This is a genomic window from Paraherbaspirillum soli (assembly GCF_042654985.1).
Classification (GTDB): domain Bacteria; phylum Pseudomonadota; class Gammaproteobacteria; order Burkholderiales; family Burkholderiaceae_D; genus Paraherbaspirillum; species Paraherbaspirillum soli.
Genome location: NZ_JBHSMT010000023.1, coordinates 57,672 through 115,342 on the forward strand (window position 1 = coordinate 57,672; position 57,671 = coordinate 115,342).

Genomic DNA, 57,671 nt, shown 5'->3' on the forward strand with positions numbered 1-57,671 from the left:
ATCTACTGGTTGCACTGTCTTGGGGCGTTCCCGGCCTGCTTATCTTGAATTACCATCAGGGCCGCCAATTAGATGCAGTTATTCAGATTCTTAAGTTGAACATGAAGGCGACCGGACGGAACGATGATTAGCGCTAACCGACAACCAGTTTCGCAGTATGTGCCATGCATTACACACTGACCCTTCGCGGCAATGTCGCACTCATGTTGCCAATATGTGCTGTCTTGGCTGCGTGCGTCCTCATTGGCTCTCCGCCTTCGTTTGCCATCGCCGGTTTCAGCTCCGCTCTCGGTGTCGTAGCGGGCTTGTTGCAAAGCACAGCTATTCGCAACAACATGGCAGGCTTCAAAGGTGCACAGACAGCGCTTCAAGTGCGTGCCGTTCTAGTCTCGTCGAACGCAGGAAAAATCTCTGTAGCAATCCTATGGTTGTTCGGTAGCGCGCTGTTGTCTCTGGTCGTATTTGGCGGTCATGTCGCCACAGTCCAAACAGTCCTCGCTTCATATGCCGGATTTTCGCTAGCTCGCGAGCTAGCGGCACTTCCAGCCGTAATCTCGTTAAACAAGTTCAGTTAGAAATCGCGGCTGCTGAATTCGCACCTAATTCCAGGTTGGACATCGCAGGGGCGCCGATGACTACCTGGATAGCCGATGTACAAGTGAGGAGAAGCGCGACCTTGCGCAGACTTCAACGTACACATAAAGATACAAATATCCCGTTAAATTTTATTGCAACATGGAAATTTTCGACTTATTCTAAATCCCAAGTACCCCGAGTTTAGTTTTAAGAACATCGTGTCAAGCAGTCGCTTTTATATGCCGCTCGCTTCAAAAAGAATGAATAAAAATGCAGAGGCCGCCGCTGTTAACTCTCAAGAGGACGCATTATGACTTGTGCTAAATTCACCGCCATATCCCTCATTGTTCCGCAACTGTCGTCCGACGATTTTTCGCACACTTTTTACACCACGTCTCCCCCCGCCTTCTGTCATTGGTAGCGACAACGCTACGGCCATCTAGCGGATTTTACGATCCGCGATGTTTCCTGCATCACGCTATGTGATGCAAGTTCCAGCATCTAGATCACCTGTAGAAATTTTTCCGATTCACCAGGCGCTGTCATGGTCGCTTCCTGGTGTTCGCGCCCTTGTCCGCCGGTGCGGCGGCTCTGGGCATCAAGGCATTTCTTCACAACGCCAGGTACGTCCCGACGTTGCGGGAAATTGCGACTTCCCTTGCGAGACTTCACATTGCAAGGGGATGCATTTACTGAGCAGATCCACTCGATTACCGTCGATGGGGTCACTTTATCCATACACAATTGGAGTAAAGCAATGACATTCAGAGTTAATTTAAAGATGCTATCGCTGGCAGCCTTGATGCTTGCGACATTTGCCTCATCAGCCAAAGCGGAAACATGGGTATCCACTGCAACCAAAGCGACTGCGGTCAAAGGCACGACGACCAAGGCGGTCACGCATATCGCTGCGATGCAAGCGGGTTCTCTGACACACGTCGTGGTCGCGCTGAAGCTGCGCAACAAATCTGACCTGGATGGGCTGACGGCTGACATCATGTCCGGACGCACCAACAAGGCGCTTACCAATGCGGAATTCATGTCCCGCTATGCCCCCACCAAGGAGCAGGTGCAAGCGGTCGTCAACCACCTGACCCGCAGCGGCTTTACCAAGATCACTGTGTCGAGCAATAACATGCTGGTGAACGCCACCGGCAGCGCCGCCTCGGTAAAATCGGCATTCAATGCCGACTTGCATACCTATAGCGTCAATGGCCGCACTGCATACGCCAACGTGAATGACGCAGCGGTTCCGCAATCCCTGTCCAATATCGTTTTGGCCGTACATGGATTGCAGACAGTGCACCTGCATCACACAATGTTGAAGAAGCCGGACGCAAAGATTCTCACGACGACCGGCCACAACCCCACCGACTTCCCGACAATCTATAACGCAACGAGCCTGCCTAGCGCAACCAACGCCACCATTGGCATCATTAGCCAAGGCGACGTGTCGCAAACCATTACTGACCTGAATTCATTCGCCAGCTCCGCCGGTTATCCTCAGCCCAATGTTTCCACCGTTGTCGTCGGGTCTGGAAGCAGCGACACCGCCGGTCTCGGCGAATGGAACATGGATACCCAGAGTTCGTTGGCCGCCGCGGGCGGGACCATCAAGCAAATGGTCTTGTACGTCGCCGATACCCTGAGCGATGCCGACCTGACCAATACCTACAATAAGGCCGTCAGCGACAACCAGGCGAAAGCCATCAATGTGTCCTTGGGCGAATGCGAAAACGACGCCCAATCGTCCGGGATCATGGCCAGCAACGACCAGATTTTCCAGACTGCGGTAGCACAAGGACAGACGTTCTCGGTGTCCTCGGGCGACTCCGGCTCATATGAATGCGGCACCAGCACCAATGCGCAGAGCTATCCGGCCGTCTCGCCGTACGTGATTGCGTTGGGCGGTACCCTGGTCGACACGGACTCGAACAACGGCTGGCTTGGCGAATCGGTGTGGAGCTGCACCGATTGGCAAAGTTGCCAACAAAGCGCCAACGGTGGCGCCGGCGGCGGTGCCAGCTTGACAGAGTCAGCACCTAGCTGGCAGGTCAGTTCCGGTGTTCTGGGCTCGTCCACCATGCGCGGCGTTCCTGACATCTCGTTGGATGCCGACCCATCCAGCGGCGCGATGGTCCTGATCAACGGCTCTACCCAACAAATCGGCGGCACCAGCCTGGCAGCGCCGCTGTTCACCGGCTTCTGGGCACGCGTCCAATCGCAAAACAACAATAGCCTGGCCTTCCCTGCTGCAGCGATTTATCAAAAAGCCGCCGCCAATCCCGGCATGTTCCATGACATCACCTCGGGCAGCGTTGGCGGTTACAACGCCTCGACTGGGTGGGACTATGCCAGCGGCTATGGCAGCCTGAATGTCGCCAATTTTGCAGCAGTCATTGGCTCCGGCACGACACCACCGCCGCCAACAGGCAATGTGTTGAAGAGCGGCGTTCCGGTAACCGGCCTTGGACTTCCGTCTGGATCGAGCAAGGTCTACTCCATCGTCGTACCAGCCGGCCGTACCAGCCTGACGTTCAAGACTTCCGGCGGCAGCGGCGACTGCGACATCTACGTCAAACTCGGCTCGGCGCCAACGACCTCTTCGTATCTGAAGAAATCGGATGGTTCAACCACCTCCGAGTCGATCACCATCAGTGCTCCGAAAGCCGGGACTTATTACCTGCTGCTCAATTCCTATGCGACGTTTAATGGCGTATCGCTGGTGGCCACTTATAAGTAAGACGACTCCATCTGTCCCAAGACAATCGGCGGGTAGCTTACGCTGTATTCTTTGGCAGATAGATTGAAGGGGCGCCGTGTAAACGGCGCCCCTTTTTTTCTGAACCCTACTTTGCACTTGATCGCAGACAGCGCCGCGCATCCTGGGAAACGCCCGTCATCGCCACCCTTAAAAAGTATTAAACGATTTAATACCTTTTAAGAACTTTAATAGACAAACCGAGATTTGTTTCCCATAATCAAAGGTATTAAATCACTTAATACCTTTTAATACCATGCCGAAGAAAGCCAACAACTGGCATTTTGCCCGCCCCAAGCTAGCCAAAACCTACCTCGACCTGTTTGAGGTCGGGCTGACTTCGGCCCGCGGCTTGTTCGCCCGGCGTCGCATGGGAAAAACCGAATTCCTGAAACAGGATTTCATTCCGGCCGCCGAAGCGCGCGGCTATGTGGCGGTATACGTCAATCTGTGGGATCTGGAGCTGGATCCCGCCACCGCGCTGGTGTCCGAATTCTATAAGGCAGTCGAACCCAAGGGATTCGACAGAGTCTGGGCGCATTTCAAGCGGCCGATCAAGAAGGTCAAGGCATCCGGCAAGGTGCCGGGGATAGGCGAAGGCACGGTGGAAGCCGAGCTGGCGGACGACAACAGGCTGTCCGGCACCTTGCTGATGGAGGCGGTACGCGCTTTCGACAAAACCAAGATCAAGATGATCCTGGTGATCGACGAAGCGCAGGTGCTTGCCTACGACGACAACGCGCACTTCGCGCACGCGCTGAGAGCGGCGCTGGATATCCGGAAAGACCGCATCAAGGTGATTTTTGCCGGCAGTTCCGAGCCGACCTTGCGCCGGATGTTCGGCGTCTCGTCCGAACCGTTCTATAACTGGGCGCCGTTGGAACCGTTCGAATTGCTGGGCCGCGACTTTGTCGAAGCGATGGTGGAACGGGTCAACACCATTTCAAAATATGAACTGTCGGTGGTGGATGCACTGCACGCTTTTTCGCAGCTGAAGAACACGCCGGAGTTTTTCCGCCGCTACGTCGAACACTATGTCAGCAACCCGCTGGACGGCTCGGCTGCCGCCCTGGCAGCCACCAAAACCCGGGTATTCAGCGATGAAGGTTTCAAACAGCAATGGGATGCCTTGCTGGCGGCCGACAAAGTGATCCTGGCGATGCTGGCCGGCGGCGTGACCGACTTGCACAGCAAAGCGGCATTGAGCCGCCTGGGCAGCGAGTTGGGAATAGGCGATGCGGTGAACAAAAACACAATACAAAACGCCCTGCGCCGCTTGAGCGACAAAAATATCGTGACAAAGATCGATTACGGCCTTTATCAATTCGAGGATGAAGCCTTGGCTGACTGGGTGCGCCACAGGGATGCGTAGCGGCCGGCCGCCTTCGGTGTTGCGCCAAATCGACATGGCAACACGCGCTGCATTTTCAGTTAATATCACCCACTTTCTTTTTTAAGGACACTCAGCGAACTTCGGTCTCGTCTGATCGGCCGAGCGTTTCCGATGACCTCGGAACGCCGATTTTTCGTTGAATTTGAGCATGCATATAGCTGTTTTCGATTGGTTCGGATGGTCGCTACTCTGGCTTACCCCACTGCTTTGGCGCGTGATCAAGGCGCGCCGGGCCGGCGTCACCACGCTGCGCGGACCGGGATCGATTCGATTGTGGCTAGGCACCTTGCTCATATTGTTGGCCAGCAGCGCACTGGAAGCCGCCATCCGCATGACGGATGCAACGCCATTGAGCGGCGACTTTGCAGGGCAAGCCGTGGCACGAGCCCTGATCGGCGGCTTCGGTCAGGTCGGCGGCGTGCTGACGATGATGGCGGTGGTCATGCTGGCGCTGTCATGGTTGTTCGGCACCGGCTGGTTGAAACCCATTGCGTGGCTGGCAACACCGTTGCGCGGCATTTTCCCCAAGCAGACGGACAATAGCGCCCCCCAACGCGAACAACGCACGACGCGGATCGTCGCGCCCATCCAATCCGGGACAGCTTCCGCCAGACCGCGGGAGATCATCGCGGCGCCGCCACGCAAACGAAAATCCTGGCGCCTGCCCTCGGCCGCCGACCAGGTGGCGTTCTCCGACAATCCGCAAAAACCCCGGCAGACACGGCCGGAAGCGAAACCATCCGGCAGGACCATGTCCGAATGGGCCGTGTTCGAACAAATCATCCCCACGCCCGCGATGCGCGCGCGCGCCAATGCCGCCCAGGCAGCGCGCAACTCAGCCGCAACTCGACCAGGCGGCATGCTGCCGTATCAAAGCAATCAGGCGCAGCCGCGCCACGCCCAGACCAGGACCATCAGCACCCGCCCGGCCGCATTGCCCGCCAACAGCGTTGCCTCCCCTGCCCTGCCGATCAAGCTCGCCGCTGTGACCGATCATCAAGCGAGCGATGCCACCATCGCCTTGGCCGCTCTCCCGCTACCGCCGGAAATACTGCCAATGGCACCAACCATTTCTCCGGCGCTGCTCACCCCTGTCGACACATTCGCCGACACCACGCACTTGCTCAATCAGGCACCAGCATCCTTGCCTGCCTGGACGATTGACGATGCGCCGGACACCGTCATCGACATCAGCGGTCTGATTTCCCTGCGACCGGTCGGCGGGCAAGCAGCGCCGGCTGCCAGCGAGCACCCCCGACATCCGGCGGCACAACAGATCAAGACAGAAGATCAATTCCAATTTCACGCCCCGCATCAACTCAGCATCGACTTGCCCGGGCTCGACCTGCTCGATCCGGCAGTCAATGAAATTATCGATATCCCGGCCGAGCGCCTGGCGGAAACCGGCGTGCTGATCGAACAACGCTTGAAAGAGTTCAAGGTGCCCGTGACCGTCCTCGGCGCCGATGCCGGGCCGGTGATTACCCGCTTTGAAGTGGAGCCGGCGCTAGGCGTACGCGGTAGCCAGATCGTCGGCCTGATGAAGGATTTGTCGCGCGCGCTGGGACTGACGTCGATTCGCGTGGTGGAAACCATCCCCGGCAAAACCTGCATGGGACTGGAGCTGCCGAACGAGAAACGGCAAATGATCCGGCTCTCCGAAATCCTGGAATCGGACGCCTATCAGCACTCGGCATCGCGCCTGACCCTGGCGCTGGGCAAGGACATCACCGGCAATCCTATCGTCGCCGACCTGGCGCGCGCGCCGCACATGCTGGTCGCCGGCACCACCGGCTCCGGCAAATCGGTCGCCATCAACGCCATGATTTTGTCATTGCTTTACAAGTCGACGCCGGAAGACGTGCGGCTGATCATGATCGATCCCAAAATGCTGGAATTGTCGGTGTACGAAGGCATCCCGCATCTGCTGGCGCCGGTCGTGACCGACATGAAACTGGCCTCCAACGCGCTGACCTGGTGTGTCGCCGAGATGGACAAACGCTACCGCCTGATGTCTGCGCTAGGCGTGCGCAACCTGGCCGGATTCAACCAAAAGATTCGCGACGGCCAGATGCGCGGCAAAAAGGTCACCAACCCGTTCTCGCTGACACCCGACGCCCCCGAACCGCTGTCCACGCTGCCTCTGATCGTGGTCATCATCGACGAGCTGGCCGATTTGATGATGGTGACCGGCAAAAAAATCGAAGAACTGATCGCCCGCCTGGCGCAAAAAGCCCGCGCCGCCGGCATCCACCTGATCCTGGCGACCCAGCGCCCTTCGGTCGACGTGATCACCGGCCTGATCAAAGCCAACATCCCGACCCGGGTCGCGTTCCAGGTCTCATCCAAGATCGACTCCCGCACCATCCTCGACCAAATGGGCGCCGAAGCCCTGCTCGGCCACGGCGACATGCTGTTCCTGCCGCCCGGCTCCGGCTACCCGCAACGGGTGCACGGCGCCTTCGTCTCCGACGAAGAAGTGCATCGGGTGGTCGAGCATCTGAAACAGTTCGGCGAACCCGAATACGAAGAAGCCATCCTGGCCGGCGCCCCCGCCGAGAATGCCGGCGCAGAACCGACCGCAGAAAGCCAGGATGCCGAGGCCGATCCGCTGTACGACGAAGCGGTCGCCTTCGTCCTGCGCACCCGGCGCGCCTCGATTTCATCGGTGCAGCGGCAACTGCGGGTCGGCTACAACCGCGCAGCGCGGCTGGTGGAACAAATGGAAGCGGCCGGCATCGTGTCGTCGGTGGCGACCAACGGCAGCCGTGAGGTGTTGGCGCCGGCGCAGGTGGAGTGAGCGTTACATCTCGGAAGAAGCGAATGAGTCTTCCGTGTCGGCGTTATTGAGAGTGAAGATTTGTTCGCAGGATTTGAATCGATTTTTTCAGAATTGGCTTGCTGACGACCAAGCCCATGGCTGATGCTCAACTTACCCCAAGAAAGAGTCTGGCATGAAAGATATATCCAAATCAGCTGTCGAGACGAACTCCGCCGAGGAAATCGTCCAGAAACAGCTCAATGCCTACAATGCGCGCGACATGGATGCCTTCCTTGCCACGTATGCGGACGAAGCCGAGATTTTTAGATTTCCGACCACGCCGTTGGCGAAGGGCAAGGAGGAAATGCGCAAGAACTATACGGTACGGTTCAGCGATACGATTTTGCATTGCATCATCGTCAAGCGCATTGTGATGGGAAATACCGTCGTCGACCATGAGCGCATTCGCGTCACGCTACCCGAAGGACCAGGCGTCATGGAGGCGATTGCCATTTATGAAGTCCACGATGGAAAAATCGCCAAGGTAACGCTGATTTCCGGGAAAAAAACACCGGGCGAAAAGTTGTAAGCGGATTCCCGACAACGACTTATCTTGCACCAGGTCCCCCGAACCGTTCATTGCATCGACGACAGTGCGTAGGGCGGATGAGCGCAGCGTTATCCGCCGCTGGATGCTCCGCCGGTGTTTGATGCGTCCGAATCGGCGGACGACGCTGCGCTTTTCCGCCCTACATTACTGGAAAGCCCAAGCTATCGACGCCGCACAGAGCTATGCACCTCCGGCACCTCGGCCGCATTCATCTTCTCGATCACCAACCCGATGAACGCCGATACCGCGAGCGGCAGGTGCCGGCGGCTCGGATACAGCACGCTCATGCCGTAGCCGATGCGCTGGTATTGAGGCAGCACCGGGACCAGCGCACCGGCCTGAACGTCGAGCTTGGCCATCGCGGGCGGCAGCAGAGCGATGCCGAGTCCGGCCACGGTGGCCTTGCGCAGTGCCTGCGCGGTATTGCCGCTGAAGCGCCCGGCGACTTGCACTTCTTCCTCGCCGTTCGGGCCGACCAAACGCCATGTGGCGCGGCCGCTGGGATGCGTCGGGATCACACAATCGTGGCTCACCAGTTCCTGCAGCGTGCGGGGTGCGCCGCGCACGGCGATGTAAGCGGGACTTGCCACCATGCCGTCGCTGCGGAGGTCGAGGATCTGACGGCCGACATAGCCTGAATCGCGCAAGGGCCCGCCGCGAAAGGCGATGTCGATCTGCTCTGCGATCAAGTCGGCGTTCGCATCGCTGAGCACGAAGTCGAGTCGCACGCGCGGGTGCGCGGCCAGAAACTCGCTCACCCACTCCATCGGGAAGATGTCGAAAAAGTCAGCCGGCGCCGCCACGCGCACCAGGCCGCTGGGTGCGCTGCTGCCCGTCATCAACTCCTGCCCCGCTTCGAGCAGGCCGTCGACCGCTCCCGCGCAACGCTCATGAAAACCTTGGCCAGCACTTGTGAGCGTGAGCTTGCGGGTGGAACGTTGCAGCAGCCGCGTGCCGAGCTGCGCTTCAAGCTGCTGGACGCGGCGGCTCACGGTATTGGGCGGCAAGCCCAGCCGCCGAGCCGCCTCTGCAAAGCTGCCGCTGCGCACTACCTGCACAAACATGGCGATGTCATTGAGGTCGAGCATGGCAGGTCATTCCTAACATGAGTGGACGAGTGCAATCCAATTGTACCGGCTAGTCAATCAATCGACCGAGCCCTATTGTTCAGGCATCGAGCCGCGAGGCTCCCAACTCCGCACAGCGGACTTTGCAAGGACATCGACTTATCATGACCCCACAGCAACAACCCCGGATCGGCATCGTCATCGGCTCGACACGCGAAGGCCGCTTCGGCGAAAAGCCCGCGTACTGGATCCACGAGATCGCCAAGCAACGCGCCGACCTCGCCTTCGAACTGATCGACTTGCGCGATCACCCCCTGCCCTTCTTCAACGAGCCAATGTCGCCGGCCTGGGGGGCGGCGAAGAACGAGGCCGCGCAGCGCTGGGCCGACAAGCTCGCTACGCTGGACGGCCTGATCGTGGTCGCGCCCGAGTACAACCATGGACCGAGCGCAGTGCTGAAAAACGCGTTCGACTACGCGTACAAGGAATTCATCCGCAAGCCGATCGGCTTCGTCGGATACGGCGGAGTCGGCGCGGCACGGGCTATCGAGCACTTACGGCTCATCGCTGTCGAGTTGCAGATGGCGCCGGTGCGCAATGCCGTTCACATCGGCATGGTGGAGTTCCTCGGCATCTGGCAACAGGACAAGACCTTCGAAGATTTTCCGCATCTGTCGCAGGCCGCCAACGGATTGCTCGACGACATCGGCTGGTGGGCCAAGGCGCTCAAGACCGCAAAGGAAGCCGCATGAGCACCGCTTCACCGCCGCATTGGAGAACTACCATGTCAAACACCAAAAAGCTCATCGCCGTCGTCGGCGCAACCGGTCATCAGGGCGGCGCCGTCGTGCGCGCGCTGCGGGCGAGCGGTCAATTCAAGGTACGCGCGTTGACGCGCAATCCGGCCAAGTATCCGCAGTTGGCTGATGCGCAGTTGGCTAATGAAGTCGTTCTGGCGGATCTGAATCGTCCGGAAACACTGAAAGCCGCGTTTGCCGGAGCACACGGGGTTTTTCTGGTCACCAATTTCCAGGAAGCGGGCACGGACGAGCGCAAGCAGGCACTCGCGGCCGTTCACGCGGCCAAAGATGCCGGCGTTCAGCACTTCATCTGGTCGACGCTTCCGAACGTGGAGACGATTAGCCGCGGCAAGCTCGATGTCCCGCATTTCACGGGCAAAGCAAAAATCGACCGCATCGTGACGGAGGCTGGATTCGCGCACCACACATTCGTGATCGCGCCGTTCTTCTACCAAAATCTGGTCGGCGTATTGGCTCCCCAGAAGCAAGCGGATGAGAGCATGGGCTGGGCGATCCCGCTCGATCCGGACAAGCGCGTCATTCACATGGGCGACATCACCGAACTCGGCCCCATCGTGGTCGGCGCATTCGCGCAGCCGGAACTGGCGGGGCACGGCGAACATTTGCCGCTGGTCGGCGACTTCCTGAGCTTCAACGAAGTCATCGGCACGCTGAATCAACAGGGGCACAAGTTCTCGTTCACGCAAGTCCCGCCAGAACTCTTTGCCGGCTGGTTCCCAGGCGCCAAGGAAATCACGGAGATGCTCGCCTACTTCGAGGCCCACACCTACCTCGGTGCGGATTCGCGCGACGCAATTGCGCTGGCCACCAGAGTCGCCGGCCGCCAACCGACCAAGTTCGCCACGTGGGCTAGGGAGAACTTCGCGATCCCGGCGCCAGCCTGAAAATAGTTGGCGGGTTTGAGATAATTTTTGCTCTCTAAGGATGCTTAAAAGGAGGCGCAACGTGAGCGTGCAGCTAAACCATACGATCGTCTGGTGCCGCGACAAGCAGAAATCGGCAACGTTCCTCACGGAAGTCCTGGGCCTGCAATCCGCCACCCGATTCGGAGCTATGCTGGTCGTTCAGCTCAACAACAACGTTTCGCTCGACTTCTACGAGCGCGATGGCAAGATATTCTCCCAGCATTATGCTTTCTTGATAAACGAAGACGACTTCGATCAAACCTTCGCCCGCATCCGCGAGCTAGGACTGCAGTATTGGGCAGACCCCGGCCAGCACCGGGCTGGAGAAATCAACCGGAACGACGGTGGCCGCGGGGTGTATTTTGAGGACCCCGATGGTCATCTTCTTGAGGTCATTACCCGACCTTATGGGAGTGGCGGGTAGATGGGGCGCAGGGTAAGGTGGAATGAGCGTTACATCTCGGAAGAAGTGAATGCGTCTTCCGTGCCGGCGGTTGTTGAGAGCGAAGATTTGTTCACAAGTATCTAAGAATGAAAAAAATCCTATTGTTGATTTTGCTCGCTGCGGCGTCCGTGGCGAACGCGTCCCCTCGCTATGCGCCGCCGGATGGCGAGGTATTGACCGAACTGTCCCGCCGCAGCAATTTGCCTGAAGCCGATCTACGGCAGAGCCTTGCCAAATGCGACGCCAATCAGACCAATACAAATCTGTGTGCATATCGCGACCAGGTTGCGGCTGATCTGGCGCTTAAACATGTCGTCGCCGAAAAGGTGAGTCGACTGCCTAAGCGCGCACAGGTCATCGACGACAAAGTTGCCAAATGGGAGAAGTCTCGCGACGCCTCATGCGCGAAATCTGCCGAGCGCGAATGGGGCAACGGGTCGATGAAGCCAGCCGCACAGGCGATGTGCGTGACTGCAGAGACGAAGAAAATGATTCGGTGGGCAGAGAACTTGAAATAGAATCGCGCCGTTTTCGCGCGGACACAGTAATTCGGCACGTACGGTGCCTCTTAAACTATGTCCCGATGTTCGGTTGTGGTTGAGCCGAAGGCGAAGCCCAACGTTTCTTTAATCGCCACCGAACGTTGGGCTTTGGAGCCCAACCTACCGACTGCGCTGCCTGATCGAACATATGGGTATCGAGCGCGAGCATGCCGCCTGCTTCTTCGCCGATCGAACTCCATGCTTTTTCGCCAGCGCGTCATGCAACGACTCGCTATCGGAATACTTGGCGCTGCCTTTGAGGTGGCGCAGCGCCCCGTCACTGCCGCCTTTAATTTTTTTGACTATGATGATGCACTCCTGGTCCTCGGCAAAAGGGAGTCTCCGCCAGGGTGCAAAGCTGAGTATGTCAAAACATCAAAACTCAAAATCAACTACAACCCCTCGGCGCTCCGTGGTTCGTTAATCGGGGACACAGTAATTCGGCACGCTGCGGTGCCTCTTAAACTATGTCCCCGATTAACTACTACGTGCGTAGGGCGGATGAGCGTAGCGTTATCCGCCGCTCGATGTACCGCATGCGATTGACGCATATAAAACGGCGGAAGGGTGAAGCAGGGATTTCGGATGGCATGCCATCCGCCTGCGTAACGGTATCCGCTTGCAAGCGGATACGCGCCCTGCAAGGGCTGCGCTTTTCCGCCCTACATTACTGGGAAGCCCAAGCTACCGACGCTCTTTTAAATACTTTTCATTGCGGCGCTCGATATCCCTGGCCGCCTTTTCTCCCAACTCGTCGGCGGCATCAATTGAAAACAGCATCAGCTCCTCGCGAACATCGGTGCTCAATAGCGGCGGGTGTGCCGGGTCGGCATAAACGCCGCTGGCCAGATCGGTGGCGTGGATCATCCGCAGGCAGTTTCTGATGCCAAAGCTGAAGTTCTTCGTAACAGATGAGAATTGTGCGTCCGGGTCGTGCTGCAGTTCCGGGACCAGCCACGAGAACGGCTTGTGCAGTGCTGCTTCGGGGGAACCGGGTTCAGGCGGGAAGATGTAGGTTTTGTTGGCATTTTTTGCGTAGGTCATGCGATCTCCTTTTGCGGCAGGTTTTCCGCCCTTCGTCGGCTGACGAAGGTGGCGGGCGCAAGGCAGGATGGACAGACCGGCGTGAGACACCATTGACCGGCAGGGCCGAAGCCCTCCCTACCAAGTGCCCGCCATAGAAGGCGCAACAGTTGATAGGGGCAGACGAAAAAAAACCGCTCGGGAGCGGATTGTCTGCCCGGTGTTACTCACTTCACTGGCTGTCCAGCCAGGCCGCTCTTTCTCACGACCTGAGCAAGATAACGCAGATTTTCTTGAAATTCAAACACTATTTTTTAACGGCATGCTTACGCAGCTGCTCCGGCACTTTCTCCGTCGCGCCGCGCACCTCGAAGCGAACCTGATCGACCACTTCCCTTTTAGCGTCCAGCAATTCCAGCACATGCCTGCCGGGCCAGGGCATCCAGTCGAATGCTAGCTGCTGGTTTGGCGGCGGTGTCTGGCGGCTGGCTTTCTTGCCGGCCTTTACCGGCAGCGCCAGCAGCTTGCCGTCCAGCCGCCACCAGCCGCTGGATAAACCATCTGCCGCAAAGCGCATCCGTTGCCGCTGCGGCGGGATGTCCGGGTCGATCGCCACCAGCATGCCTTGTGTCGGGTAGCGTATCGCGACCTTGATGTCGTCGGATTTGGCAGTCGTGATCAGGCTTTGCTCGGTTCCCGCCAGAAAATACTCGTGGCGCGGCGCTTCAATCTTGTCCTCATAGCGGATGTCTTGTTCAACCACGCCGGCCGGCATGGTCGGGATGTGTTGCCGCAATTGGTCGCGCTGGTGCAGGAATTGCATGACTTCTTGCCAGATCGGTGCGGCGCCGGTCACGCCGGACACGTCCCACATCGGCAGGCCCGATGCATTGCCGACCCAGACGCCGACGGTATACCGGTCCGAATAGCCGACCGCCCAGTTGTCGCGCATGTCTTTGGAAGTGCCGGTCTTGACCGCCGCCCAGACCCGGGTCGAGAGCGCGTTCTCCAGGCCGAAGGTACGGCTGCGGGCGCTGCGGTCGGCCAGGATGTCGCCGATGATGAAGGCGGCGCCGGGGTCCATCACCTTGCGCATGGTGACTGCCGGATCGCTCAATGTTGTGCGGACGCCGCTGTAGCTGCCTTGATTGGCCAGCGTGCGATAGGCGTTGGTCAGCGCCAGCAGGCTGACGTCGGCGCTGCCTAGCGCCAGGCTGTATCCGTAATAGTTGCCGGATTCACGCAACTGGAAACCCAGCCCTTGCAGGCGCTCGAAAAAAGCGCTCGGCGTGACAGTCACCAGGGTCCGCACCGCCGGAATGTTCAACGATGAAGCCAAGGCCGTGCGCACGCTGACCAAGCCTTTAAATTGCTTGTCGTAATTCTGCGGGATATACAAACCGCTGGAGGTCGGCAAGTTGATCGCCGCATCGTTCAGGATCGAGGCCGCGGTCATCCATTTCTTTTCTATTGCCAGCTCATAGAGAAACGGTTTCAAGGTCGAACCGGCTTGGCGCAAAGCCACCACGCCGTCGACCTCGGCCGCATTGGAAAACGTGGCGCTGGAACCGACCCATGCCAGCACGTCGCCGCTGGCGTTGTCGATCGCGACGACCGCGCCGTCCTGGATGTTGCGGTCGACCAGCGCCGCCAGTTGCCGATGCAGGGCGTCATTGGCAAACCGCTGCACGCCCGCATCCAGCGTCGAGCGCAGCGCCTGCCCCGGGGTATGCAGCAGCTTGCGCGCCAGATGCGGCGCCAGTTGCGGCGCCGTGGTGGTCACAATCACTTCGGAATTGGAGCCGGTGCGCGCCAATGCCAGCAAGGTGAAGCCTTCCAGCCCCTTGCATTGCGGCGCGGCGTTTTGATCCTGCAAGATGCGGCAGGCGCGCTCGGCGACGCGGGCCGGCGCGGCGTTCGGGCCGCGAATCAGCGCGACCGCAATCGCCGCTTCGCGCTGGTTCAGGCCGCTCGGATGTTTGTCGAACAGCACCCGCGACAAGGCGTGGATGCCGACCAGCTCGCCGCGAAAACTGACCAGGTTCAAATAGGCTTCCAGGATTTGATCTTTGCGCCAGTTGCGCTCCAACAGCTGGGCCACCACCGCCTGCGACAGCTTTTGCCGGATCGAGCGGGGCGAAGTGCGGCGCCGCAAATCGTCATCCAGCAAGCCCGCCAACTGCATCGTGATGGTCGACGCGCCGCGGGTTCTGCTGTTCCACAGATTGCCCCAGGCAGCGGCGGCCGCCGCGCTCCAATCGACCCCGCTGTGCTGGTAAAAGCGCCGGTCTTCCGACGCCACCAGCGCATTGCGCAATGCCGGCGACACATCTTCCAACGCCACCCACGACAAGCGGCGCTCATGCGGATTCAAGCGGATTTGTTGCAGCAACTGGCCCTTGCGGTCGTACAGGCTGGCTTCGGACGAACGGAACTCTTGCTGGACGTCGGCGAAACGTTGCAGCGCCTGCGCCTGGCCTGCGCTCAACGCCAGCAGTAGAACCGCGCTGAGCGACAGGCGTTTGACGTACTGCGCACATCCAGGGCCGCCGGAAATCGCTTTCCCCCTCACTTCACCGTCCATTTCGGATTAGGGCTTTCACCAAACATTTCCGGCGCGTACATCGCTTCGACCCGGGTCGGCGGCAAGCTGAACTCGCCCGGGTTATTGATACGGAAGGTATACGTCATGGTGAATTTTCCCTTCGGCACGTATTCGTAATAACTGCGGAACGCCTCGAAACTGCGTTCTTCATACGCCATCCAGGCACTGCCGCTAGGCCGTTCGCCGGTAGTCGCAATCGCCGAATCCCGGCCCAGGCCCGAGCCCAGCAAAGTGGCGCCGGCCGGGATCGGATCGGTCACCACCACCCAGGTCATATCGGTCTGGGCATCGACTTCCAGATCGACCCGGACGATGTCGCCGCGGGTGTATTTGCCCTTTTCTTTCTGTTCGACCGGGACGATGTTTTTATTGATCCGATAGCCGCTTGAGAACGGTTTCTTCAAGACCACCGCCGCCAGACTTTGCACCGTGACCCACGGTGCGCCGCTGCCGGCGTGGCTCAGCTTGAGTTCGCCCGCAGCCGCTGGAGCCGGCCACGGCAGTTGCAGCTTGCCGACCTCGGTTGCGGCGGTCGGCCAGTTGTAGCTTTGGCTGCTGGCCACGTTGGCGCCCTGCTCCAGCGAGGCTTTGGTGACGCCGGCCACTTTTTCCGATTCGAATTTGCGGGCGAATTTTTGCAGCGCCAATGAACCCCATAGATTCGCCGTCGTGGTGGCCCAATGACCGCGCGACTGACGTTGAATCGCGCCGTTGATCAATTTCGGCATGTCTTCTTTCCAGGCCGGATTGTCGAGCATGGTCAGCACCAGTCGGGTGGCGTTGACATCGCTGCTGGCCATCAGCCACCACCAGTAGTCGCTGCTCTCGGTCGAGAAGCCCATGCGCGTGCTCTGATAATTCAAGCGTGCGCGGATGATCTGGTCGGCTTCGGCAAGGCGTTTGGCGCGATCCGGGACACCGGATACGCGTTGCAAAATATTGATCCAGTCCAGCACCGCCGAGGTCGGCCACAGATTCGGCGACAGCTGGATCGAACCCAGCATCTCCGGCCGCACCCGGTCGTAGCGCGACAGCGCTTCCAGCGCCGCCAGCTTGCGTACGTCCAGGTCTTTTTGTGGCGACCAGAAATCGCGGGTGATTTTGCCTTCCACAAAAGCGGCCAAGCCATCCAGCATCTTGTCGCGGCTTTGCTGCGGAATCGCAAAACCGGACTCCTGGGTGACCGCCAGCAAATAGGCGGTCAGGGTATCGCTGCCGCGCCGGGCGTTGCTTTCGTTCGGCGGATAGTAATAAGCCAGGCCGTCGCTATCCAGATAGGTCGGCAAATCGTTCAATACCTTTTGCCACAGCGCGTCGTCGCGCAAACCGATCGCACGCGTCGTCTTTTGCTCCAGGCAAGAGAACGGGTAGTCGGTAAAGTAGCGCCGCAATCCCTCCTGGTTGGCCGCTAGCGTGGGCGACAGCGATACCGTCAAACCGCCGCGTCCCGGCAGCCCGTCGGCCGGCGGTGCAACCGCCATGCTGAAAGGTTTGTCGAGCTGGAACAAGGTCGCCTGCTGCACCGTCACCGGCACTGCCGGCACCACCCGCTGGCTGAACTTGATGCTGTCCTTGACCTTGGGCCCGCCTTGTTCCTGGGCGTTGATTTCCCACACCAGCTGGGTCGCATCCGCCGGCACCGTCACGGCCCAGACCAGCTCGCGCGACTCGCCGGCCGGGATGTTCACATCCTTGGCCGGCAACGGCGTTGCCAAGCCGTTCGCCTGCGCCGCGGCATTGACTTGCATCGCCCGCGTGGTGGTGTTGCGGACCGTCACCAGCGCGCTGAATTGGTCGCCTTCGCGCACCAGCGGCGGCAAGCCGGAAATCAATTGCAGATCCTGGGTCGAGCGAATGCTGACCGCACCGGTGCCGAACAGGCTGTCGCCGCTCTGCGCCACCGCGACGATCTTGAAACTGGTCAGCGCATCGTTCAACGGCACATCGACCTGCGCCCGGCCGTTGGCATCCAGCACGATGACCGGCTTCCACAGCAGCAAGGTATCGAACAATTCACGGGTCGGCGATTTGCCGCCGCCGCCACCGGCCGGAATCGCCTTGCGGCCGTAATGGCGCTTGCCGACCACCTGCATTTGCGCGGTCGAGGTTTCCACGCCGTAGCTGCGTCGTTGCAGCATCGCTTCCAGCAAATTCCAGCTGCGGTTGGGTTCCAGTTCCAGCAAGGCCTCGTCGACCGCCGCCAGGGCGATTTCAGCGCCAGCGGCCGGTTTGCCGTTGGGCAGATTGACCTGGATATTCACCTTGGCAGTGGTGCGGATCGCGTAGCTGGGCTGATCCGCCTTGACCGTTACCGCCAACTGGTTGGCGGCGGTGCCGACCATGATTTCGGCGATACCGTATTTGTAGGCCGGCTTGGCCAGATCGACGGTCGCGCTTGGCGCTTGATATTCCTTGAACTCGCTCCACCAGTTCAACGGCTCTTTCCAGCCCCAGGTAAAGAACGAATACCACGGCACCTCGCGCATGCGGCCGCGCACCGCCAGCACCGAGACAAACACGTTCGGCCCATAGCCGGCCTTGACCGGCAGGCTGAAAGTCGGATCCTGTCCATTCAATTGCACCACCTGGGTGTCGATCACGCCTTCACGTTCTATCGCGATCAGCGCGGTCGCATAGCGGAACGGCATGCGCACCTGGAACTTGGCGGTTTCGCCCGCTTGATAGCTCTTTTTCTCCGGCAGGATGTCGATCCGGTCCTGATTCTCGCCATCGAACCACAGCTCACCTTGTTTGGTCACCCATACCGAACTGCTGGCCAGCGCGACCTTGCCGCTGTCATCCTTGCCTTTGGCAGTCAGCTCGACGTTGCCCGGCTCCGACAATTCCACGGTACAGATCATCAAGCCGCGCGCGTCGGTTTTGCCGGAACACAGCGAACCCAGGTCGGTACCGGTGCTGGTGTTTTCATAGGCGTAGAAACCGCCCACCATGCGTTTGCGATGCGAGTTGGTTTGCTTCGACGAGCCGCTGATTTCAATCGGCACGCCGGCTTGCGGCTGACCTGCCGGATTCAGCGCAACCGCGGTCAAGGTCAACTTGTTCTTGACCGAGACCCACTCCCCCGCCTTCAAGCCGACCACCACCGCCGACGGCCACATCGGAGTGACGCTCGATACCGTTTGGATCTCGCCGTTCGGATCGGCGTAGGTCATTTCGGTCAGCAATTCTTTCGGCACAGTGATGGCTGGCAGTTCCTTCACCACGGTTTTACCGCCGCCGTTTTTATCCAGCGTCACCGCCAATTTGTCGGCAACAATCTTTTGATCATCGGCGCCGCTGTCGCCCTCATTGCGCGCAGCAGAAAACGAATAGCCATCGTAGCCGGCAAAACCGACCGCCTTGCCGCGCAGCAGACTGGTGATGTGCACCAACTGGCCGGAAGCACCGCCGCCGTTCAGGTAATTCAGTTGCACGTCGAGCGGCACTTCCTTTGGCGCGACCAGACTCTTCGGTGGCGTAATCCGGCCCTGCAGCAGCGGCAAACGGAATTCTTCAACGCGGAAACCGCCTGTGCTATAGCTGCGCGGACCGTCGCCGGAATCGCCTTGCTCGCCGTCCTCGCTGCTATTGCCGCCTTCGACGACGCTCTTTACCGCACCGCTATCGAGCACCACCTCATAACGCCCGAGCTTGGCCTGCTTCGGCAGCTCGAATACGGTTTCGGCATTTTTCTGGCCGCGCCAGTTCAGCGCAAATTGATACTCCTGACCGCTGCCCTGATGCGTGATGCGGACCCGGGTCGGCAATTTGTCTTTAGGCAGCAAACCAAAACCCTGCATGGTCTCGGCGCGGATCACGTGCTTCATCGAAACCGTTTCGCCAGCGCGGAACAAGGCCCGGTCAAACACCGTGTGTGCGCGCACCGTGGCCGACTTGTCGTTGTCCAGCGGCAGATTGAAACGCCAGGACTCGATCCCGTTATTCCACGAAGTCAGCGCGAAAGCCATGTCGGCGCGGCCTTTCTCATCGGTTTTGCGGGCGCTGACGAAAAAGCCGTCGATATGACCCGGCTTGGTGTCGGCACCGCCGCGGCAGCCGTCTTCGGGAAACTCCGGCACCATCGCGACACCCAGCTTATTGGTCTTGCCGCGCCACAGTTCGGCGCCGCGGCAATCGGAAATCCTTACCTCCGCATCGCTCACCGGCTTGGCGCTATCCAAGGTGGTCACCCATACCGCGCCGTTTTGACGGCCGATCTTGACGTGCACCGACAAATTGGTCACCAGCGCGCTGGTCCGCACATACATCGGCGCGGCTTTGCCCAGCAAGGCTGCACCGAGCTTTTGCGATTCCAGCTCGAGCACATAAAACCCCGGGTCCTTGAGTGGAATCCCGATCACTTCAAACGGCCGCACGCCGTTCTTGCTATCCGGCGACTCCGGCAGTGCCAGGGTTTTGGCCCCGGCTTGTTTTGCCAGCAAGCCGATGCTGCGCGTTTCGACCGACTTCTTGCCGATGGTGATCTCGGTTTCGTGATAACGATTGAGCTTGGTCAGCCAGGCAATGATGTTCTGGTCGTCGCTGACTTTCAGATTGCTGACGCTGCCCGGATTGATTTTGCCGTCGGCGCTGCGCGCGATCATATTGGCCTCAACGCTGCGCAGGGTGACCGGCAGCGTCGCATCGGCGTTGAGTTCAATGATGCCGAACGGCGCGGAGGCAAATTTTGCCAGCGGCGGATAGTCCGCCATGCCGACTTTCATCGGGAACGCATTGGCATTCGACAGTGCACGGCCGCTCTCGTCCTGGAAGCCTGACGGCAGGTCGATCTTCAGTTCCGATTTTTCGACAAAAGGCGGATTGAAGGTCAGTTGCGTGACCGTCTCGGCGTTGTCGTTCTTCTCAAAGAATGGCTTGGCCTTGCCGTTGGGACCGATCAGCCGCACGCCTTCGGCCAGCTTGCGCGTAACCGGCGAGCTCAACTGTACGGTCAGCGGCAAAATCGGAGCGCAGGCCGCATTGGCATTCTCGCGCTCGCAGCTGACGCTGGCCGTGAAAGTCGGCCGCACCTTGAACTTGAACACCTGCGGCTGGCTGCTGGCGATGCCTGACGGCGTCGCCACGCCCTTGTCCCAGACCAACTGGACCGCGCCATCGTTCGGCAAACGCTGCTGGCATTGCACTGTGCTGACGCGATCGGGATTGATCTTTTCGGCAAAATGATCGAGCAGCTCCTTGCGGTCCGCGCCGCCGATCAGCTTGACCGGAATACGCTCATGCACGCCTTCGGCTTCGCAATAAACATGCTTGAGGATGCTGTCGCTGGTGGCCGTGCCGTTTTGCACCAGGATGAAGATTTGCTGCTCATCGATGCTGCCCCCTGATGGCTTGACATCGACGACGGCCGGGCCGCCGGTATTGAATTGAAACGCCGTTTTGCCGCTGACAGCCGCGCCGGACAATAACTTGAAAGTCGGCTTGAGCGTAAAGCTGCAGCGCGTGCCCGGCCCGACGTCGCGCACAAAGTCATAGATCCAGTTGCGCTCATCGGCCCAGCGGCCGCTGCCGGCTTCCGAGCAATTGACGTCGAACGGCATCGGCGCCTTAGGATCGCCGAACTTTATCGCAGCTTCGGAAAAATTGACCCGCACCTGGCGCACCTGCGTGATTTCGCCTTGCGGAGAAAAACTGGTGATATTGCCGGCGACAGCGACCTGCGCCATTTGACCGGCCAGCAATGCCATGACCAGCGCCAGGACATTCCGCAACCTGAAGGCGAAAAAAAACAGCCCCGGAAATGTCACGGCGCTGCTGCTTGTTTTTCTTCTTACTATCGCTTGGTACATCGGCATCCTCGGGCTGGGCAAATATGAAAATTTAACCCGCTAGGATACCGTATCTTGATGCTGCCAGGATACTTTTTGCTATTTGAGCAATGCCTGGATTGCTTCGTTCAGATTACTCGGCTGTCGTGGATCGCATTCTCAATTCCCTGGGTAGACAAGCCAAAACATTGTTGCGTCATGCATATATGTTGCATGCGTATAAGACCAACGAGCGAGTCTTAAATTATATAAATCAGAAATTTCTAATACAAAAATAAGAACTTGAATGATGGCCGTACAGCTAAGGACGGATAAAATCAATCTCACTAAAAATTAATCAGTACATAGGTAGAAAAACAAAACAATTCATATCATATTTCCTCCATGATTGAATTCCATTGAAATATTTGAAATTTGCCAATCACGTCAAAAAGAATCAATGTGAGATTTATTTAATATTTTGAAAAGTATGCAGGAGAAATGAGCACATCGTTAACTTCGCTCCTTTTAATTAATTAAAGTCGAAGACCCATATTCCCATAAAATTTAATTAAATAACAATGCTTAATCAATCCAAATTTAAGAATGGTTGTAAATTATCATTCATATGGTTTTTAATAGCATCTTTATCCTTTTTCACAACTTTCTTTTTAATTACTTCCCTAGCATTCTCAATATCAATTGCCTTTGATCACTTATTAAATAATCCTGAGAAATGGTTAATTTCAATAGTAACCCCTTCTTTAGTGATTGCTTTTAGCGTGAAATCATCAGCAAGAACGAAGTGAGTAGAAAGAACTTCAACTTATCTCTCGCTATTTAATAATAAGGCAAATATGCATATAGCAATTAACAACATCCAAATAGTATTATCATATTTTAAAATCTCACAAATGGATGATTTATGATATTTAGCTACAGTACAGAATTCGCGAAAGGGAAAAGTAAATTATTTCTTTGGACTGGATTTTTGATTTCCTGCATATTTTCCATTTCTGGTCTGCTTTTGATTGTAGGCATACCAGCGACAAAATGTGGGGCGATCTCAGGGTTTCCTATGATGGCATTGTTTGGTTATATAGGGATTTTTTATTTGAAATGTATTAGGGGAAAAATGACATCTTAGAAAACACCAATAAAATTTTTGGCGCAAAATTTCCAATAAAATATTTCTTATTTGTTAAATTTATAAATAAAATCAACCAATCTAGCCGATATCGTATTGCATGAGCCGGAGGCGACCTATGGCCGGACCGCAAGCCAAGACGAACCATCATTGCCGCCTATCCTCGAAGTACGCAATCTGCACTTTCGCTATGGCGAACAGGAGTCCAAGGTGCTCGATGACGTCTCGTTCAAGATCAAGGCCGGCGAATCGGTTGCCATCGTCGGGCCGTCGGGCGGCGGCAAGAACACGCTGATCAACATTTTGCTGGGGGTATTGGCGCCGACCGAGGGCCAGGTGCTGATCGGCGAACAGAGCGTCCATCGTGTCGGCCTGGACACGCTGCGGCAGATGGTCGGCACCGTGTTGCAGGACGACGTGCTGTTTGCCGGTTCGATTGCCGACAACATCAGCTTTTTCGATCCACTCGCCGATCATGCCTGGATCAACCAATGCGCCAGCTTGGCCGCGATTCATAAAGATGTGGCCGCCATGCCTATGGGTTACAACACCTTGGTCGGCGACATGGGCACGATCCTGTCCGGCGGACAAAAGCAGCGCGTTCTATTGGCCAGGGCGTTGTATAAGCGACCCAAGATTCTGTTTCTCGACGAAGCCACCAGCCATCTGGATATTGAGCGCGAACATGCGGTCAATGCGGCGATCCGGTCGTTGAACATGACCAAGGTGATCGTCGCGCACCGCCCTGAGACGATCAATTCTGCCGACCGTGCCATCGTGCTGGCAGGCGGCAAGGTGATCCAGGACGTGATGATTCCTAAATCCGCACCGCAAGCGATAGTCGCCTAGTCGACTTTTCAAGCTCCAGGCAAGTGCCAGCCCCGTTACTGTTGGCTGAAAAAGACATTCTTTGAAGAAATGTTAAGTTTTCCTGGTTTGCAATTGCTAATTGCAATCATTCTCAATATCATTCGTATCTTCTTATTTCCAATTAAGAATGTGCTAGGGAACCTCGCCTCAATCAGGCCGATTTCACCTTACGCCCCACCTAAAAAAACCCGTTTCACCCTAAAACTAAAAATAACGCACATGTTTCAAAATAGCGCTTCCCGCCGTGCTCCTCTGCAATCGGCGATGTATTGGTCCATGACTTTGGCGAGCGCATTGCTGCTCAGCGCCTGTGGCGGTGGTGGTGGCGGCGGCAGTGATGGCAGCACCGCGACTTCCCCGGCCCCGGGTGGCGGCATCAGCCAGGTGGCCAGCCTGGGTAAAAAGATTTTCAGCGACCAAAGCCTATCCGCCTCCGGCCAACAATCCTGCGCCAGCTGCCACAATCCCGACAACGCCCACGCCCAGAGCAACGATCTGTCGGTGCAGTTGGGCGGCGCGAACCTGGATGTCAAAGGTTTCCGTGCGGTGCCTTCATTGCGCTACCTGAATTTGACGCCCTCCTTCTTCTTTGACAAGGATGGCACGCCGACCGGCGGCTTCAATCACGACGGCCGGGTCAATACCCTGGCCGAGCAAGCGCAGCGGCCGTTCCTGGCGCCGCATGAAATGGCGAATGCCAGCAAGGCCGACGTGGTTGCGAAGTTGAAGCAGACCCCGTATGCGGAAGAGTTCCGAAAGGTGTTTGGCGCCGCGATCCTGGACAATGCCGACGATGCCTTCAATCGGGTGCAGCTGGCGTTGCAGCAATACCAGCTCGAAGATCCAGAGTTTCATCCGTACGACTCCAAATACGATCAATTCCTGGCCGGCAAAGTGAAACTGGACGACGGCGAGTTGCGTGGACTGGCCTTGTTCAATAATCCGACCAAGGGCAATTGCGTCGCCTGCCACGTCAGTGCCAAGGGCGCGAACGGCTCGCCGCCGTTGTTTACCGATTTCACCTTCGACAACCTGGGCGTGCCGCGCAATCCGGAGATTGCCGCGACCGCCGATCCGGCCTATTTCGATCTCGGCCTGTGCGGTCCGGATCGCACCGATTTGAGCGACCGCAGCGACCTGTGCGGCAAGTTCAAGGTGCCGACCTTGCGCAATGTCGCCACCCGCAAAGTGTTTTTCCATAACGGTTATTTCAAGACCCTGCGCGATGCGGTGACCTTTTATGTGCGGCGCGACACCAACCCGGAAGAATGGTATCCGGCCGGCCAGAAATTCAATGACCTGCCAGAGGCCTACCGCAAGAACGTCAACGTCACCGAAGTGCCCTACAACCGCCAGCCCGGCATGGCGCCCGCGCTGTCCGCCGCCGAAGTGGACGATCTGGTGCGCTTCCTGGGCACTTTGACCGACGGCTACAAAAACCAATAATCAACTCAGAGAGAAGACAACATCATGAAAAAAAACATCATGGCCCGCGCCATCGCCATTGCCTTGATGGCGACCCCGTTGGCCGGCTTTGCCAGCGAAGCCGATCTGCTCAAGCGCCTCGACAAATTGTCGGCCGAACTGGAACAGTTGAAAGCTGAACTGGCAGCCACCAAGCAAAAAACCGACACCGTTGAAAAACGCCAGGAAGCGCTGGCGACCGCGGCCCCGGCGACTCCAGTGGCGCCGCTTGCTGCGGCCGCACCAGCTGCCCCGGCGGAAAGCGCTTCAGCCTCCATGCTGGGACCGCGCACTGTGCTGTCGAGCTATGGCGAAGTCAATTACACCCGTCCGACCAAGGACGCCAGCAAGGCGGAAGCCGATGTCGCCCGTGCGGTGATCGGGATTACCCATCGCTTCGACGACAAGACCAAAATGGTGGCCGAGTTTGAATGGGAGCATGCTGTGACCTCGGCTTCCGACAAGGGCGAAACCGAAGTCGAACAGCTCTATGTCGAGCGCGAATTCAACAACGGCTTGCGCGCCAAGGGCGGTCTGTTCCTGATCCCGGCCGGCCTGATCAATACCAATCACGAGCCGACCGCTTACTTCGGCGTGCATCGCAACTTCGTTGAAACGGCGATCATTCCATCGACCTGGCGCGAAGCCGGTCTGGGCTTATCGTCGACGCTCGACAACGGCTTGACCTGGGATACCGGCCTGACCACCGGCTTCGATTTGACCAAGTGGGATTCCAAATCGACCGACGGCCGCGATTCGCCACTGTTCAGCATCCATCAGGAAGGCCAGCAAGCCAAGGGGCGTGACCTGAGTGTGTATGGCGCGTTGAACTGGCGCGGGGTGCCGGGCTTGCTGTTGGGCGGCTCGGTGTTTACCGGCAAGGCCGGACATAAAACGGCCGATTTTGCGGCGCAGGATGCACGTGTCACCTTGTGGGATTTGCATGCGCGTTATACGCCTGGCAAGTGGGATTTGTCGGCAGTCTATGCCCGCGGCACCATCAGCAATACCGAAGCGTTGAACCAGACTTTTGCCGGCAATCCGACCCCGGTTCCGTCTTCGTTCTACGGCTGGTATACGCAAGCCGCTTACCAACTCTGGAAAACGTCTGACTACACTTTGACGCCGTTCGTGCGCTTCGAGAAATTCAACACCGCCAATAGTTATTCGGCGATGCCTGCGGGGCTGGAATTTGCCACCGGACCAGCTGAAAAAGTGTGGACCACGGGTATCAATTTCAACATTGGCGAAGGCGTGGTTATCAAGGCCGATTACCAGAAGTTCAAGGAAGACAAGACCCGCGATCGCCTCGATCTCGGACTCGGTTATTCGTTCTGATCGTTTTAATCGTTGATGAAACCCATCCATTTGGCGACGCTGGCCGTCGCAACCAGCACGGCTTGCAGCGCTTTCGCCACCCAGTATTTGACGGTGGAGCAAGCGCAGCAAGTCATGTTTCCCGATGCGACGGCATTCAAGGATGCCAATCTGCAGTTGTCGGTCGAGCAAATGCGACAGGTCGAAAAACTCGCCGGCGAACCGGCGCGTTCGGCCAGCTGGCGCGTGTTTGCGGCTTACAAAGGCGAGGCTCAGCTGGGCTATGTGGTACTGGATGACGTGGTCGGCAAATTCGAGCTGATCTCGTATGCGGTGGCGCTCAATCCCGACGCCAGCATCAAGCAGATCGAGATCCTGGCTTACCGCGAAAGCCATGGCTTTGAAATCAAAAGCCCGGCCTGGCGCAAGCAGTTTGTCGGCAAAACGGCAAGCTCCGGCCTGAGCATCGGCGACGGCATTTCCAGCATCAGCGGCGCCACCTTGTCATGCACCCATGTCACCGACGGCGTGCGGCGGATTGCCGCGATCGCCCAAGTGATGCTGAAAAAATGAGACGCCGGGCCCAGCCTTGGCTGGGCACCCTGGTCGAAGTCACGATTGCCGATGCCGTGGGCGAGGCTGGATTGGCGCAGGGCTTCAATGCGGCGTTCGCCGCCATCGCCGAGGTGCATCGCTTGATGAGTTTTCATGATGCAGCCAGCGATGTGGCGCGCATCAATCGCGCCGCCGTGGGGACGGCTATCGAACTGCATCCGCACACTGCCTTGGTGGTGCGCACCGCGCTGATGCTGCAGTCGGCAACGGCCGGCCTGTTCGACATTTGCTGCGCTTCCAAGCTGGTTGAATGGGGATATTTGCCCACGCAGGAAGTGGCAGTTCCGCCGTATGCGATACCGTCTTATGCGATACCCACTTACTTTCCCGGTCGTTCGGCGCTGACGATGGACGGCGCGCAATGCGTACAAAAAAACGCCCCTGCCTGGATTGATCTTGGCGGCATCGCCAAAGGTTATGCGGTCGATGTCGCCATCGCCGCGCTGCAAGCGTCGGGCATCCGCTCGGCTTGCGTGAATGCCGGCGGCGACTTGCGCGCTTACGGCGAGGCGGCTTATCCGGTGGCGATACGCAATCCGAGGTCGCCGACCGAAGTCGGTTTGAGGATGGAATTGAAAGATGCCGCGCTGGCGACTTCCGGCTGCTATTTCTCGCAAAAAAACAGGGATGGCCGCGCTTACTCGGCACTGGTCAACGGCCTCGACGGCGCCGCCATCACCGGCAGCTTCAGCGCTTCGGTGCGCGCTGCCGAGTGCATGCTGGCCGACGCCTTGACCAAGGTGGTGCTGGCCAGTGGCGATCCTTCACATACGGTATTACAACAATTTGGCGCGACTGCTTTTATAATCTGAGCGATGCGCCATCTTAAAAACACCCTGCACCGCCCCACCCTTCGTCCACAACTCAGCCGCTTCCGCCTGGAGCGCTGGCATCGTTTCTGGGTGTATGGGACGTTTGGCGGCCTGGTATTGACGGGAGCGCTGTGGCTGGTCGCGCATTATTTTCTGCGGAGCGCAGGCGAATTCGGCGAGGCGGTCAATCCGCTTGAGCCCTGGAGCATGAAGCTGCATGGCGCGGCCGCCATGGTGGCGCTGTTTTTCATCGGCAGTTTGCTGAACAGCCACATCCGGCGTGCCCACAGCGCGCGCCGCAACCGGGCTTCCGGCTGGGTCATGGTTGCGCTGCTGGCCTTGCTGACGCTCAGCGGCTATGCGCTGTATTACATTGCAAGCGAGTCCAGCCGGCCGCTGTGGTCGGCCGGCCACTGGATATTGGGATTGGTATTTCCGGCCTTGCTGGTGTTGCACATTACGCTTGGACGACGCGCTGCCGGGTAATCGTCATTCAAACTGCCGCTTGAACTCGGCAAACTGCGCGGTCAAATCATCCACGTGCCGGCGCAGACTGGCAACTTCATCTTCCAGCATCGCCACCCGGTCCTGACGGCCGCCTTGCGTCACCGCCGAACCACCGGCAAATGCCTCTGCCACGAACTGCTGTTCCAGCACGTCCTCGCCGGCCAGCAAATGGGCATAGCGCGATTCTTTGGTTCCCGGCGCTTTCGCCAGGCGCGCTACCAGCGGCGGATATTTATCGGCCAGGAATTGCAAAGCGGTTTCGACTTCCGTCACTGAGCCGAACTCGTGCAAACGGCCGGTACGGGTCCGCAACTCGCCTGCAGTCTGGATGCCGCGCAGCATCAGCGTCGTCAGCACCGCCAGCTTGTCCTGCTCCAGCACCCATTTGACCCGCATCCGATGTTCGTATTTGGCGACCCGTGCGCCGGCCTGGTTGACTTCGACCACCAGCTTGCGCTGCATCAGGCGCTGCAAGACATCCAGCACCGTCGACTCGGCAATCGCCATCACCGGATCGCGGCTGGATAGCTGATTGCAGCCATTGGTCAGGGTATTGAGCGACAGCGGGTAATTGTCCGGCGTCAGCGCTTCTTTTTCAGCCAGCACGGCCAGTACGCGGATTTCGAACTGGTCCAGGAATTGATCTTGAGTTGCGGGATTTGAAACAGTATCGTCGTTCATTGAATTGCTTCCTGCGTCCTGATTCATTGGCTTTCCTTGATTTGCACTCTACTCAACCAGCTTGTTGAGTTGCTCCGGGTCGAACTTCTCCAGCTCAGGCAGCTTCTCGCACACCATGCCGGCCGCCTTCAGCACTGCCAGGATGCGAGCGATCTGGTGCTCTTGTGCGGCCGCATTGTCGATCAGGCCGTGCAGTGCTTTGGATAAGGGATCGTCGCCATTGGGCGTCACGCCATAGGCCGCAAACATGCGGGCCGCGGCTTCATCTTTATAGTTATAGTTTTCTTTCTGGACGATACGGGCCGGATTGCCCACTGCGGTCGCTCCGGCCGGCACCGCTTTGACCACCACCGCGTTGGAGCCGACCTTGGCTCCCTCGCCGACGGTAAACCCGCCCAACACCTTGGCGCCAGCGCCAATGATCGCGCCGCGTCCCAGCGTCGGATGGCGCTTGGCGCCCTTGTTCAACGAGGTTCCGCCCAAGGTCACGCCCTGGTAAATGGTGCAGTCGTCGCCGACCTCGGCGGTCTCGCCGATCACCACTCCAAACCCATGGTCGATGAACACGCGGCGGCCGATGGTGGCGGCGGGATGAATCTCGATCCCGGTCAATGCCCGCGCAATTTGGGAAATGAAGCGCCCCAGCCATTTCAAGCCGCTGTGCCAGCAACGGCTGGCCAAGCGATGCAGCATCACCGCATGCAGTCCCGGATAACAGGTCAACACTTCCCATTGAGTGCGGGCGGCTGGATCATGCGCCATGATGTTGGCAATGTCTTCACGAATACGGCTGAACATAGGAGCTTGTATGAATGCGGAGGCGTAATGTTATTCCAATTTGCGCCAGCCGTCTTTTGGCGGGAAAGACTGGCGTCAACGTCGGAGGGGAAATAAAGGATCTGGATCGCCGCCTCATCGTCTTGTTGACGATGAGGCGGCCTATCATTCAGAGGAACAACTTGGAAGCGGTATCAACAACCTTTGACGATACGCTGGCGGCGGGCTTCATACAGGCAGACGCCGGAGGCGACCGACACGTTCAGGCTTTCGACCGAACCGAACATGGGCACATTGACCAGCACATCGCAGGTTTCGCGCGTCAGGCGGCGCATGCCCTCGCCTTCCGAACCCATGATCAATGCAGCCGGGCCGGAAAAATCGGCTTCATACAGATTCTTTTCGCCGTCTTCCGAGGTACCGATCAGCCAGATTTCACGTTCCTTCAGCTCGCGCAGGGTACGCGCCAGATTGGTGACGGTGATGTATGGCACGGTCTCGGCGGCGCCGCTCGCGACTTTGGCGGCGGTCGCGTTCAGGCCGACTGCACGGTCTTTGGGTGCGATCACCGCATGCGCGCCTGCGCCGTCGGCGACCCGCAGGCAAGCGCCCAGATTATGCGGATCGGTGATGCCGTCAAGAATCAGCAATAGCGGTGGTCCGACGATCGCATCCAGCAGCTCGTCCAGGTTGCGCGCCAGCGACAATTCGCCGGCCTTGGCCACCACGCCCTGGTGGCGGCGGGTGCCGACGATATTCGACAGGCGTTGATCATCAACCGGGATCACGCGCACGCCAACTGCTTTGGCCGCATGCAGCAACTCCTGCATGCGACGATCGACGCGGCCGGCGTCGACGTAAATCTCTTCCACCGACGATGCTTCGTGACGCAAACGGGCGGTGACGGCATGGAAGCCGAAAATCATTTTACTTTTCATGTTCTATCTATCTTTTTCGCTTGCTTGATTTGGTGAAGGCCTTTGGAGCGCGTGTCTTTTCAACGCCGGCGGTGGCGGCTTTGGCTTTCTTGGGCTTGCTCACCTTGCCGGTCTTGGCGGCCGTCGTGACTTTGCTGGTTTTGCTGGCTGGCGCGGCCTTCGCATCCAGCTGGGGTTTGGCTTTCTTGCTGCGCCCCTGTTCGGCATCAGCCCGCCGCGCCTCGTTTTTCAGTACGGTTTTGATGCCGGGTTCATTCACCAGGCGCAGGTCGATCTTGCGTGCATCCAGATCCACCCGGCTGACCTGGACCGTGACGCGGTCGGTCAACTGATAGCGAATGCCGGTACGTTCGCCGCGCAATTCATGCCGCGCTTCGTCGTACTGGAAGTAATCGGCGCCGAGTTCGGTCACATGCACCAAGCCTTCGATGTACAGCTCATCCAACTGTACAAAGATGCCAAAGGTAGTGACGCCGGAAATGACGCCGGTGAATTCTTCGCCAAGTTTGTCGCGGATAAAGTAGCACTTGAGCCAGGCTTCCACATCGCGCGAGGCTTCGTCGGCCCGCCGTTCGTTGGCCGAGCAATGCACGCCCAGCGCTTCCCAGATGGCGAGGCTGCCTTCATTTTTCTTTTTGCCCGCAGCCTTTTCCTCGGCCTGCTTCTTGCGGCCGGCCGGCGACAACATGGTGTTCAGCGCGCTGGTGTCGAGTCCCTTCGGATCGTAGAGCTTGCCGAGCAGGATGGCCTTGATCGCACGGTGCGTCAGCAAATCGGGATAGCGTCGAATCGGGCTGGTGAAATGCGCATACGACTCATACGACAAGCCGAAATGGCCGATGTTTTCAGGGCTGTACACAGCCTGCTGCATCGAGCGCAGCAACATTGTTTGCAGCAATACCGCATCCGGCCGCACCTTGATCTTGGGCATCAAGGCGGCATAATCCGAAGCGGACGGCGTATCGCCACCAGCCAGCGTCAAGCCGGCCTGCTTCAGGAAGGTCCGCAGCACGGTCAACTTTTCCTTGGTCGGCTGCGCATGGATCCGGTACAAGCCGGGATGTTTGTGACGCTCCAGCAGATCGGCGGCGCAGACGTTGGCCGCCAGCATGCACTCTTCAATCAGCTTGTGCGCATCGTTGCGGGTGCGCGGCAGGATTTTCTCGATCTTGCCGGCCGCATTGCAGACGATATAGGTCTCGGTGGTTTCAAAGTCGATCGCGCCACGCGCCTGCCGCGCTTGCAGCAGGGCATGGAACACTTCGTACAGGTGCGACAGATGCGGCACCAGCTCGGGACTTCTGGCCGCTTCCGGTCCTTTGGTGTTGGTCAGGATCGCAGCCACCTGGGTGTATGTCAGGCGCGCTGCCGAATGGATCACCGCAGGATAAAACTGGTATGCCTTGATTTCACCCTTGGCGCTAATCACCGCATCGCACACCAATGTCAGGCGATCGACGTCGGGGTTCAACGAGCACAGGCCGTTGGACAGTTTCTCCGGCAGCATCGGGATCACCCGGCGCGGGAAATAGACCGAGGTGCTGCGTTCCAGCGCATCGACATCGAGCGCGTCGCCCGGCTTGACGTAGTGGCTGACATCGGCGATCGCGACAATCAGGCGGTAGCCGTTGGCGCGCCCTATCTTGACCGGTTCGCAGTACACGGCATCGTCAAAATCGCGTGCATCTTCGCCGTCAATCGTCACCAGCGGCACATCGCGCAAATCGACCCGGTCGACCATATCGGCATCGCGCACGGTGCTGGACAATTTGGCGGACATTTTTTTTGCCGCCTCGGAAAACTCATGCGGCACGCCGAACTTGCGCACCGCGATTTCGATTTCCATGCCCGGGTCGTCGATATCGCCGAGGATCTCGACGATCCGGCCGACCGGCTGGCTATAGCGCGAAGGCTGTTCAGTCAATTCAACGCTGACCACCTGCCCGGTTTTGGCCTTGCCCGGCGAGCCGGCCAGGATGATGTCCTGACCGATGCGCTTGTCTTCGGGGGCGATCACCCACACCCCGTTTTCATTGAGCAGGCGGCCGATCACGTGCGAGTTGGCGCGCGACAGCACCTCGACAATCGTCCCTTCAGGACGGCCGCGGCGGTCGGTGCCGGTGATGCGCACCTGGACCCGATCGCCATTCAGCACTTTCTGCATTTCCTTTTCCGGCAGGAAAACATCGTCGCCGCCGGCATCCAGGATCAAAAAGCCAAAGCCGTCGCGATGACCGCTGACGCGGCCTTCGATGAAATCGGGTGAGTTGGTCAACTTGTAGATGCCGCCACGGTCGGGTTTGATCTGGCCATCCCGCTCCATCGCATTCAGGCGGCGCGTCAAGCCTTCCATTTCATCAGGTTTGACGCCAAGCGCGGCAGCGACAGCAGCGGCGTTATGTGACTCAGAGGAAGTCCGCAGAAGGCCGAGAATTTCCTCCCGGCTGGGAATTGTGTAGGAATATTGGCTCAAAAGGCTATTTCAACAGGTTGTTATTAATCGGCGCTTAGTGTAACGGAGGATTATGACATTCTCCTAACCAAGCAATTTTTATCCAAATATCATTGCATGTTCGTTGACTTATTCTGGCATTGGCCTATAATCTCGCTCTCTTAAGCCCACGTGGCGGAATTGGTAGACGCGCATGGTTCAGGTCCATGTGCCGCAAGGTGTGGGGGTTCGAGTCCCTCCGTGGGCACCATATACCACAGACTAGACCCTACGGGGTCTAGCTCTCCGCAAGATTCACAACACTTCCGACTGACTTATTGGCGCACATTTTCTACGCCTCACAAGCCAGCGCAAGCGTACTACGTGAATCTCACAAGCAACAACTCCACTAGCACCGCGACCGCAAATTTCAGTAAGCATATTACCTAAATTTGAACCGGCTTTGGGCCGGCAAATTAACATTGCCGACCGCGGGAAAACGCCTGCTAAGCGAACACAATCTCAGTGCTTTTCAATACAGTCACACTGCCCTCGCTGGCGGACAAGCGACGCAAAATGCGGTTATGGTGGGCCACGATTTGCTCCGCCTGCAGATGCTCATGATCGACAGTCGTATGCGCATCGGCAACCAGCACCACGTTAAAACCCAGGGACGCCGCTCGCCTGCAAGTCGTATCAATGCAGTAATCAGTTTGCATGCCCGCGACGACCAGCCGTTTCACACCTTTGAATTGCAGCTGCGAGAGCAGATCAGTCCCCAGGAACGAATCGCAATACGACTTTTCGACCACGACGTCGCCCGCCAGCACCGTCAGCCTGGGCGATAACTCGCCGTCGGGTACCACGCCCAAATCGCGAACAAAGACAATCGGCGCTTCCGCCGCGCGCGCCGCAGCGCTCACGCGCTCGATTGCCGTCAACACGCCTTCCGCGTTCCAAGGCCCCTCATCCAGCAGGCTTTTCTGCACATCAACAACCAACAATGCTGTTTCCACCAAGGTCTCCTTTTTATATTGTTTCACCCAACCTCATCAACCATTCGCGCCGAAGCAAGCCAAACAGCTCCGAGTCGCAGGCTTCATCATTTAATATCCAGCGTTCGCGCAGCAAGCCTTCGCGTTGAAATCCCAGCCGGGTGAGCGCTTTGGCCGAGCGAATATTGCGCGAATCAATCTCCGCCTCCAGCCGATTCAATCCCAGGCTATCGAATGCGTAATGCAGCAGCGCGCTTAACGCCTCATGCATATAGCCGCAACCCCAGTGCTCATGCCCCAGCGAATACCCGATCTCGGCACGCCTGCTTTCCGCGTCAATCTTGAACAGCACGCAGGTACCGATCACCGCGTTTGAATTCGCTTTCAGGATGACAAACTGAAGCGCCGAGCCGCTATCCTGGCGCGCACGTATTCTCTGCAACCAGTCATAGGCGTCCGACATATCGCGCCACGGCGGAGCGTTTCGGTAACGCACCATCTCCGGATCTGAATTGAATTTCAATATGGCGGGCAGGTCGCCGCTCTCGACCAGGCGAATCAATAGTTGATCGGTTGTTATCACATGCGTGGATTCATTGATCATGCGTCGTCGCTCTTCAGCGGTTTTAATGTGGAATAAGATCGCCCTAACCCAGGCGCAAACGGTCAAATTTGCCTAAAATCCAAGCACCTCAGGCACTGGCAACCGTTAATATTACATTCGTTCTCACAAATTTAAAGACTTCAGTTGACCTGCGCATGCAAATGCCCGTATTATTCGTGCTTCGGAATTGCTGCAAGCCTTACTGGGCTTCGCATTACGGCCCACGTGGCGGAATTGGTAGACGCGCATGGTTCAGGTCCATGTGCCGCAAGGTGTGGGGGTTCGAGTCCCTCCGTGGGCACCAGGTAACTGGTGTTGGAAGTGTAGAAAAACCGCATAAACATCAATGTTTATGCGGTTTTTTTGTTTGTGCCCGATCATCCTGAACAACGCAGCTCAGCACCTTTGTGCGAAATTAACGCTGCAAAATCCATTCATGCGCCGGATCATTCCTGAAATGCCATTCGCGCCTGGGACCGGCCATCACGTTCAAGTAATAGCTGTCGTAACCATGCGGCGCCACAACGGGGTGATATCCCCTGGGCACCATCACCACATCGTGATTTTCCACCGCCATTGCCTGGTCCAGCGAGCGATCGTCGGTATACACGCGCTGGAAGGCAAAACCCTGCGGCGGGTTGAGCCGGTGGTAGTAGGTTTCTTCCAGCAAGCTCTCTTGCGGCAAGTTGTCGCTGTCGTGTTTATGCGGCGGATAGCTGGAGGAATGCCCGCCCGGCGTGACGACCTCGACCACCAGTAGATGATCTGCCGGCGCACTTTGCGGCAGGATATCGCAGACATGGCGGGTATTGCCGCCCTGCCCGCGCACCGAACGCTTGGCTGCGTCCGGTGCTATCAATCTGGCACTCAGGTCGCCATGACCCGGCGCGCTACAGACCGCAATTTCAGCCTCGCTATGCGCGTTAATGCTGACAGCGTGATGGTGCGGCACATACACCGCGTACGGCGAACAATCGTCAAACACACTGTTGCGCTCGCCAATCTCGGTCCACCGGTGCTCGCCGGCACGCACGCTGACGACGCCGCGCAACACGACAATGCATACTTCACGCGCTCCGCTGTCAAAACTGAAATGCTCTCCGCGCGCCAGGCGATAAGCGGCAAAACCGACATAGCTCCAGTTGGCGGATTGCGGCGTCACGCTGACGATATCGCGCCCCTGATGACGCCCTTTGACCAGCAAACTCATGCCGCCTCCCTGCGCGTACCGCTGGCGACGGCTTGCACCAACTCCGCCAAATGCCGATAACCCATTTCCGCATATTGATAGCTTGGCGCAACGGCCGGGTCCTGCTCGGCCTCGACCACCAGCCAGCCTTGATAATCATGCCGATACAGTAGTTGCAACAACGCGCCGAAGTCGATCGCGCCATCCCCCGGCACCGTAAAAGCGCCGTTGATCACGGCCTGCAAAAAACTCCAGTTGCGATTGCGCGCCAGCTTGATCACCGCCGGCCGCACATCCTTGCAATGCACATGCGATACGCGGTGAATATGCTGCGCCAGCACCGCCAGCGGATCGCCGCCGGCAAACGCGATGTGGCCGCTGTCGAACAACAGACCGACTTCGTCTCCGGTCAAGGTCATCAGGCGCTCGACATCGGCCGCCGTTTCGACATACGCGCCCATATGATGGTGATAGGACAGACGCACTCCTTGCGACAAGGTGTAGCGCGCAAACGCGGTCAGCTTGTCGGCATATTCCTGCCATTGCCGCTCGTTGAGAAAACGCGGCCGTTTGTAAAGCGGGTCCGGCCGGCCCTGGATCGCATTGGCGACTTCGCCGTAAATCATGACCTTGGCGCCGTTTTGCGCCAGCAAGCGCAGGTGCGGCCCGACGTTCGCGATTTCGTCCTCGACCGAAGCGTTTGCCAAATGTCCGGAATACCAGCCGGAGACGCATTCCAACCCGTGCCTAGCGAGCACCGCACGCAGAGCCTGCGGCTCCTTCGGAAATTTATTCCCCAACTCAAAGCCGCGGTAGCCGATCTGCGCCCCCTCGGACAGCGCCACTTCCAGCGGCGTCTCGCCGCCCAACGAAGGCAGGTCGTCGTTCATCCAGGAAATCGGATTGATGCCGATTTTTACGTTGAATGGTTTTGTCACGATAATTCCTTCCTGAATATTTATACCTTTTGTGCTTGCCGGGCCTGTTCGTATTGCTCTCTTGCGGCTTGCACTTGCGTGCGCGGCGACACCTCCGGCACCGCCACCTCCCACCAGCAGCCGCCTTCTTCCGTGGTGCGCTTGGGATCGGTGGCTATGCAGACCAGGTAGGTACGATCAGCGGCACGGGCGCGCTGCAATGCGGCTTCAAGTTGCGGGATGGTCTTGACGTTTTCCGCCAGCGCTCCCAGGGATCTGGCGTGTGCGGCAAAGTCGATCTGCGGCGCGCCCAGCGGCCCTTGCAAGCAGTCCTCCAGCATGTTGTTGAACGGCGTGCCGCCGCATGCCTGCTGCAAACGATTGATGCAGCCATAGCCGCGGTTATCCAGAACCACGATGATCAGTTTTTTGTCCAGCATGACCGAGGTCGCAATTTCGGAATTCATCATCAGATAACTGCCGTCGCCCACCATCACGATCACCTCGCGCTCCGGGTGCGCCAGCTTGACGCCCAGGCCGCCGGCAATCTCGTAACCCATGCACGAGTAGCCATATTCCACGTGATAACCGCCAGCGCTCGAGGTGCGCCACAGTTTGTGCAACTCGGCCGGCAAGGTGCCGGCGGCGCAGACCACGATGTCGCGCTCGGTTGAAGCTTCACTGGAACGCCGTACCGCGCCGATCACTTCGCCGTCATACGGAAGCGCCGGCGGCAGGACTTCGCGCTGGCCGGTGATATGGTCGACCGTCTTGCGCCATGCATCGGCCTGTTGCCTTGCCTGTTGCTGCCAGGTTGCGGCCGAACACCAGTCCTTCAAGCCGGATGACAGTGCTGCCAATCCCAGCTTGGCGTCGGCCAATATGCCAGTCGCATGCCACTTCCTGACATCGAATGGATTGACGTTGATGCTCAGCAGTTTTGCTTGCGCAAACAAGGCGTGCGAGCCGGTGGTGAAATCTTGCAGACGAGTGCCAAGCGCAATCACCACATCGGCCTGGCTGGCCAACGAGTTGGCTGCCGGCGAGCCGGTGACGCCGATAGCGCCGAGTTGCAACGGGTGATCCCAGGCCAGCGCGCCCTTGCCCGCCTGCGTTTCCGCGACCGGCACGCCGTGCTGTTCGGCAAAGCACCGCAATGCCTCTGTCGCCGCTCCGTACAGCACGCCGCCACCGGCCACAATCAGCGGTTGCCTCGCGTTCTGCAGCAAGGCCAGCGCCGCCTCGATCTGATCCGCCGCCGCTGGCTGGGCATGGAACTTAATAGTCTTGGGCGCAAAAAATTCCAACGGATAGTCATACGCCATGGTCTGCACGTCTTGCGGCAAGGCCAGCGTCACCGGTCCGCATTGCGCGGCATCGGTCAGCACCTGGATCGCTCGCGGCAAAGCGCTCAGCAATTGCTCGGGATAATAGATGCGCTCGAAGTAGCGCGACAGCGGCTTGAACGCATCGTTGGCGGACACGCTCCCATCATGAAAATCCTCCAGCTGCTGCAACACCGGATCGGGACGGCGCGAGACAAAGATATCGCCCGGCAGCAGCAACACCGGCAATCGGTTCACATGCGCCAGCGCGGCGGCGGTCAATAGATTGGTCGCCCCCGGTCCGATCGAGCTGGTGACCGCCATCATGCGCCGCCGCATATTGGCCTTGGCATAGGCAATCGCAGCATGCGCCATCGCCTGTTCGTTATGCGCGCGGTAGGTCGGCAGCTCGGCGCGCTGCTGGTACAGCGCCTCGCCCAGCCCGGCAACGTTGCCGTGTCCGAAAATCGCGAACACGCCGCCGAACAAAGGCAGATCGCCTTCCGTCGTCGTTACTCGCAGCGCGGCCAGATAGCGCACCAGCGCTTGCGCCATGGTCAGCCTGACAGTTGCGCTCATGCGGTGTGCTCCACCTGTTTGATTGGCTCCGCTTGGCGGCTCTGCTGCCAGAGCCGGATCAGTTTTTCAAATGTCTCCCTGACTTGCTGGATCAAGGCCGCATCGTCGATCCGCCCCTGCAACCAGAGTTTTGACGGCTCATGAAAAATGGTGCGGCCGACCATGAAGCCGCGGCAGGTCTTGCTGTCACGCGAAGCACGGAAGGCCGCTGCCAGCTGCTCGACCGGCGCCGCCAGGCCCAGCAGCACGATGCCGCGACAGTACGGATCGCGCTCGGCGATCAGGCGGTCGATCGCGGCCCATTGCGGCGCCGACATCGCTTCCAGCTTCCACCATTCCGGATATATCCCGAGGTTGTACAAGCGCTTGATGGCGCGCAGCACGGTGTCGTCGGCCTGCGGCAGATCTTTGGATGGGATGATTTCCAGCAGCAATTCATGGCCGCTGAGCTGCACTGCGTCATACAGCGCGCGAATCTGCGCTTCCTGTTCCAGGCGCGGCTCGACCGCATCGTCAGGATGAAATTGCACCAAGCATTTGACCACATGCTCCTTGGGCCAACTCAACAGATGCGAACCGATAGCACGGCCATGGTCGAACTCAAGCGGATTGGAAAGCGGCAGCTCAACCGCATGGCCGACCCACCAGCCGCGCCCGGTGGCGGCGTTCAGCGCATCCTGACCGTAGCGGTCATCGGCCAGCACGCCGATTTTGCCTTGCAGTCCGAGCGCCTGTTCGGTCTGCGCCACCGCTTGCACCAGTAACTGTTTGAGTCGCGGCAGACGCGCTTCGCCGACGCCGGCTTCTCGCGCCAATTCGAAAAACTGATTGCGATGATCGAACGCAAACACGTTGACCTCGCTCCATGTCTTGCGCGGCACGCTGACCCGATGCAGGCGGTTCAAATGCGCATCCTGCTGCGGTCGCTGCAGCCGCTCTGCGTTGCTTACAAAGTAGTCCAGCTCCACCAGTGTCGGCATCGCCGGCGCGCAGGCATGGCGCGACACCACCAGCGCGCCGCAAGCATTGGCGTAGCGGCAGCAGGCTTCATCGCCCTCATTGTTGAGCCAGCCCTTCAGGAAGCCGGACAGGAATGCATCGCCGGCGCCCAGCACGTTCAACACCTCGACTTGCACGCCGCGGTAATTGAAGCCTTCATCCAGCGTTTTCGGAATCTCTGCGTGAATCACCGTACAGCCCAGCGGTCCGCGCTTGACCACCAAGGTCGCAGGGCTGAGCGCGCGCACCGTCTGCAGCGAAGCGATGATGTCGCGGCCGCCGCCGGCGATCATGAATTCTTCTTCGGTCCCCACCAGCAGATCGAACTTCGGCAGGATGGCTTGCAAATGGGCGGTTACGCTGTCATTCGCAATAAAGCGGGTTTCGCCGTCGCTCTTTTGCGTCAGGCCCCACAGCACCGGCCGATAGTCGATATCCAGCACCGTGCGCACATTGTTGCGGCGCGCATAGTCGAGCGCCAGGCTGCTGCTGCGATGCACCTGTTCGGTGGAAAAATGAGTCCCGGTAATCAGCAGCGCCTTGCTCGAAGCGATGAACGATTCGTCGATATCTTCTTCGGCCAACGCCATGTCGGCGCAATTGTCGCGATAGAAAATCAACGGAAAAGTATTCTTGTCTTTCAATCCCAGCATCACCAGCGCAGTCAGCCGTTCCGGATCGACCTTGATCTGGCCGACGTCGCAACCCTCGGCCGCCAACGCCGCCGTCAGGAACTGGCCATTGTGCTCATTGCCGACCCGCGTCAGCATCGCCGACTTCAGTCCGAGACGGGCGCAGCCAAAGGCGATATTGGCCGACGAGCCGCCCAGGTATTTGGCAAAGCTGGCGACTTCGGACAACGGCGCGCCGATCTGCTGGGCATACAGATCCACGGCCAGCCGCCCGAGACAAATAACGTCGAGCTTGCGGTCCGATGCGAATGGTGTGTGTTGCATGCGTATCCCCTTTCAAATCCTGATGCCATCGAGCTGATTCATCAGCGTCTGCATTTCGGCGCCGCCGGCCATCATGTCCAGCACCTCGTTTTTGGAGACATTCTGCTTGGTAAAAGTCCCCATCGACTTGCCGCGATTGAGCAAGGTGAATGAATCGCCGATCGGATAGGCGTGATGCACATTGTGGGTAATGAAAATCACCGAAATGCCGCGCTCGCGCGCCTTGTGAATCAGCTGCAGCACATTGAACGATTGCTTGACGCCGAGCGCCGCCGTCGGCTCGTCGAGGATCAGCACGCGGGCGCCGAAATGGATCGCACGAGCAATCGCCAGACACTGTTTTTCACCGCCGGACATGGTGCCGATCGCATGATGCGGGTCGCGCACCATGATGCCCATTTCAGCCAGCTTTTCGCGTGCGGTAGCGGCCGCGTATTGCATATCCATGACGGGGATGCCCAGTATCTTTTTCATCGGTTCCCGGCCCATGAAAAAATTACGCGCCACCGACAGCAAGGACACCAGCGCCAGGTCCTGATACACCGTCGCCACTCCGGCATCCAGCGCTTCTTTCGGCGAGTTGAACGACACCGCTTTGCCATCCACCAGGTACTGTCCTGCGGATGGCTTGTGCACCCCTGCCAGAATTTTGATCAGCGTCGATTTGCCGGCGCCGTTATCCCCGAGCAGGCAATGCACCTCGCCCTGTTTCAGGCGCAGGGTGACGTCTTGCAGCGCAATCACGGAACCAAAATATTTGCTGACGTTTTCCAATGCCAGAATAATGTCGCTCATGACTATCTCGCTTCCGTCACGCGACGGCGGACGTAGTTATTGAACAGTACGGCGACCAGCAGCATCACGCCGAGAAACACCCGGAACCAGTCGGAATTGAGATTGGTATAAGTGATGCCGATCTGCACCACGCCGAATATCAGCGCGCCAAAACAAGCGCCCACCACCGAGCCGTAACCGCCGGTCAACAGCGCGCCGCCGATCACTGCGGCGATGATGGCTTCGAATTCCTTTTGCAAGCCGCGATCGGCCGCGGCCGAACCGACATCGGCAACCTGCAGCACAGCGAACAGGCAGGCGCAAAAGGCGGTAAACACAAACAACGCCATTTTTACCCGCCGGACCGGCACGCCGACATTTTTGGCGGCATTGGCATCGCCGCCGACAGCAAAAATCCAGTTGCCGAAACGGGTCCGCGCCAACACGAAACTGGCGCCCAAAGCCAGCACCGCCCACCATGCAATGACTTTGGGAATGCCGGCGACCAGTGGCCGGCCGTTGTCTGCCGTCGCGATCCAGCCCTGGCTTGCCACCCAATCGAACAGGCCGCCGCCAAGGTTGCCGGTGAATAACAGGCTGCCGAGCCAGTCATGCGCTGCCAAATCGCCGACGCCGCTAACGATGGTGCGGTTGGCGAACATGATAGACAGCGCCAGGGTCAAGCCGCGCAAAATAAACATGAAGGCCAACGTGACGATGAACGAAGGCAGCCTGGTCTTGATCACCAGATAGCCGTTGAGCCAGCCCAGCGCCATCGAGCCGGCAAAAGCGAACAATACCGCCAGCCAGAACGGCCAGTGAAAATACACGGTCGGGATCGCCACCATCATGCCGGCAAAGCCGATCATCGAGCCGATCGACAAATCGAATTCGCCGGCGATCATCAGCATGCAGGCGCCGACCGCGATCAAGCCTAGATAAGCCGCCACCTGCATCCAGTTGACGACGCCATCCAGGTTGAACATGCCGGAGTCGCCGGCGGCCAGACCGAATACGACAAACACCAGAACGACACCGGCCAATGAGGCAGACTCCGGGCGGCCCAGGAAGCGCTTTAGCGCCCCCTCCGCCCTCGCTCGCTCATCCGGCTTGACTGCGCCCTGCTGCGCCGAACTGCTGCCGACTGCAATCGCCTTGTCGGCGTGAATGCTGCTTGTACTCATCACACATCTCCTTTAGTGCGGCCGCCAGCACGTAACGATTTAGCGATACTGACCGGCGTACTGCAACACTTTGTCGAGATTGTCCTTGGTCACATAGCCAGGACCGGAGCTGATATGGCGCGGGCCGTAAATCGGCGTCAATCCGTATTCGGCCAGACGCGCCTGGAACTTGGGATTGGCTTTCAACCTGGATTGGATCGTCGTCACGTCGGCGGTTTTGTATTCCTTCATGATGGCCAGCACGGCCACCGGGATGTAGCCCTGCAAGTAAGGTTGCTGGTCAATCGCAAACTGTACCGAGCCATCCTTGATCCCCTTCGCCACTTCCTCCGATAAATCGAAGGTGGCAAACCAGGTCTTGCCTTTCAGCCCCATCTTTTGCAGCGCCCGCAAACTGGGTGCGGCGGAATCCGGCCCCAGCGCCAGTACCGCCTGGGTGCCGGGATTGTTGCGCAGATAGGCGCTGACCTTGCTCTCGATGGCGGTTGGATCTTGACCGGCGTCCAGCGTGGCTTTCTTATAGTCGACGCCAAGCGCATCGGCGAAGCCGCGGCAGCGTTCGAACGAGGATGGGTTGGTCGCGTAATGATTCACGCACAGGAAGGACTTAATGCCGGCCGCTTTGGCCTTTTCGCCGGCGCCCTTGCCGGCATCGTATTCCGGCTGGCCGACGTGCATCAGCGCGCCCAGTTCTTCGCTTTGCTGCTGGCTGCCGGAATTGATCGTGACCAGGGCGATTTTTTTGGCCGTGACATTTTCCATCGATTTTTTCAGCACGCTGAAATCGGCGATGCTGGCAATCACGCCATCGTAATGGCGAGCCGCAGCTTGCTCGATCAAACGCGCCATATCGGCCAGGTCGCCATTCGGCGGATTTCGGTAATCGACGCTGACGTTGAAATCTTCGCCGGCCTGCTTGATCGCATTCTTGATCGTGTTCCACCAGGAGTCGGAATCCGGCGCATGGCTGATCAGCACCAGTTTTTCGGTCGCGGCATACGTCGTGGTGGCGCCAAACGTCGTCGCCAGCGCCGCAACAATCAGGGCATTGCCCAGCCCTCTGCATCTGAGTCTTTGCATAGTCGTCTCCGCATTATTCTATTGTTTGCTTGCGAGGCCGGTCGCCTCTTGCCGACAGCTTGATCGGTACTCAACAATAGAACATGCGCAAATGATATGCAATGTTTTTTCCATTTTATTTTATATTGAAATATTATTTCCAATAATGAGAATATCTTTATAATTGCAGCTCTATGTACAAACAAAAACCGTTGCGGGACAGAGTTTAAGAGCCGCCGGAGCGCGGCGAATTCCTCTGTCCCCAACTGACTAGGACGAACACTATGGCGGAGACCTCTACAGTCGACCAGCTGATGCATCAAATCGCTGAACAATACGCCACGCTTTCCCGGCAGCTCAAGCTGATTGCCAACTATGTCGAGCAACATCGAACCAGCCTGATGCTGGAGAGGATCAGCGATATCGCCGAACACTGCGAAGTGCAACCGTCGGCCATCGTGCGCTTTGCCAAACACTTTGGTTTCAGCGGCTTCAGCGAAATGCAGGCTGTGTTCCGCGATGCCTATACCGCACAAGCGATTCCATCGCAAAACTACCAGCAGCGGATACGCAAATTGATAGCCGCCAAACCGACGCCGCTGACCAGCGGCGCGATGGCGCGCGAATTCATCGATGCCAGCCGCAGCGGGTTGGATGAGCTGTTGAATGGGATGGACGACGCGCAGTTCGAGGCGGCGGTCAAATTGCTGCTGAAGGCCGACAACATTTATGTGATTGGCGTGCGCCGCTCCTTCCCTATCGCCAGCTACATCGTGTACGCGCTGCAGCACACCAATAAGCGGGTCCACTTGTTATCCGGACTGGGCGGCATGTTCCGCGAACAGATACGCAGCGTCGGCAAGAACGACGTCGTGATCGCCATCAGCTTTACGCCGTACGGCAAGGAGACTCAGGCCTGCGTCCGCCTGGCACACCAGCGACAGGCCAAGTCGCTGGTCATCACCGATAGTCAGTTGAGCCCGCTGGCGCGGCATGCGTCGGTATTGTTGACAGTAAAAGAAGGCAGCGCGTTTGCGTTCCGCTCGCTAACCAATGCGATGTGCCTGTGCCAAGCGCTGTTTATCGCATTGGCGTATCGCCTGGAATTGAATGTGGAAGAAACGACTACCGTCGACGATTATGACGAATAATTTTTTGGCAGCGTATTTACAGCTACAGGGCACCTCGAAAAACCGTAGCGAGCGGTTCAAGGTCGGGGCTAGAAGCGCAGTCGTACGACTGTACGGCGAGCATCGCAGCCCCGAGATTGGCGGGTTTGCCAAACTCTGCAGTAGGTTTTCGAGGTGCCCTACAGCAGCACCGGCAATTTCGTCAATAACGATTCACGCAATGCCAGCCCGATGCGGGTCGCCTCCACCGCATCGTCCAGCGTCAACGCCAGCGTTTGCTGCTGCCGTATCGCTTGCACGAAATCAGTGACTTCAGTCAGGAACGCATCCTCAAAACGATCGAAGAAATTTGGCGTGCATTCGTTGCGAATGCCGTGCGCATCGGCGATTTCAAGCCGGTTCTTGCGCGCGTTGCTTCCTACCGTCAGGCGTCCGCCGGTGCCGATAATTTCGGTCATCGTGTCGTGACCATGCGCCATCGTGCGCGACGCATAAAACGTCGCGATCCGGCCGTTTTCAAACTCGCAAACGGCAACGCCGTTATCGACATCCTGAAACTGCTGCAGCTCCTGATGGATGGCTACCACACCGCTGGCATAGACCCGGGTCGGCTGCGGATTACCCAGCAGCCAGCGCGCCAGATCGATATCGTGCACGCTGCAGTCGAGAAAAATGCCGCCGCTGGTCGGTGCGAATTTGACGAAAAACCCATCTGCGTCATATTGATCGCAGGTTTGCGAATGCAGCATGAAGGGCGAACCAATGGCGCCCTGCTGGATTTTTTTATACGCATCCTGATAGCTGGCGTCAAAACGTCGCACAAAACCGATCATGACTTTCAACTGTGGATGGCGTGCAGCTTCCGCAGTAACACGACGACAATCGTCCAGATTCAGCGACAAGGGCTTCTCGCAAAACACGTGCTTGCCGGCCCGCAGCGCTTGAATGATTTGATCCGCATGCAAGGATGTCGGCGTCACCAGGAACACCGCGTCGAGGCCGTCATGCGCCAGCAAGGCTTCGACATCGTTATACAGATGCACGGTTTGAAGTGCATCGCGGGCCCATTCAAGCTCAGCCGCCAGCGGACTGCAGACCGCAACCAGCGCAGCGCCGGGAACATAGCGCAGCAGATTTTCCGCGTGCCGCTTTCCCAATCGTCCAAGGCCGACGACACCGACTTTGAGCTTGGTTGTACTGCTTGTTGCGGGCGTCATTTCGACAACTCGATTGTGCGATTCTCGCGCCACGACAAAGTCGCCGCTTCGGCCAACTGCAAGGCTTTGACGCCGTCTTCGATGGTGGTGCGCACCGGGACCCGATTCACCATCGCATCCAGGAAGTGCGCGATTTCGCGCGCATACGCGGCGCGGTAGCGGTCCAGGAAAAAATGCTCCGGCTTGTCCTGACTGACACTCTGCGCAGTAGATGCCAGGACCTCGGTCGGCTTGTGGTTCGCGGCTTGCAACATGCCTTTGCTGCCCAGCACTTCAAAGCGCTGATCGTAACCGTAAGCGGCACGGCGGCTGGTATTGATCTGGCACAGGCGGCCGCGCCGGGTACGAATGCTGACCACGGCGGAATCGATGTCCCCCGCTTCTGCAATCGCACTGTCGGTCAGGCAGCTGCCGGTGGCGCTAATGCTGACCGCTTCATCCGCCAGTATCCAGCGGAAAATATCGAAGTCGTGGATCAGCATGTCCTTGAAAATACCGCCTGAACTTTTGATGTAGGAAGCCGGCGGCGCAGCAGGGTCGCGGCTGGTGACGATCAGCATTTCCGGATCGCCGATTTCGCCGGCGGCGAGACGTGTTTTCAGCGCATCAAAGGTCGGATCGAAGCGTCGCTGAAAACCGATCATGCAAGTTACTTTAGCCTCGGCCACGGCACGTGCGCATGCCTGGGCGCGCTCAAGCGACAGATCGACCGGCTTCTCGCAGAAGATCGCTTTGCCGGCGGCCGCCGCACGCAAAATCAGGTCGGCATGGGTATCGGTGCTGGACGCGATCAGCACCGCGCCGACCGCCGGATCGGCTAATGCGCGCTCGATGTCCGCCACCTGCGCACCATGCTGGGCCGCCAACTCTTGCGCCGCCTGCGGATTGACATCGCTGACATATTTGAGCCTGGCGCCGGCTTGCAGCACCAGGTTGCCGGCATGGATTTTACCGATACGGCCTGCGCCGAAAATTGCCACGTCAATCATGTCTTGCCCCCGTTGATAGTCATGCTGCGGTTTTCCCAATTGTAGGCACGAATATCAATAATGAAAACAAATTTCTGTTTTATTTTTATGCGGAATATTTATTGCATACGCGAAGATTCCTTTATTCCAGAAATACGGGATGACGTAAAAAAAGCCTCGCTGATTAATCAGCGAGGCTTTTTTCGAACCTGAAGCGGCAAACGCTAGCAGCTATCAGGCTCCGACTTCTTCGGTCGAGAATTATCTCGACTCGCCTTTCTTGCTCCACGCTTCCAGTTGATGCGGACGCAGGCTGTCGTATTCTTCAAACGGCTGATGAATCCATGGATTGGTCGGCAGGTAATCAACGTAGAAATCCGGCTTGATCGAAGAGCAGCCCTTCCACCAGATGACCGCCGACTTGACCTCGGTGACCGGCTCATAATTTTCCTTGAGGTGACGCAGCACTTTATCCAGCGTGACGCCGGAATCCACCAGGTCGTCCACCACCAGGATTTTGCCGGCCAGCGTGCCGCGACTCATCGTGATGTGCTTGCCGATGTCGAGTTCGCTGCGTACGGTGCCCGCTTCTTCGCGGTAAGAGCTGGTGGACAGGATCGCCAGCGGCACATCGAAAATGCGCGAGAAAACGTCACCGGGGCGCAAGCCGCCACGTGCCAGGCACAGGACTTGATCGAACTTCCAGCCGGAGGCGTGGACATTCAGAACCAGCTTTTCAATTACACGGTGATATTGTTCCCACGAGACCCACAGGTCCTTATCGTCTGATGTATTCATACTTATTATTTATTTAAATGGATGACGCAAAACAATGGTTTCTTCACGGTCTGGACCGGTCGACACCATGTCGATCGGCACGCCGACCAAGGCCTCGATGCGCGCGATGTAGGCACGGGCGTTGGCAGGCAACGCGTCCATAGACTTGGCGCCGACGGTAGATTCGGTCCAGCCCGGCATTTCTTCGTAAATCGGCTGGCACAGCGCTGCTTCTTCTGCGCCGACCGGGAAGATATCGACGGTCTTGCCGTTGAGCGTATAGCCGGTACACAATTTCAGCGTTTCCAAACCATCCAGCACGTCCAGCTTGGTCAGGCACATGCCGGATACACCGTTAATTTGCACCGAACGCTTCAACAATGCGGCGTCGAACCAGCCGCAACGACGGGCACGGCCGGTGACGGTGCCGAACTCGTGACCGATGCTGGCCAGATGCTTGCCTACGCCTTGATCTGTCGGCAGTTCGGATGGGAACGGGCCCGAACCGACACGCGTGGTGTACGCCTTGGTGATGCCCAGGATGTAGTGCAGCATATTGGGACCGACGCCGCTGCCTGCGGCGGCGTTGCCGGCGACGCAGTTACTCGATGTGACGAACGGATAGGTGCCGTGATCGACGTCCAGCAAGCTGCCTTGCGCACCTTCGAACAACAGGCTGGCGCCATTGTTATAGGCGGCATAAAGCGCGCTCGATACATCGGCCACCATCGGCGCCAGACGCGGCACGGTTGCCAGCGCATCGTCCAGGGTCTTTTGGAAATCGACTGCCGGCGCCTTCAGATAATTCGTCAGTACGAAATTATGGTAGTCGAGGTTGGCTTCCAGCTTCTCTGCAAAACGCTTCTCGTTGAGCAGGTCGGCGACACGGATCGCGCGCCGAGCAACCTTGTCTTCATACGCCGGGCCGATACCCTTGCCGGTAGTACCGATCTTGGCTTCGCCGCGCGCCGCTTCGCGCGCTGCATCCAGTGCAGTGTGGTAAGGCAGGATAATCGGGCAAGCCTCGGAGACCTTCAGGCGCGATGCGACTTCAACTCCGGCAGCCTGCAGTTTGTCGATCTCGCGCAGCAAATCGGGGACCGACAACACCACGCCATTGCCGATATAGCAGGCGACATCAGGGCGCATAATGCCGGACGGGATCAGCTGCAATGCCGTCTTCTGACCGCCGATGACCAATGTGTGGCCAGCGTTATGGCCGCCTTGAAATCGCACAACTGCTTGTGCGTGATCAGTCAGCCAATCGACGATCTTGCCTTTTCCTTCGTCGCCCCATTGGGTGCCAATGACAACGACGTTTTTTGCGGTGCTTTTCTGTAACATCACTTAGTCCAAATTTTTGATAATCCAGTTTCCATTTTCGAGTACGACCGCACGGTCGCAATCGAACTCGTCTTGATCGTTTTCATGGCCGGGCAGACTCTGGATCACAACTTCCCCAGCCTTGCGCAATTCAACGATCTTTTCCTTCAAACCTGCTTCTACTCCCCAAGGCGCGTGAATCACGCGCTTGCGTTCTGCTGCCGGGATCAGGCGCGCCAATTCCCGCAAATCCATCGAGAAACCGGTCGCCGGACGCGAACGGCCAAAGGCTGCGCCCACGTCATAACGACCACCACGCGCCAGTGCGTTCGGCAAGCCGGGTACGTAAGCCGCGAAGATCAAGCCGCTTTCGTAATGATATCCACGTAAATCGGCCAAATCGACAGTAACGCAATCTTTACCGGCTTCTTCCGCCAGTTTTTCCAGTTCATCCAGCGCCTTGATAATCTCGGGCAATGCCGGCAACACTTGCCGTGCACGCTGCAGCACGCTGGCGTCACCGTACAAGCCGGGCAACTCCAGCAACGCCGCCCGCGTCGCCGACGCATAGTGCAGGCTGATGGCCTTCAGGCCTGACATATCCTTGGCTTCGAGCAGCGCAACCAGTTCGATTTCGTCTTGTTTTGCGGCATCGTCACCGGCAATAATCGTCCGCAATATGCCGACATGACATAGGTCCAGGCGCACTTGCGTCATGCCAACCAAGGCCAGTGTCGCCAGCGCCAGTTGTTGAATTTCGGCATCGGCCTCCAGCCCGGCGTGACCATAAATCTCGGCCCCGATCTGCAGCGGCTCACGCGTTGCATGCAAGCCGGATGGACGGGTATGCAATATGCTGCCGGCATAGCACAAGCGGGTAACCGACTCGCGATTGAGCAAATGCGCATCGATACGCGCGACCTGGGTTGTCATATCGGCGCGAATGCCGAGCGTGCGTCCGGACAACTGGTCAATCAGCTTGAAGGTCCGCAGGTCGGTGTCCTTGCCGGCACCGGCCAACAGGGACTCCAGGTATTCCAGCATCGGCGGCATGACCAACTCATAGCCGTAGAGTCTGAAATTATCAAGAATCAACCGTCGCAAGTCTTCGATCTTGCGCGCCTCCGACGGCAAGACGTCAGCGATATTTTCGGGGAGAAGCCAATTTGGCATAGGAAAAATAAATCAACAAAAAAAATTTCGCTCCAGAATCGACTGAGGAGTCAGCCGATGCCAGAGCAACATCATCAGGCATTCAGGATAGCGTGGAATCGAGTAAAGACCAGTATTGTCGCCTAAAAAAACAAGGAATGGCGCCTCAATCGAGGGCGCCATTCCCACATAGCCGGTTACAAACTCTTATGACCGATATGATCTTTGCTTACTTTACGGCAGCACCGCCAGCCGAGCTCCGGAAATACTTGAAGAATTCCGAGTTTGGATCGACCACCATCAAGTCCTGCTTGTTCTTGAAGCTGGCACGATAAGCTTCAAGGCTGCGGTAAAACTTGTAGAACTCGGGATTTTGACCAAATGCCTGGGCGTAAATTTGCGAAGCTTTGGCATCGCCTTCACCACGCATTTTTTCTGCTTCGCGATATGCTTCGGCCAAAATCACTGTGCGTTGCTTGTCAGCATCGGCACGAATCTTTTCCGAGTCGGCAGAGCCGGTTGAACGCAATTCGTTCGCCACCCGCGCCCGCTCGGACTTCATACGATCATAAACCGAGGCATTGATTTGATCGACATAATCGACTCGCTTCAGACGCACATCGATAATATCGACGCCGATCTGTTTTGATTCGTCTTCAACTTTTTTGCGAATCGCTTCCATTACCTTGCCGCGCTCGCCGGAAATCACTTCGCGCACAGTGCGTTTGGTGATTTCATCATTCAGCGCAGCCTTGACGATCTGCGACATACGATCCTGTGCGCGCTTCACATCTCCGCCAAAACTGACGAAATACAATTTCGGATCAGTAATACGCCATTTGACAAAGGCGTCGATCAGGATATTCATCTTCTCTGCCGTGATGAAACGATCCGTATCGGGCGAGTCTATCGTCAGAATCCGTTTATCCAGGAACAATACATTCTGAAATGGCGGCGGCAACTTAAAGTGCAAACCAGGTTCATTAATGACCTGTTTCACTTCACCGAAAGCAAACAGAATGGCGTATTGACGTTGATCAACTATGTAGATTGTCGAAAACAACATCGACAAGCCGATAAACGCGAATATTGCCAATGAAATGAGGCGATTCATTATCGGCCCTCCCGATCACGGGATTCACGATTGCGGGAGCGTTCATCCATTGCCCCCCGGGAATCAGGCGAAGTAACAGCGTCTTTCGCAGGCGGTATGGTTGTTGCCGGACTCAGCGATGAATTGCCGCCGACAATACCTGATGCAGCACTAGCTGATGATTGTGCAATCAGCTTATCCAACGGCAAATACAATAAATTGCTACCGCTCTTGGCATCAACCATGACTTTAGTCGTGTTCGCAAAAATCTGTTGCATAGTATCGAGGTACATCCGGTCCCTGGTCACTGCAGGCGCTTTTTGATATTCAGTCAGAACCTGCTTGAAACGCGAGGCATCGCCTTCCGCATTAGCGGTAACCCGGGCGCTGTATGCTTCTGCCTCTTGCAATAAGCGAGACGCTGCACCACGCGCCTTTGGAATCACATCGTTAGCGTAAGCCTGGCCTTCATTTTTCTGACGCTCACGGTCTTGCCCTGCTTTGACTGCATCATCAAAAGCTGCCTGCACTTGCTCCGGAGGTTGCACCCCTTGCATCGTGACATTGGTAATTTGTACGCCGGCTTTGTAGCGATCCAGAATTTGCTGCATCAACTGGCTGGTATCCAAGGCCACTTTTTCACGGCCTTCATAAAGCACAAAATCCATCTTGCTCTTGCCGACGATTTCACGAATCGAAGTTTCCGCTACCTGACGTACAGCTTCTTCCGGATCGCGGTTATTAAAAATCCAGTCGGAAGCACTTTTCAGGGTGTATTGAACAGCAAACTGGATATCGATAATATTTTCATCATCAGTCAACATCAGCGCTTCTTTAGGTTGTTTGTTTTTTGCGTTGGCACGATATCCAACCTCAACCGTACGCACCTGGGAAACATTCACAATTTCGTGATTTTGAATCGGATACGGCCAGCGCCAGTTAAAACCGGCCGTCGTCGAGTGACTGTACTTGCCAAAGGTCATCACCACAGCGGTCTGACCTTCTTGCACGGTAAAAAAACCACTCGCCAACCAAAGCAACGCCACTGCGACCGCAATTGCACCGGCGCCGATTCCGGCCCCCTTCATACCCGGGATAAAGCCGCCGCCATTGAAGTCGCCGCCACTGCCGCCGCTATTTTTATTGCCAAGCAGGCGATTCAAGCGCTGATTAAAGTCTTGCCACAACTTATCCAGATCCGGAGGGCCGTTGTTTGGCTTTTTGCCGTCATTATCTTGCTTGTTATCATTTTGCGAATTACGACCCCATTGCGGATCATTCAACGAAAATTTCAAACCAAGTTTTTTGAATAGGGAACCAAGCATTCGATCGTTATCCAGCTTTAAGTAAGGAAATAATGGGTTGGAATGCTCGTAAGAGGCGCTTAAATTAGAGTTGCTTAAATATGCGTATTTTGAACGTCCGCAGCTTCTATTGGAACGATTTCTACAGCATTATTTTTTGTCACATACTCAGCGATAGCCTGGCGCAATAAGTCTAGGCCAGTGCCCTTTTGGGCGCTAATAAAAACACGTTGGATTTTATCATACTCATCACGCTGGACTGCCGGCTCCAGGTCCGCTTGGTCAATCTTGTTCCATACCAAAATCTGCGGAATATGGTCAGCGCCGATCTCTTTCAATACCAGATTGACCTGTTCGATTTGCTCCATGCGAGTTGGGCTAGCGGCGTCCACCACGTGCAATAGCAAGTCGGCATGAATGGTTTCTTCCAGCGTTGCCCGAAATGCTGCAACCAATTGATGCGGCAATTCGCGAATAAAGCCGACCGTATCGGAAATCACCACGCTTCCTACTTCACCCAGATAAACTCGTCTGGAGGTTGTATCCAGGGTTGCAAAAAGTTGATCCGCCGCATATACGCCAGCTTTAGCCAACGCATTAAACAAGGTTGACTTGCCTGCATTGGTATACCCCACCAACGATATCGAAACAGTGGCACTGCGACCGCGCGCCCGTCGTTGAGTCGCGTGTTGCCGATGCAGCTTGTCCAGCCTTGCTCGCAACGCCTTAACACGATCACCCAACAAACGACGGTCGGTCTCCAATTGCGTTTCACCGGGACCACGCAAGCCAATACCGCCCTTTTGCCGTTCCAGATGGGTCCAGCCGCGTATCAGCCTGGTTGCCAGATGCTGTAATTGCGCCAGTTCGACCTGCACCTTACCCTCATGACTCTTGGCACGTTGCGCAAAGATATCCAGGATAAGGCTGGTACGGTCCAGAACCCTTACTTTTAAAACGCGTTCGAGATTACGCTGCTGGGCTGGCGACAGCGCATGATTGAAGATGACGATTTCGAGCTCGTGATCGAGCACTGCATCGGCAATTTCTTGCGCTTTACCAGAACCAACGAATAAGGCGGCGTCCGGGCTGCTGCGCTTGCCGGTGATCGTGACGACTGGGATCGCTCCCGCAGACTTGGCCAGCAGAGCCAGCTCATCGAGACTTGCGGCAAAGTCGCCTTTGCCGAAGTCCACCCCGACTAGCGCTGTGCGCATACGAACAATCGTGTGGCTGCATTAAAAGGCAGCAAATGTTTACTCTGCTTCAGATTCAAGATTGAGATTGACAGCGCGAGCAGGAACAACGGTTGAGATGGCGTGCTTGTATACCATTTGGGTAACGGTATTACGCAGCAGAACGACGTATTGATCAAAGGATTCAATATGGCCTTGAAGCTTGATGCCGTTTACCAGATAGATGGAAACTGGAACATGTTCTTTGCGCAAGGCGTTCAGAAACGGGTCTTGTAACAATTGCCCTTTATTACTCATGGATACTCCACTGTGTTGTTGTGATTAGAGGTCAAACGCAAACCGCAAATCAATTTGATTCCAAGCGAATGACTTGGTGGTTGTATAACGAATGTAAACGATTTTCACATTTACCGCCAATGGAAAAATTACTTTTCCTGGCGCGCATATGGGTTCCGACTGGAGCGGAACTCGATGCGTAATGGAGTCCCAACCAGCGAAAAAGTTTCTCGAAAATGCTTCTCAAGGTAACGCTTATAGTTATCCTCAATTGATTCCAGCGCATTGCCGTGGATGACGACGATAGGTGGATTTTGCCCGCCTTGGTGGGCATAACGCAGCTTTGGACGAATCGAACCCTTGCGGCGCGGTTGCTGGTGCTCCACTGCTTCGATTAATGCACGCGTCAGTTTTGGCGTTGTCAAATTCGACATTGCCGCCGCATATGCTGAATCAATCGACTTCATCAGAGGCGTAATTCCGGTCGACTTCAATGCTGAAATAAAATGAAATTTCGCAAATGACAAGAAGTTCAGCTTGCGGTCCATGTCCATCTTGATCTCGTCACGACGGTCGCTGGTCAAGCCATCCCATTTATTCACGCCGACTACTAGCGCCCGCCCCGTTTCCAGGACAAAACCGGCGATATGGGCATCTTGCTCCGATATATCTTGTTGCGCATCCAATAGCAGCAGGACCACATTGGCTTCCGAGATCGACTGTAAAGTCTTGACCACCGAAAATTTCTCGATCGCCTCAAAAACCTTACCGCGACGACGGATACCGGCGGTATCGATCAAGGTGTATTGCTTGCCGTCGCGTTCGAATGGAATTTCAATCGAATCGCGAGTGGTGCCAGGCATATCGAACGCAATCACACGTTCTTCGCCCAGCAAAGTATTGACCAGCGTGGATTTACCTACATTGGGTCGCCCTACGATTGCGATCTTGACCCCCCGCTCTTTCGCGTCAGGCTCGTCCACCTCTGGCGGACGCTGTGCAAATGCCAAGTCGAGCGACTCTTCCACCAGATCGACAACACCATCGCCATGCGCCGCGGAAATAACATACGGATCGCCCAAACCCAACTCGTAAAACTCCGCTGTTACCGAAGTGTATTTCATGCCTTCGGATTTATTGACCACCAGCATGACCGAACGACCGGACTTGCGCAGAAAATCGGTAATGGTCTTGTCGTGCGGCGTTAATCCCTGACGGCCGTCGACAATAAAAACAACCACATCCGCTTCCGCCACAGCCTGCTTGGTCTGCTTGGCCATTTCATGCATGATGCCGTCTTTGGCAACCGGTTCGAATCCGCCAGTGTCAATCACCAGGAATGGCCGTTCACCGACTCGGCCTTCGCCATAATGGCGGTCCCGCGTCAACCCAGGCAAATCGGCCACCAAAGCGTCACGCGAACGGGTCAGGCGATTAAATAACGTCGATTTGCCGACATTGGGACGTCCTACAAGTGCAATTACTGGCTTCATTAAATTGTTACTCTGTCGCAAATGCGATCAATGTTCCTGCTTTGGTTTGAAAAATCACATTAGAACCCGCTACTACCGGATTTGGCAGAATTGCGCTGCTGTCTGCGCGTATACGTCCAATTAATGCACCGTCTTCACGCGACAGGAAATGAATATACCCCTCATAGTCACCAACCACCACGGCTCGCCCCAATACAATCGGGGTAGTCAGCACACGATTCGCCAACTGGTTGTTGCGCCACACTACCGCACCGCTATCAAGAGTGAACGCGGTCACGGCAGCATGCTCGTCTGCCGCATAAACGTTACGATCATCAGCGCCTACACCGACATCGCTGGAGAAAGGCTTGACCCAATGGGCGGTTCCGCTACCGGCATCAAAACAGCCGACCCGACCTTGATAGGCGACAGCGCACACGTCGCGGCCGATCAGAACCGGCATGCCGGAAGCATCGGCAACGCGTTCCAGCTCGGTTGTCCCACGCGGATCGCCAATCGCCATTTCCCACCATGGGCCGCCATTAGTCAAATTCAAGGCTGACAATCTGCCACCTGGCAATGCTACGAAAGTTGCTTGCGGCACGATCAAAATGCCGGGAGCCGAACGCAAAGTCAGCGGCGGGAGAGTACGCAGTACAGCCCAACGACGCTCGCCCGTCTCAGCATCAAAAGCAACGATGCGATTATCCTGACTGCGCACGATCACCAATCCCTGGCCAACAGCCGGCGCAGACAAGATCTCGCTTGACGCTTGCGCCCGCCAGCGTTGCTTGCCTTGCGCATCAAAAGCCAGCACTACGCCCTTTTCGCCAGCCACAGCCACCGTAGTACCGTCGCTGCCGACACCGCCGGTCAAATGCATGCCGGCATCGATACGCCAGGTAGCAACGCCAGTTGCGGCATTGACGCGCGTGATAACACCATCTGCTGAAGCAGCATAGACACTATCCTCAGCCACTGCAGGCGCGAAAGCAAAGGTTGATGCGTTCCCAACGGATAAAGTCCAAGCCGGACGTACCTTCAATGTTTGGGTGAACTCAAGCAATGGCGCCGGCGGATTGCTTGGCGTCTTACCGGAGAATAGTGAACAGCCTCCCAATACCAACAACGCACAAGCAGATACAAGCTTTACTGCACTACGCATATTCTTCCTTTTTTGGATTATCAGACCGCAGCTTTTGCTGGTGCCCCACCAATAGCATCAAGCTTCAATTGAATCAGTTGGCGGCCAGGATTGTGACTCTCCATCTTATCCAGGGCCAATTGATACGCGGCGCGCGCGTCGTCGAGCTTATTTTGCGCGACGAGGATATCGCCTTTACGATCTGCCACGGCGCTGGCAAACGAGGCCGGAACATCACCAGCGAGAATCTTAAGGGCGTCATCGTAAGCCTTCTGGTCCAGCAGGATTCCTGCCAGCCGGATTTTTGCGATGGCCTTGTATTCTTCTTCCCGACCATGATCGACGACCCATTGCAACTGCGCCTTTGCACCGTTCAGGTCATTCGCATCAAACGCTGTCTTGGCTGCGGATAATGCAGCCATTTGGGCGTAAGCCGTACCGCCAAATTTCTGCTGCACATCACTTGCGACACGCTGAACCTTGGCATTGTCTTTGGTCGTCACCGCCTTTTGCAACTCTTCATAGAGTTGCGATGCCTGCACAGCCTGATTCCGTTGATAGTAGTTCCAGCCAGACCAAGCTGCATAAGCGGACAATGCGATGATCAACACCCAAGTCGTCAGATTGCCGAATTTATTCCACCAATCTTTAAGCGTTGCCAGTTGTTCCTGTTCGTCGAGATCGAATGCCATATGATTTTATTTTAGTGATGATAATGAATGTGTTGATGATCGCCATGATCATGGTCGTCATTGCCGACGATCTGATCCACCAGATAATCGGTCACCGCGTCGAACGGTACGACACTTTGGTTGTTGCCCTTATCGACGCTGTCGTCAGCGGCGCGCAGGATTTTTACCGAAGCTGTATTGTTGGCGACTTCATCCTCGCCAATAATGACGGCGTACGCCGCGCCGCTTGCGTCAGCGCGTTTCATCTGCGATTTGAAGCCGCCACCGGCATTAGCCGAAGCGCAATGTAGCACAACATCCAGCCCAGCGTTACGCAGCCGCTCTGCCAACACGAACGATTGCAGCTGTGCCGCCTCTCCCTGATGCACCAGATAGACGTCACACTCGTTGCGCGAAGCCTGTTCGCCGTTGGCGCGCATCAGTTCGAGCAAACGTTCGACTCCCATCGCAAAACCGCAGGCCGGCGTAGGTTTGCCGCCAAACATTTCCACTAGCGGATCGTAGCGTCCGCCG

At 57.4% G+C, this 57,671-nt stretch carries 46 protein-coding genes, 2 tRNA genes and 1 pseudogene (2 of these 49 cut by a window edge); 19 read left to right on the forward strand and 30 right to left on the reverse strand.

Annotation, left to right across the window (positions count from 1 at the left end; translation table 11 throughout):
* From ACFPM8_RS12450 to ACFPM8_RS12470, 5 genes are all read left to right on the forward strand, one after another.
* Positions 1-131, forward strand: the final stretch of a protein-coding gene (locus ACFPM8_RS12450; RefSeq protein WP_378997875.1) for a hypothetical protein. The gene continues 208 nt to the left of window position 1, outside the view; the window shows 131 of its 339 coding nt (coding positions 209-339); the start codon falls outside the window, past its left edge; it ends in the stop codon at positions 129-131.
* A 1,202-nt stretch (positions 132-1,333) separates the two neighbouring features.
* On the forward strand, positions 1,334-3,319 hold the full coding sequence (locus ACFPM8_RS12455; RefSeq protein ID WP_378997876.1) for a protease pro-enzyme activation domain-containing protein: 1,986 nt from the start codon (positions 1,334-1,336) through the stop codon (positions 3,317-3,319).
* 274 nt (positions 3,320-3,593) lie between these two features.
* A complete protein-coding gene (locus tag ACFPM8_RS12460; protein ID WP_378997877.1) occupies positions 3,594-4,709 on the forward strand; it encodes an ATP-binding protein in 1,116 nt (371 codons plus the stop codon).
* A 169-nt stretch (positions 4,710-4,878) separates the two neighbouring features.
* On the forward strand, positions 4,879-7,530 hold the full coding sequence (locus ACFPM8_RS12465) for an FtsK/SpoIIIE family DNA translocase (RefSeq protein WP_378997878.1): 2,652 nt from the start codon (positions 4,879-4,881) through the stop codon (positions 7,528-7,530).
* Positions 7,531-7,684: 154 nt separating this feature from the next.
* Positions 7,685-8,080, forward strand: a complete 396-nt coding sequence (locus tag ACFPM8_RS12470) for a nuclear transport factor 2 family protein (protein WP_378997879.1) — start codon at positions 7,685-7,687, stop codon at positions 8,078-8,080.
* A gap of 182 nt (positions 8,081-8,262) precedes the next feature.
* Here ACFPM8_RS12470 and ACFPM8_RS12475 read toward each other — a convergent pair whose 3' ends face one another.
* Positions 8,263-9,189 carry a LysR family transcriptional regulator gene (locus ACFPM8_RS12475; protein ID WP_378997880.1) on the reverse strand — a complete coding sequence of 309 codons (927 nt, stop codon included), beginning with the start codon at positions 9,187-9,189 and terminating at the stop codon, positions 8,263-8,265.
* 143 nt (positions 9,190-9,332) lie between these two features.
* Here ACFPM8_RS12475 and ACFPM8_RS12480 point away from each other — a divergent pair, with 143 nt between their 5' ends.
* The 4 genes from ACFPM8_RS12480 to ACFPM8_RS12495 all read left to right on the forward strand — a co-directional run bounded on the left by ACFPM8_RS12480 (position 9,333) and on the right by ACFPM8_RS12495 (position 11,857).
* Positions 9,333-9,920 carry an NADPH-dependent FMN reductase gene (locus ACFPM8_RS12480; protein WP_378997881.1) on the forward strand — a complete coding sequence of 196 codons (588 nt, stop codon included), beginning with the start codon at positions 9,333-9,335 and terminating at the stop codon, positions 9,918-9,920.
* Positions 9,921-9,952: 32 nt separating this feature from the next.
* Positions 9,953-10,873, forward strand: coding sequence for an NmrA/HSCARG family protein (locus ACFPM8_RS12485; protein WP_378997882.1), 921 nt, complete (start codon positions 9,953-9,955; stop codon positions 10,871-10,873).
* Between the two features lie 61 nt (positions 10,874-10,934).
* Positions 10,935-11,318 carry a VOC family protein gene (locus ACFPM8_RS12490; protein ID WP_378997883.1) on the forward strand — a complete coding sequence of 128 codons (384 nt, stop codon included), beginning with the start codon at positions 10,935-10,937 and terminating at the stop codon, positions 11,316-11,318.
* Between the two features lie 107 nt (positions 11,319-11,425).
* On the forward strand, positions 11,426-11,857 hold the full coding sequence (locus ACFPM8_RS12495; RefSeq protein ID WP_378997884.1) for a lysozyme inhibitor LprI family protein: 432 nt from the start codon (positions 11,426-11,428) through the stop codon (positions 11,855-11,857).
* A 708-nt stretch (positions 11,858-12,565) separates the two neighbouring features.
* On the opposite strand, the gene ACFPM8_RS12500 is transcribed toward ACFPM8_RS12495, so the two are convergent.
* From ACFPM8_RS12500 to ACFPM8_RS12510, 3 genes are all read right to left on the reverse strand, one after another.
* A complete protein-coding gene (locus ACFPM8_RS12500; RefSeq protein ID WP_378997885.1) occupies positions 12,566-12,925 on the reverse strand; it encodes a hypothetical protein in 360 nt (119 codons plus the stop codon).
* A 286-nt stretch (positions 12,926-13,211) separates the two neighbouring features.
* Complete coding sequence (gene pbpC, locus ACFPM8_RS12505; RefSeq protein WP_378997886.1) at positions 13,212-15,488, reverse strand: penicillin-binding protein 1C; 2,277 nt, start codon at positions 15,486-15,488, stop codon at positions 13,212-13,214.
* Positions 15,473-21,214 (reverse strand): alpha-2-macroglobulin family protein, encoded by a 5,742-nt coding sequence (locus ACFPM8_RS12510; RefSeq protein ID WP_378997887.1) that lies wholly within the window; start codon positions 21,212-21,214, stop codon positions 15,473-15,475. The genes pbpC and ACFPM8_RS12510 overlap by 16 nt, the downstream gene beginning before the upstream one ends.
* Here ACFPM8_RS12510 and ACFPM8_RS12515 point away from each other — a divergent pair.
* The 7 genes and pseudogenes from ACFPM8_RS12515 to ACFPM8_RS12545 all read left to right on the forward strand — a co-directional run bounded on the left by ACFPM8_RS12515 (position 21,213) and on the right by ACFPM8_RS12545 (position 27,985).
* A complete protein-coding gene (locus ACFPM8_RS12515; RefSeq protein WP_378997888.1) occupies positions 21,213-21,359 on the forward strand; it encodes a hypothetical protein in 147 nt (48 codons plus the stop codon). The two genes, ACFPM8_RS12510 and ACFPM8_RS12515, sit on opposite strands and share 2 nt — an antisense overlap.
* A gap of 1,128 nt (positions 21,360-22,487) precedes the next feature.
* A pseudogene (locus ACFPM8_RS12520) lies at positions 22,488-23,270 on the forward strand (ATP-binding cassette domain-containing protein); the annotation flags it as partial.
* A 297-nt stretch (positions 23,271-23,567) separates the two neighbouring features.
* On the forward strand, positions 23,568-24,737 hold the full coding sequence (locus tag ACFPM8_RS12525; RefSeq protein ID WP_378997889.1) for a cytochrome-c peroxidase: 1,170 nt from the start codon (positions 23,568-23,570) through the stop codon (positions 24,735-24,737).
* Positions 24,738-24,761: 24 nt separating this feature from the next.
* A complete protein-coding gene (locus tag ACFPM8_RS12530) occupies positions 24,762-26,093 on the forward strand; it encodes a hypothetical protein (RefSeq protein ID WP_378997890.1) in 1,332 nt (443 codons plus the stop codon).
* Between the two features lie 15 nt (positions 26,094-26,108).
* A complete protein-coding gene (locus ACFPM8_RS12535) occupies positions 26,109-26,645 on the forward strand; it encodes an FMN-binding protein (protein WP_378997891.1) in 537 nt (178 codons plus the stop codon).
* On the forward strand, positions 26,642-27,499 hold the full coding sequence (locus ACFPM8_RS12540) for an FAD:protein FMN transferase (protein ID WP_378997892.1): 858 nt from the start codon (positions 26,642-26,644) through the stop codon (positions 27,497-27,499). The genes ACFPM8_RS12535 and ACFPM8_RS12540 overlap by 4 nt, the downstream gene beginning before the upstream one ends.
* 3 nt (positions 27,500-27,502) lie before the next feature.
* Positions 27,503-27,985, forward strand: coding sequence for a DUF4405 domain-containing protein (locus tag ACFPM8_RS12545; protein WP_378997893.1), 483 nt, complete (start codon positions 27,503-27,505; stop codon positions 27,983-27,985).
* Positions 27,986-27,988: 3 nt separating this feature from the next.
* On the opposite strand, the gene ACFPM8_RS12550 is transcribed toward ACFPM8_RS12545, so the two are convergent.
* From ACFPM8_RS12550 to rnr, 4 genes are all read right to left on the reverse strand, one after another.
* Positions 27,989-28,687 (reverse strand): YceH family protein, encoded by a 699-nt coding sequence (locus tag ACFPM8_RS12550; RefSeq protein ID WP_378997894.1) that lies wholly within the window; start codon positions 28,685-28,687, stop codon positions 27,989-27,991.
* Positions 28,688-28,735: 48 nt separating this feature from the next.
* Positions 28,736-29,485: a serine O-acetyltransferase gene (cysE, locus tag ACFPM8_RS12555; RefSeq protein WP_378997895.1), complete on the reverse strand. Its 750-nt coding sequence runs from the start codon at positions 29,483-29,485 to the stop codon at positions 28,736-28,738.
* 173 nt (positions 29,486-29,658) lie between these two features.
* Complete coding sequence (gene rlmB, locus ACFPM8_RS12560; RefSeq protein ID WP_378997896.1) at positions 29,659-30,402, reverse strand: 23S rRNA (guanosine(2251)-2'-O)-methyltransferase RlmB; 744 nt, start codon at positions 30,400-30,402, stop codon at positions 29,659-29,661.
* 7 nt (positions 30,403-30,409) lie between these two features.
* Positions 30,410-32,875 (reverse strand): ribonuclease R, encoded by a 2,466-nt coding sequence (gene rnr, locus ACFPM8_RS12565; RefSeq protein WP_378997897.1) that lies wholly within the window; start codon positions 32,873-32,875, stop codon positions 30,410-30,412.
* Positions 32,876-33,019: 144 nt separating this feature from the next.
* On the opposite strand from rnr, the gene ACFPM8_RS12570 reads away from it, so the two are divergent.
* Positions 33,020-33,104 (forward strand) — tRNA-Leu (locus ACFPM8_RS12570).
* 235 nt (positions 33,105-33,339) lie between these two features.
* On the opposite strand, the gene ACFPM8_RS12575 is transcribed toward ACFPM8_RS12570, so the two are convergent.
* The gene (locus ACFPM8_RS12575) at positions 33,340-33,876 is read right to left on the reverse strand and encodes an isochorismatase family protein (RefSeq protein WP_378997898.1); all 537 of its coding nucleotides are present in this window, start codon (positions 33,874-33,876) and stop codon (positions 33,340-33,342) included.
* Positions 33,863-34,432, reverse strand: a complete 570-nt coding sequence (locus ACFPM8_RS12580; protein ID WP_378997899.1) for a GNAT family N-acetyltransferase — start codon at positions 34,430-34,432, stop codon at positions 33,863-33,865. Before ACFPM8_RS12580 ends, ACFPM8_RS12575 begins: the two co-directional genes overlap by 14 nt.
* A 219-nt stretch (positions 34,433-34,651) precedes the next feature.
* On the opposite strand from ACFPM8_RS12580, the gene ACFPM8_RS12585 reads away from it, so the two are divergent.
* Positions 34,652-34,736 (forward strand) — tRNA-Leu (locus tag ACFPM8_RS12585).
* A 111-nt stretch (positions 34,737-34,847) separates the two neighbouring features.
* On the opposite strand, the gene iolB is transcribed toward ACFPM8_RS12585, so the two are convergent.
* The 7 genes from iolB to ACFPM8_RS12620 are packed head-to-tail and all read right to left on the reverse strand — an operon-like array spanning position 34,848 to position 43,435.
* Entirely contained in the window at positions 34,848-35,642 is a 795-nt protein-coding gene (iolB, locus tag ACFPM8_RS12590) for a 5-deoxy-glucuronate isomerase (protein WP_378997900.1), read from the reverse strand.
* Positions 35,639-36,559, reverse strand: a complete 921-nt coding sequence (gene iolE / locus ACFPM8_RS12595) for a myo-inosose-2 dehydratase (RefSeq protein WP_378997901.1) — start codon at positions 36,557-36,559, stop codon at positions 35,639-35,641. Before iolE ends, iolB begins: the two co-directional genes overlap by 4 nt.
* A 20-nt stretch (positions 36,560-36,579) precedes the next feature.
* On the reverse strand, positions 36,580-38,442 hold the full coding sequence (iolD, locus tag ACFPM8_RS12600; RefSeq protein ID WP_378997902.1) for a 3D-(3,5/4)-trihydroxycyclohexane-1,2-dione acylhydrolase (decyclizing): 1,863 nt from the start codon (positions 38,440-38,442) through the stop codon (positions 36,580-36,582).
* Complete coding sequence (locus ACFPM8_RS12605) at positions 38,439-40,397, reverse strand: bifunctional 5-dehydro-2-deoxygluconokinase/5-dehydro-2-deoxyphosphogluconate aldolase (protein ID WP_378997903.1); 1,959 nt, start codon at positions 40,395-40,397, stop codon at positions 38,439-38,441. Before ACFPM8_RS12605 ends, iolD begins: the two co-directional genes overlap by 4 nt.
* A gap of 12 nt (positions 40,398-40,409) precedes the next feature.
* Positions 40,410-41,192 carry an ATP-binding cassette domain-containing protein gene (locus tag ACFPM8_RS12610; protein ID WP_378997904.1) on the reverse strand — a complete coding sequence of 261 codons (783 nt, stop codon included), beginning with the start codon at positions 41,190-41,192 and terminating at the stop codon, positions 40,410-40,412.
* Between the two features lie 2 nt (positions 41,193-41,194).
* Positions 41,195-42,355 (reverse strand): ABC transporter permease, encoded by a 1,161-nt coding sequence (locus tag ACFPM8_RS12615; RefSeq protein ID WP_378997905.1) that lies wholly within the window; start codon positions 42,353-42,355, stop codon positions 41,195-41,197.
* A gap of 39 nt (positions 42,356-42,394) precedes the next feature.
* The gene (locus ACFPM8_RS12620; protein WP_378997906.1) at positions 42,395-43,435 is read right to left on the reverse strand and encodes a sugar ABC transporter substrate-binding protein; all 1,041 of its coding nucleotides are present in this window, start codon (positions 43,433-43,435) and stop codon (positions 42,395-42,397) included.
* Between the two features lie 263 nt (positions 43,436-43,698).
* Here ACFPM8_RS12620 and ACFPM8_RS12625 point away from each other — a divergent pair, with 263 nt between their 5' ends.
* A complete protein-coding gene (locus ACFPM8_RS12625) occupies positions 43,699-44,565 on the forward strand; it encodes a MurR/RpiR family transcriptional regulator (RefSeq protein ID WP_378997907.1) in 867 nt (288 codons plus the stop codon).
* A gap of 158 nt (positions 44,566-44,723) precedes the next feature.
* Here the strand turns inward: ACFPM8_RS12625 and ACFPM8_RS12630 are convergent, their stop codons facing one another.
* The 13 genes from ACFPM8_RS12630 to hisS form a co-directional block, all read right to left on the reverse strand.
* Positions 44,724-45,761, reverse strand: coding sequence for a Gfo/Idh/MocA family oxidoreductase (locus ACFPM8_RS12630; RefSeq protein ID WP_378997908.1), 1,038 nt, complete (start codon positions 45,759-45,761; stop codon positions 44,724-44,726).
* Complete coding sequence (gene iolG / locus ACFPM8_RS12635) at positions 45,758-46,750, reverse strand: inositol 2-dehydrogenase (protein WP_378997909.1); 993 nt, start codon at positions 46,748-46,750, stop codon at positions 45,758-45,760. The genes ACFPM8_RS12630 and iolG overlap by 4 nt, the downstream gene beginning before the upstream one ends.
* A 240-nt stretch (positions 46,751-46,990) precedes the next feature.
* Positions 46,991-47,527 carry a phosphoribosyltransferase gene (locus ACFPM8_RS12640; protein WP_378997910.1) on the reverse strand — a complete coding sequence of 179 codons (537 nt, stop codon included), beginning with the start codon at positions 47,525-47,527 and terminating at the stop codon, positions 46,991-46,993.
* A gap of 9 nt (positions 47,528-47,536) precedes the next feature.
* Positions 47,537-48,850 carry an adenylosuccinate synthase gene (locus ACFPM8_RS12645; RefSeq protein ID WP_378997911.1) on the reverse strand — a complete coding sequence of 438 codons (1,314 nt, stop codon included), beginning with the start codon at positions 48,848-48,850 and terminating at the stop codon, positions 47,537-47,539.
* Between the two features lie 3 nt (positions 48,851-48,853).
* The gene (locus ACFPM8_RS12650) at positions 48,854-50,002 is read right to left on the reverse strand and encodes an ATP phosphoribosyltransferase regulatory subunit (protein ID WP_378997912.1); all 1,149 of its coding nucleotides are present in this window, start codon (positions 50,000-50,002) and stop codon (positions 48,854-48,856) included.
* Positions 50,003-50,210: 208 nt separating this feature from the next.
* Positions 50,211-51,095, reverse strand: a complete 885-nt coding sequence (gene hflC / locus ACFPM8_RS12655; RefSeq protein WP_378997913.1) for a protease modulator HflC — start codon at positions 51,093-51,095, stop codon at positions 50,211-50,213.
* Positions 51,095-52,399 (reverse strand): FtsH protease activity modulator HflK, encoded by a 1,305-nt coding sequence (gene hflK, locus ACFPM8_RS12660; RefSeq protein ID WP_378997914.1) that lies wholly within the window; start codon positions 52,397-52,399, stop codon positions 51,095-51,097. The genes hflC and hflK overlap by 1 nt, the downstream gene beginning before the upstream one ends.
* A gap of 74 nt (positions 52,400-52,473) precedes the next feature.
* Complete coding sequence (hflX, locus tag ACFPM8_RS12665) at positions 52,474-53,595, reverse strand: GTPase HflX (protein WP_378997915.1); 1,122 nt, start codon at positions 53,593-53,595, stop codon at positions 52,474-52,476.
* A gap of 39 nt (positions 53,596-53,634) precedes the next feature.
* The gene (gene hfq / locus ACFPM8_RS12670; RefSeq protein WP_019141241.1) at positions 53,635-53,871 is read right to left on the reverse strand and encodes an RNA chaperone Hfq; all 237 of its coding nucleotides are present in this window, start codon (positions 53,869-53,871) and stop codon (positions 53,635-53,637) included.
* A gap of 128 nt (positions 53,872-53,999) precedes the next feature.
* Positions 54,000-55,343 (reverse strand): ribosome biogenesis GTPase Der, encoded by a 1,344-nt coding sequence (der, locus tag ACFPM8_RS12675; RefSeq protein ID WP_378997916.1) that lies wholly within the window; start codon positions 55,341-55,343, stop codon positions 54,000-54,002.
* 7 nt (positions 55,344-55,350) lie between these two features.
* On the reverse strand, positions 55,351-56,487 hold the full coding sequence (gene bamB, locus ACFPM8_RS12680) for an outer membrane protein assembly factor BamB (protein ID WP_378997917.1): 1,137 nt from the start codon (positions 56,485-56,487) through the stop codon (positions 55,351-55,353).
* Positions 56,488-56,507: 20 nt separating this feature from the next.
* Positions 56,508-57,158: a tetratricopeptide repeat protein gene (locus ACFPM8_RS12685; RefSeq protein WP_378997918.1), complete on the reverse strand. Its 651-nt coding sequence runs from the start codon at positions 57,156-57,158 to the stop codon at positions 56,508-56,510.
* An 11-nt stretch (positions 57,159-57,169) separates the two neighbouring features.
* Positions 57,170-57,671 carry the 3' portion of a histidine--tRNA ligase gene (hisS, locus tag ACFPM8_RS12690; protein WP_378997919.1) on the reverse strand. 866 nt of this gene lie beyond the right edge of the window, so the window shows 502 of its 1,368 coding nt (coding positions 867-1,368); its start codon lies beyond the right edge, outside the window — the gene reads right to left on this strand; it ends in the stop codon at positions 57,170-57,172.

Bases quoted from the DNA above. Each gene is read 5' to 3' on its own strand.
- ACFPM8_RS12620 (WP_378997906.1), bottom strand. From the start codon at position 43,435: ATGCAAAGACTCAGATGCAGAGGGCTGGGCAATGCCCTGATTGTTGCG.
- ACFPM8_RS12530 (WP_378997890.1), top strand. From the start codon at position 24,762: ATGAAAAAAAACATCATGGCCCGCGCCATCGCCATTGCCTTGATGGCG.
- ACFPM8_RS12500 (WP_378997885.1), bottom strand. From the start codon at position 12,925: ATGACCTACGCAAAAAATGCCAACAAAACCTACATCTTCCCGCCTGAA.
- ACFPM8_RS12610 (WP_378997904.1), bottom strand. From the start codon at position 41,192: ATGAGCGACATTATTCTGGCATTGGAAAACGTCAGCAAATATTTTGGT.
- ACFPM8_RS12460 (WP_378997877.1), top strand. From the start codon at position 3,594: ATGCCGAAGAAAGCCAACAACTGGCATTTTGCCCGCCCCAAGCTAGCC.
- ACFPM8_RS12475 (WP_378997880.1), bottom strand. From the start codon at position 9,189: ATGCTCGACCTCAATGACATCGCCATGTTTGTGCAGGTAGTGCGCAGC.
- ACFPM8_RS12580 (WP_378997899.1), bottom strand. From the start codon at position 34,432: ATGATCAATGAATCCACGCATGTGATAACAACCGATCAACTATTGATT.
- hflK (WP_378997914.1), bottom strand. From the start codon at position 52,399: ATGCTTGGTTCCCTATTCAAAAAACTTGGTTTGAAATTTTCGTTGAAT.
- ACFPM8_RS12545 (WP_378997893.1), top strand. From the start codon at position 27,503: ATGCGCCATCTTAAAAACACCCTGCACCGCCCCACCCTTCGTCCACAA.
- iolB (WP_378997900.1), bottom strand. From the start codon at position 35,642: ATGAGTTTGCTGGTCAAAGGGCGTCATCAGGGGCGCGATATCGTCAGC.
- ACFPM8_RS12685 (WP_378997918.1), bottom strand. From the start codon at position 57,158: ATGGCATTCGATCTCGACGAACAGGAACAACTGGCAACGCTTAAAGAT.
- ACFPM8_RS12650 (WP_378997912.1), bottom strand. From the start codon at position 50,002: ATGCCAAATTGGCTTCTCCCCGAAAATATCGCTGACGTCTTGCCGTCG.
- hflX (WP_378997915.1), bottom strand. From the start codon at position 53,595: ATGCGCACAGCGCTAGTCGGGGTGGACTTCGGCAAAGGCGACTTTGCC.
- ACFPM8_RS12525 (WP_378997889.1), top strand. From the start codon at position 23,568: ATGACTTTGGCGAGCGCATTGCTGCTCAGCGCCTGTGGCGGTGGTGGT.
- iolD (WP_378997902.1), bottom strand. From the start codon at position 38,442: ATGAGCGCAACTGTCAGGCTGACCATGGCGCAAGCGCTGGTGCGCTAT.
- bamB (WP_378997917.1), bottom strand. From the start codon at position 56,487: ATGCGTAGTGCAGTAAAGCTTGTATCTGCTTGTGCGTTGTTGGTATTG.
- rlmB (WP_378997896.1), bottom strand. From the start codon at position 30,402: ATGAAAAGTAAAATGATTTTCGGCTTCCATGCCGTCACCGCCCGTTTG.
- ACFPM8_RS12510 (WP_378997887.1), bottom strand. From the start codon at position 21,214: ATGGCATTGCTGGCCGGTCAAATGGCGCAGGTCGCTGTCGCCGGCAAT.
- ACFPM8_RS12550 (WP_378997894.1), bottom strand. From the start codon at position 28,687: ATGAACGACGATACTGTTTCAAATCCCGCAACTCAAGATCAATTCCTG.
- ACFPM8_RS12455 (WP_378997876.1), top strand. From the start codon at position 1,334: ATGACATTCAGAGTTAATTTAAAGATGCTATCGCTGGCAGCCTTGATG.
- ACFPM8_RS12485 (WP_378997882.1), top strand. From the start codon at position 9,953: ATGTCAAACACCAAAAAGCTCATCGCCGTCGTCGGCGCAACCGGTCAT.
- hflC (WP_378997913.1), bottom strand. From the start codon at position 51,095: ATGAATCGCCTCATTTCATTGGCAATATTCGCGTTTATCGGCTTGTCG.
- ACFPM8_RS12495 (WP_378997884.1), top strand. From the start codon at position 11,426: ATGAAAAAAATCCTATTGTTGATTTTGCTCGCTGCGGCGTCCGTGGCG.
- ACFPM8_RS12535 (WP_378997891.1), top strand. From the start codon at position 26,109: ATGAAACCCATCCATTTGGCGACGCTGGCCGTCGCAACCAGCACGGCT.
- ACFPM8_RS12615 (WP_378997905.1), bottom strand. From the start codon at position 42,355: ATGAGTACAAGCAGCATTCACGCCGACAAGGCGATTGCAGTCGGCAGC.
- ACFPM8_RS12625 (WP_378997907.1), top strand. From the start codon at position 43,699: ATGGCGGAGACCTCTACAGTCGACCAGCTGATGCATCAAATCGCTGAA.
- pbpC (WP_378997886.1), bottom strand. From the start codon at position 15,488: ATGGACGGTGAAGTGAGGGGGAAAGCGATTTCCGGCGGCCCTGGATGT.
- hfq (WP_019141241.1), bottom strand. From the start codon at position 53,871: ATGAGTAATAAAGGGCAATTGTTACAAGACCCGTTTCTGAACGCCTTG.
- ACFPM8_RS12480 (WP_378997881.1), top strand. From the start codon at position 9,333: ATGACCCCACAGCAACAACCCCGGATCGGCATCGTCATCGGCTCGACA.
- ACFPM8_RS12465 (WP_378997878.1), top strand. From the start codon at position 4,879: ATGCATATAGCTGTTTTCGATTGGTTCGGATGGTCGCTACTCTGGCTT.
- ACFPM8_RS12515 (WP_378997888.1), top strand. From the start codon at position 21,213: ATGACCAGCGCCAGGACATTCCGCAACCTGAAGGCGAAAAAAAACAGC.
- ACFPM8_RS12540 (WP_378997892.1), top strand. From the start codon at position 26,642: ATGAGACGCCGGGCCCAGCCTTGGCTGGGCACCCTGGTCGAAGTCACG.
- iolG (WP_378997909.1), bottom strand. From the start codon at position 46,750: ATGATTGACGTGGCAATTTTCGGCGCAGGCCGTATCGGTAAAATCCAT.
- ACFPM8_RS12470 (WP_378997879.1), top strand. From the start codon at position 7,685: ATGAAAGATATATCCAAATCAGCTGTCGAGACGAACTCCGCCGAGGAA.
- ACFPM8_RS12630 (WP_378997908.1), bottom strand. From the start codon at position 45,761: ATGACGCCCGCAACAAGCAGTACAACCAAGCTCAAAGTCGGTGTCGTC.
- der (WP_378997916.1), bottom strand. From the start codon at position 55,343: ATGAAGCCAGTAATTGCACTTGTAGGACGTCCCAATGTCGGCAAATCG.
- ACFPM8_RS12605 (WP_378997903.1), bottom strand. From the start codon at position 40,397: ATGCAACACACACCATTCGCATCGGACCGCAAGCTCGACGTTATTTGT.
- cysE (WP_378997895.1), bottom strand. From the start codon at position 29,485: ATGTTCAGCCGTATTCGTGAAGACATTGCCAACATCATGGCGCATGAT.
- ACFPM8_RS12645 (WP_378997911.1), bottom strand. From the start codon at position 48,850: ATGTTACAGAAAAGCACCGCAAAAAACGTCGTTGTCATTGGCACCCAA.
- ACFPM8_RS12640 (WP_378997910.1), bottom strand. From the start codon at position 47,527: ATGAATACATCAGACGATAAGGACCTGTGGGTCTCGTGGGAACAATAT.